This is a genomic window from Mesorhizobium sp. CA16, assembly GCF_020165175.1.
Lineage (GTDB): Bacteria > Pseudomonadota > Alphaproteobacteria > Rhizobiales > Rhizobiaceae > Mesorhizobium.
In genome coordinates this window covers 1-50,201 of record NZ_JAIUHP010000027.1, presented here as the reverse complement: position 1 = coordinate 50,201, position 50,201 = coordinate 1, and the positions used below count along the sequence as shown (strand labels likewise).

The 50,201-nt window shown below is 63.0% G+C and carries 53 protein-coding genes, 3 tRNA genes and 2 pseudogenes; 27 read left to right on the top strand and 31 right to left on the bottom strand.

The annotated features are described in order from the left end of the window. Positions 1-77: pseudogene (locus LB525_RS26540) on the bottom strand (elongation factor Tu); the annotation flags it as partial. Positions 78-305: 228 nt separating this feature from the next. Between LB525_RS26540 and LB525_RS26535 the strand changes: the two are divergent. Then, entirely contained in the window at positions 306-1,193 is an 888-nt protein-coding gene (locus LB525_RS26535) for a DMT family transporter (RefSeq protein ID WP_140842891.1), read from the top strand. Positions 1,194-1,264: 71 nt separating this feature from the next. Here LB525_RS26535 and LB525_RS26530 read toward each other — a convergent pair whose 3' ends face one another. Next, a complete protein-coding gene (locus tag LB525_RS26530) occupies positions 1,265-1,522 on the bottom strand; it encodes a GlsB/YeaQ/YmgE family stress response membrane protein (protein WP_224532368.1) in 258 nt (85 codons plus the stop codon). A gap of 130 nt (positions 1,523-1,652) precedes the next feature. Here LB525_RS26530 and LB525_RS26525 point away from each other — a divergent pair, with 130 nt between their 5' ends. Then, the gene (locus LB525_RS26525; protein WP_224549114.1) at positions 1,653-2,108 is read left to right on the top strand and encodes a YidB family protein; all 456 of its coding nucleotides are present in this window, start codon (positions 1,653-1,655) and stop codon (positions 2,106-2,108) included. A gap of 71 nt (positions 2,109-2,179) precedes the next feature. Here LB525_RS26525 and LB525_RS26520 read toward each other — a convergent pair. Next, positions 2,180-2,253, bottom strand: a tRNA-Gly gene (locus LB525_RS26520). An 88-nt stretch (positions 2,254-2,341) separates the two neighbouring features. Next, a tRNA-Tyr gene (locus tag LB525_RS26515) sits at positions 2,342-2,426 on the bottom strand. 199 nt (positions 2,427-2,625) lie between these two features. Between LB525_RS26515 and LB525_RS26510 the strand changes: the two genes are divergently transcribed. Continuing rightward, entirely contained in the window at positions 2,626-3,486 is an 861-nt protein-coding gene (locus LB525_RS26510; protein WP_224549112.1) for a TrmH family RNA methyltransferase, read from the top strand. Between the two features lie 138 nt (positions 3,487-3,624). On the opposite strand, the gene LB525_RS26505 is transcribed toward LB525_RS26510, so the two are convergent. The 3 genes from LB525_RS26505 to gcl all read right to left on the bottom strand — a co-directional run bounded on the left by LB525_RS26505 (position 3,625) and on the right by gcl (position 7,223). Continuing rightward, complete coding sequence (locus LB525_RS26505; RefSeq protein ID WP_224549110.1) at positions 3,625-4,509, bottom strand: 2-hydroxy-3-oxopropionate reductase; 885 nt, start codon at positions 4,507-4,509, stop codon at positions 3,625-3,627. Positions 4,510-4,615: 106 nt separating this feature from the next. Then, entirely contained in the window at positions 4,616-5,413 is a 798-nt protein-coding gene (gene otnI, locus LB525_RS26500) for a 2-oxo-tetronate isomerase (protein ID WP_224549072.1), read from the bottom strand. 28 nt (positions 5,414-5,441) lie between these two features. Further along, positions 5,442-7,223: a glyoxylate carboligase gene (gcl, locus tag LB525_RS26495; RefSeq protein WP_224549061.1), complete on the bottom strand. Its 1,782-nt coding sequence runs from the start codon at positions 7,221-7,223 to the stop codon at positions 5,442-5,444. 204 nt (positions 7,224-7,427) lie between these two features. On the opposite strand from gcl, the gene bhcR reads away from it, so the two are divergent. Then, complete coding sequence (gene bhcR / locus LB525_RS26490; protein ID WP_224549059.1) at positions 7,428-8,249, top strand: HTH-type transcriptional regulator BhcR; 822 nt, start codon at positions 7,428-7,430, stop codon at positions 8,247-8,249. Positions 8,250-8,346: 97 nt separating this feature from the next. On the opposite strand, the gene LB525_RS26485 is transcribed toward bhcR, so the two are convergent. Next, positions 8,347-8,706, bottom strand: a complete 360-nt coding sequence (locus LB525_RS26485) for a hypothetical protein (RefSeq protein ID WP_224549057.1) — start codon at positions 8,704-8,706, stop codon at positions 8,347-8,349. 204 nt (positions 8,707-8,910) lie between these two features. On the opposite strand from LB525_RS26485, the gene LB525_RS26480 reads away from it, so the two are divergent. Further along, the gene (locus LB525_RS26480; protein WP_224549055.1) at positions 8,911-9,279 is read left to right on the top strand and encodes a hypothetical protein; all 369 of its coding nucleotides are present in this window, start codon (positions 8,911-8,913) and stop codon (positions 9,277-9,279) included. Positions 9,280-9,393: 114 nt separating this feature from the next. Here the strand turns inward: LB525_RS26480 and LB525_RS26475 are convergent, their stop codons facing one another. Further along, on the bottom strand, positions 9,394-9,705 hold the full coding sequence (locus LB525_RS26475) for a BA14K family protein (protein WP_224549053.1): 312 nt from the start codon (positions 9,703-9,705) through the stop codon (positions 9,394-9,396). 205 nt (positions 9,706-9,910) lie between these two features. Further along, entirely contained in the window at positions 9,911-10,078 is a 168-nt protein-coding gene (locus LB525_RS26470) for a hypothetical protein (protein ID WP_140842871.1), read from the bottom strand. Positions 10,079-10,228: 150 nt separating this feature from the next. On the opposite strand from LB525_RS26470, the gene LB525_RS26465 reads away from it, so the two are divergent. Both LB525_RS26465 and LB525_RS26460 read left to right on the top strand, forming a co-directional pair. Then, positions 10,229-10,304 (top strand) — tRNA-Thr (locus LB525_RS26465). Between the two features lie 75 nt (positions 10,305-10,379). Beyond that, complete coding sequence (locus LB525_RS26460; protein WP_318012421.1) at positions 10,380-10,616, top strand: DUF2905 domain-containing protein; 237 nt, start codon at positions 10,380-10,382, stop codon at positions 10,614-10,616. 27 nt (positions 10,617-10,643) lie between these two features. Here LB525_RS26460 and LB525_RS26455 read toward each other — a convergent pair whose 3' ends face one another. Continuing rightward, positions 10,644-11,258, bottom strand: coding sequence for a TetR/AcrR family transcriptional regulator (locus LB525_RS26455; protein ID WP_224549049.1), 615 nt, complete (start codon positions 11,256-11,258; stop codon positions 10,644-10,646). A 93-nt stretch (positions 11,259-11,351) separates the two neighbouring features. Here LB525_RS26455 and LB525_RS26450 point away from each other — a divergent pair, with 93 nt between their 5' ends. The 5 genes from LB525_RS26450 to LB525_RS26430 are packed head-to-tail and all read left to right on the top strand — an operon-like array spanning position 11,352 to position 15,896. After that, entirely contained in the window at positions 11,352-12,434 is a 1,083-nt protein-coding gene (locus LB525_RS26450) for a spermidine/putrescine ABC transporter substrate-binding protein (RefSeq protein ID WP_224549048.1), read from the top strand. A gap of 8 nt (positions 12,435-12,442) precedes the next feature. After that, positions 12,443-13,288, top strand: a complete 846-nt coding sequence (locus tag LB525_RS26445) for an ABC transporter permease (RefSeq protein WP_224549046.1) — start codon at positions 12,443-12,445, stop codon at positions 13,286-13,288. A gap of 2 nt (positions 13,289-13,290) precedes the next feature. Continuing rightward, positions 13,291-14,073 carry an ABC transporter permease gene (locus LB525_RS26440; RefSeq protein WP_224549044.1) on the top strand — a complete coding sequence of 261 codons (783 nt, stop codon included), beginning with the start codon at positions 13,291-13,293 and terminating at the stop codon, positions 14,071-14,073. Beyond that, a complete protein-coding gene (locus tag LB525_RS26435; protein ID WP_224549042.1) occupies positions 14,070-15,134 on the top strand; it encodes an ABC transporter ATP-binding protein in 1,065 nt (354 codons plus the stop codon). Before LB525_RS26440 ends, LB525_RS26435 begins: the two co-directional genes overlap by 4 nt. Positions 15,135-15,137: 3 nt before the next feature. Next, positions 15,138-15,896 carry an MBL fold metallo-hydrolase gene (locus LB525_RS26430; protein ID WP_224549040.1) on the top strand — a complete coding sequence of 253 codons (759 nt, stop codon included), beginning with the start codon at positions 15,138-15,140 and terminating at the stop codon, positions 15,894-15,896. A 20-nt stretch (positions 15,897-15,916) separates the two neighbouring features. Here the strand turns inward: LB525_RS26430 and LB525_RS26425 are convergent, their stop codons facing one another. Beyond that, on the bottom strand, positions 15,917-16,081 hold the full coding sequence (locus tag LB525_RS26425; RefSeq protein WP_224532355.1) for a hypothetical protein: 165 nt from the start codon (positions 16,079-16,081) through the stop codon (positions 15,917-15,919). Between the two features lie 245 nt (positions 16,082-16,326). Here LB525_RS26425 and LB525_RS26420 point away from each other — a divergent pair, with 245 nt between their 5' ends. Next, positions 16,327-17,100: an NAD kinase gene (locus tag LB525_RS26420; RefSeq protein WP_140842832.1), complete on the top strand. Its 774-nt coding sequence runs from the start codon at positions 16,327-16,329 to the stop codon at positions 17,098-17,100. 293 nt (positions 17,101-17,393) lie between these two features. Further along, on the top strand, positions 17,394-18,935 hold the full coding sequence (locus LB525_RS26415; RefSeq protein ID WP_224549038.1) for a DEAD/DEAH box helicase: 1,542 nt from the start codon (positions 17,394-17,396) through the stop codon (positions 18,933-18,935). A 93-nt stretch (positions 18,936-19,028) separates the two neighbouring features. Here the strand turns inward: LB525_RS26415 and LB525_RS26410 are convergent, their stop codons facing one another. From LB525_RS26410 to LB525_RS26370, 9 genes are all read right to left on the bottom strand, one after another. Next, positions 19,029-19,637, bottom strand: coding sequence for a hypothetical protein (locus LB525_RS26410; RefSeq protein WP_224549037.1), 609 nt, complete (start codon positions 19,635-19,637; stop codon positions 19,029-19,031). A 252-nt stretch (positions 19,638-19,889) separates the two neighbouring features. Next, the gene (locus tag LB525_RS26405; protein WP_027170410.1) at positions 19,890-20,540 is read right to left on the bottom strand and encodes an OmpA family protein; all 651 of its coding nucleotides are present in this window, start codon (positions 20,538-20,540) and stop codon (positions 19,890-19,892) included. A gap of 137 nt (positions 20,541-20,677) precedes the next feature. Next, a complete protein-coding gene (locus LB525_RS26400; RefSeq protein WP_095767598.1) occupies positions 20,678-21,046 on the bottom strand; it encodes a GFA family protein in 369 nt (122 codons plus the stop codon). Positions 21,047-21,366: 320 nt separating this feature from the next. After that, positions 21,367-21,744, bottom strand: a complete 378-nt coding sequence (locus LB525_RS26395) for a hypothetical protein (RefSeq protein WP_095767886.1) — start codon at positions 21,742-21,744, stop codon at positions 21,367-21,369. A gap of 293 nt (positions 21,745-22,037) precedes the next feature. Beyond that, a complete protein-coding gene (locus LB525_RS26390; RefSeq protein ID WP_224549035.1) occupies positions 22,038-22,442 on the bottom strand; it encodes a GFA family protein in 405 nt (134 codons plus the stop codon). Positions 22,443-22,473: 31 nt separating this feature from the next. Next, a protein-coding gene (gene prfB, locus LB525_RS26385; RefSeq protein WP_224549033.1) for a peptide chain release factor 2 occupies positions 22,474-23,605 on the bottom strand; the annotation gives its coding sequence in 2 pieces (ribosomal slippage) (positions 22,474-23,538 and positions 23,540-23,605; 1,131 coding nt in all). 128 nt (positions 23,606-23,733) lie between these two features. Next, positions 23,734-26,190 carry a penicillin-binding protein 1A gene (locus tag LB525_RS26380; protein WP_224549031.1) on the bottom strand — a complete coding sequence of 819 codons (2,457 nt, stop codon included), beginning with the start codon at positions 26,188-26,190 and terminating at the stop codon, positions 23,734-23,736. A gap of 231 nt (positions 26,191-26,421) precedes the next feature. Beyond that, the gene (locus tag LB525_RS26375; protein ID WP_411971053.1) at positions 26,422-27,678 is read right to left on the bottom strand and encodes an N-acetylmuramoyl-L-alanine amidase; all 1,257 of its coding nucleotides are present in this window, start codon (positions 27,676-27,678) and stop codon (positions 26,422-26,424) included. A gap of 416 nt (positions 27,679-28,094) precedes the next feature. Next, on the bottom strand, positions 28,095-28,232 hold the full coding sequence (locus LB525_RS26370) for a hypothetical protein (protein WP_176477023.1): 138 nt from the start codon (positions 28,230-28,232) through the stop codon (positions 28,095-28,097). Positions 28,233-28,324: 92 nt separating this feature from the next. On the opposite strand from LB525_RS26370, the gene LB525_RS26365 reads away from it, so the two are divergent. After that, positions 28,325-31,273 (top strand): ribonuclease E/G, encoded by a 2,949-nt coding sequence (locus LB525_RS26365; RefSeq protein WP_224549029.1) that lies wholly within the window; start codon positions 28,325-28,327, stop codon positions 31,271-31,273. A 124-nt stretch (positions 31,274-31,397) separates the two neighbouring features. Here the strand turns inward: LB525_RS26365 and LB525_RS26360 are convergent, their stop codons facing one another. Then, positions 31,398-32,327 carry a glutaminase gene (locus LB525_RS26360; RefSeq protein WP_224549027.1) on the bottom strand — a complete coding sequence of 310 codons (930 nt, stop codon included), beginning with the start codon at positions 32,325-32,327 and terminating at the stop codon, positions 31,398-31,400. 5 nt (positions 32,328-32,332) lie between these two features. Further along, positions 32,333-33,481, bottom strand: a complete 1,149-nt coding sequence (locus LB525_RS26355) for a pyridoxal phosphate-dependent aminotransferase (protein ID WP_224549025.1) — start codon at positions 33,479-33,481, stop codon at positions 32,333-32,335. Positions 33,482-33,664: 183 nt separating this feature from the next. Between LB525_RS26355 and LB525_RS26350 the strand changes: the two genes are divergently transcribed. The 6 genes from LB525_RS26350 to aat all read left to right on the top strand — a co-directional run bounded on the left by LB525_RS26350 (position 33,665) and on the right by aat (position 39,015). Further along, positions 33,665-35,077 carry a M48 family metalloprotease gene (locus LB525_RS26350; RefSeq protein WP_224532347.1) on the top strand — a complete coding sequence of 471 codons (1,413 nt, stop codon included), beginning with the start codon at positions 33,665-33,667 and terminating at the stop codon, positions 35,075-35,077. Between the two features lie 58 nt (positions 35,078-35,135). Further along, entirely contained in the window at positions 35,136-35,963 is an 828-nt protein-coding gene (locus tag LB525_RS26345; RefSeq protein ID WP_140842817.1) for a DsbA family protein, read from the top strand. A 133-nt stretch (positions 35,964-36,096) separates the two neighbouring features. Further along, positions 36,097-36,531: a type II 3-dehydroquinate dehydratase gene (aroQ, locus tag LB525_RS26340; protein ID WP_224532346.1), complete on the top strand. Its 435-nt coding sequence runs from the start codon at positions 36,097-36,099 to the stop codon at positions 36,529-36,531. Between the two features lie 26 nt (positions 36,532-36,557). Then, positions 36,558-37,022, top strand: a complete 465-nt coding sequence (gene accB, locus LB525_RS26335; protein WP_095767608.1) for an acetyl-CoA carboxylase biotin carboxyl carrier protein — start codon at positions 36,558-36,560, stop codon at positions 37,020-37,022. 19 nt (positions 37,023-37,041) lie between these two features. Next, a complete protein-coding gene (accC, locus tag LB525_RS26330; protein ID WP_224532345.1) occupies positions 37,042-38,385 on the top strand; it encodes an acetyl-CoA carboxylase biotin carboxylase subunit in 1,344 nt (447 codons plus the stop codon). Positions 38,386-38,397: 12 nt separating this feature from the next. Next, entirely contained in the window at positions 38,398-39,015 is a 618-nt protein-coding gene (gene aat / locus LB525_RS26325; protein WP_095767610.1) for a leucyl/phenylalanyl-tRNA--protein transferase, read from the top strand. On the opposite strand, the gene LB525_RS26320 is transcribed toward aat, so the two are convergent. The 3 genes from LB525_RS26320 to LB525_RS26310 all read right to left on the bottom strand — a co-directional run bounded on the left by LB525_RS26320 (position 39,006) and on the right by LB525_RS26310 (position 40,613). Continuing rightward, the gene (locus tag LB525_RS26320) at positions 39,006-39,395 is read right to left on the bottom strand and encodes a hypothetical protein (RefSeq protein WP_095767611.1); all 390 of its coding nucleotides are present in this window, start codon (positions 39,393-39,395) and stop codon (positions 39,006-39,008) included. The two genes, aat and LB525_RS26320, sit on opposite strands and share 10 nt — an antisense overlap. Before the next feature lie 61 nt (positions 39,396-39,456). Then, positions 39,457-39,960, bottom strand: a complete 504-nt coding sequence (locus LB525_RS26315; RefSeq protein WP_411909011.1) for a DUF2155 domain-containing protein — start codon at positions 39,958-39,960, stop codon at positions 39,457-39,459. 254 nt (positions 39,961-40,214) lie between these two features. Continuing rightward, positions 40,215-40,613 carry an NADH:ubiquinone oxidoreductase subunit NDUFA12 gene (locus tag LB525_RS26310; protein ID WP_140678429.1) on the bottom strand — a complete coding sequence of 133 codons (399 nt, stop codon included), beginning with the start codon at positions 40,611-40,613 and terminating at the stop codon, positions 40,215-40,217. A 270-nt stretch (positions 40,614-40,883) separates the two neighbouring features. Between LB525_RS26310 and panB the strand changes: the two genes are divergently transcribed. Further along, positions 40,884-41,723 (top strand): 3-methyl-2-oxobutanoate hydroxymethyltransferase, encoded by an 840-nt coding sequence (panB, locus tag LB525_RS26305; RefSeq protein WP_095767614.1) that lies wholly within the window; start codon positions 40,884-40,886, stop codon positions 41,721-41,723. Beyond that, positions 41,720-42,571 (top strand): pantoate--beta-alanine ligase, encoded by an 852-nt coding sequence (panC, locus tag LB525_RS26300; protein WP_224532344.1) that lies wholly within the window; start codon positions 41,720-41,722, stop codon positions 42,569-42,571. The genes panB and panC overlap by 4 nt, the downstream gene beginning before the upstream one ends. Before the next feature lie 29 nt (positions 42,572-42,600). On the opposite strand, the gene LB525_RS26295 is transcribed toward panC, so the two are convergent. The 3 genes from LB525_RS26295 to gatB form a co-directional block, all read right to left on the bottom strand. Continuing rightward, positions 42,601-43,299 carry an AIM24 family protein gene (locus tag LB525_RS26295; protein WP_140541352.1) on the bottom strand — a complete coding sequence of 233 codons (699 nt, stop codon included), beginning with the start codon at positions 43,297-43,299 and terminating at the stop codon, positions 42,601-42,603. 130 nt (positions 43,300-43,429) lie between these two features. After that, entirely contained in the window at positions 43,430-43,918 is a 489-nt protein-coding gene (locus LB525_RS26290; RefSeq protein ID WP_224532343.1) for a GNAT family N-acetyltransferase, read from the bottom strand. 2 nt (positions 43,919-43,920) lie between these two features. Next, positions 43,921-45,423: an Asp-tRNA(Asn)/Glu-tRNA(Gln) amidotransferase subunit GatB gene (gene gatB / locus LB525_RS26285; protein ID WP_224532342.1), complete on the bottom strand. Its 1,503-nt coding sequence runs from the start codon at positions 45,421-45,423 to the stop codon at positions 43,921-43,923. Between the two features lie 307 nt (positions 45,424-45,730). Between gatB and LB525_RS26280 the strand changes: the two are divergent. After that, positions 45,731-45,986: pseudogene (locus LB525_RS26280) on the top strand (YjhX family toxin). Positions 45,987-46,033: 47 nt separating this feature from the next. Here LB525_RS26280 and LB525_RS26275 read toward each other — a convergent pair. Continuing rightward, a complete protein-coding gene (locus LB525_RS26275; protein WP_040983461.1) occupies positions 46,034-46,465 on the bottom strand; it encodes a CBS domain-containing protein in 432 nt (143 codons plus the stop codon). 204 nt (positions 46,466-46,669) lie between these two features. Beyond that, positions 46,670-47,407: a rhomboid family intramembrane serine protease gene (locus LB525_RS26270; protein WP_224532341.1), complete on the bottom strand. Its 738-nt coding sequence runs from the start codon at positions 47,405-47,407 to the stop codon at positions 46,670-46,672. Positions 47,408-47,834: 427 nt separating this feature from the next. On the opposite strand from LB525_RS26270, the gene LB525_RS26265 reads away from it, so the two are divergent. From LB525_RS26265 to LB525_RS26255, 3 genes are all read left to right on the top strand, one after another. Beyond that, positions 47,835-48,473, top strand: coding sequence for a PAS domain-containing protein (locus LB525_RS26265; RefSeq protein WP_224532340.1), 639 nt, complete (start codon positions 47,835-47,837; stop codon positions 48,471-48,473). Positions 48,474-48,645: 172 nt separating this feature from the next. Further along, positions 48,646-49,263 (top strand): PilZ domain-containing protein, encoded by a 618-nt coding sequence (locus LB525_RS26260; RefSeq protein WP_095767620.1) that lies wholly within the window; start codon positions 48,646-48,648, stop codon positions 49,261-49,263. Positions 49,264-49,520: 257 nt separating this feature from the next. Continuing rightward, positions 49,521-50,126 carry a transglutaminase-like cysteine peptidase gene (locus tag LB525_RS26255; RefSeq protein ID WP_224549013.1) on the top strand — a complete coding sequence of 202 codons (606 nt, stop codon included), beginning with the start codon at positions 49,521-49,523 and terminating at the stop codon, positions 50,124-50,126. Positions 50,127-50,201 lie beyond the last annotated feature (75 nt).

Sequence of the window (50,201 nt, the reverse complement as noted above, 5' to 3'; positions counted from 1 at the left end):
GTCTTGCCATGATCGACGTGACCGATCGTGCCAATGTTCACATGCGGCTTGGTGCGCTCGAATTTACCTTTTGCCATAGTCTCTTTCCTTGGACGGCCTTGACCTTCAGTTCAGTCGAATGCGGGGCGATTAGCGACAACGGCTGAAAAACACAAGTACCTTGTGGCTGAGCGGATTCTTGCTCGACCCGAACCAATGGTCGATTTCGGTGGGATATGGCGCGGATATAGGGCTGCCGCGTGTAAAATCAAAGGCTCCGGGCTGGCCCATTGCCGCCACGACGCCGCTCTGATCTTGTTCGCCGGATGCAGTTCATTCCATCCAATATCCGCGGCCCGCTGTTCATGATCGTCTCCACGGGGTCCTACCTCGTCAACGACACGATGATGAAGCTCGCCACCGTCGGATTGCCGCCCTATGAAGTTCTCCTGTTGCGGGGTGCTGCCGCCACGCTGTGGGGCGTGCCGCTGCTTCTGATGCTGGGCTATGCCAGGCAGATCCCACTGCTCTTCGAGCGCAAGGTGCTGCGCCGCAACCTGTTCGAGCTGCTGGCGATCCTGTGTTACGTCGTGGCTTTAGCCAACATGCAGATCGCGGATTCCACCGCGCTCGGGCAAGTCACGCCGCTCATCGTGCTGGTCGGCTCCTCGATGCTGTTCGGCGAAAAGATCGGCGCCACGCGCATGGCGCTGATCGGCCTTGGCTTTGTCGGGGCGCTCATGGTGGCGCAGCCGACGATGCAGGGCATTTCGGTTTATGCGCTGCTGGCGCTCGGCAACGCCGCCTTCGCGGCGGTGCGCGACCTTGCCGGGCGCAAGGTGGGCGCCGAGGTACCGGGCATGATCGTCGCCATCTCCGCGGTTGTCGTGGTGCTGGCCGGCTCAGGCGCGGCGCATCTCGTCTCCGAGCAATGGGTAATGCCCGAAGGACATCATCTGCTCCTGATCGCCGGCGCCGGCTTGTTCCTGATCTTCGGCCATTTCTTCATCTTCATGGCCTACCGGGTCGGGCCGACAAGCGCGGTCGCGCCCTTCTATTACTGCTTCACCGTCTGGGCGGTCATTTCGGGCCTGCTGGTGTTCGGGCAATTTCCTAACGCGCTCGCGGTTTGCGGCATCCTGCTGGTGCTAGCCAGCGGTCTCGCCATCGTCTCGCTCGACGAAAGAAAACGCCGGCTGGCCATGGTCGCCTGACGGCGCGCCTCCAGCCTGGGTCGACCCGGTCGGGTCGACCTTCAACAGCCTACTGGCTGTTCCCTGGCCTTCTACAGCGTGCGCTTGCCGGAAATCTGGTGATAGGCCCAAAGCACGACGATCGAGCCGATCACGGCCACGATCAGGCTCCAGATGTTGAGACCGGTGACACCCGACGAGCCGAAGGCGCTGAAGATCAACCCGCCAACGATGGCGCCGACAATGCCGAGCACGATATCCATGATCATGCCCTGGCCTGTCTTGTTGACGATCTTGCTGCCGATGAACCCGGCGATAAGGCCGAGAATGATCCAGCTGATAATGCCCATAATTCCCTCCAAAATTCCCCCGCCGCGCCATCATGGTCACATGATTGTCAAAAGCTCAAGTCAGCTTGAAATTCCGCCTGTTTGCGCCATTCTGGGGCCGGGCGGACTTGGCTGGACAAGGAGATCCATTATGGGCCTTTTCGACAATGCCGTTCCGGGCGGCAACATCACCAAACCCCTGATGATCGCGCTCGGCGCGCTTTTGGTCGGCAAGATGCTGAGCGGCAGAAGCGAGGAGGCGGCCGCGCCGCAAGCGCCGACGCCAACGCCCGCCGGAACCGACGCATCTGCCGATGGCGGCCTGCTCGGCGGCCTTGGCGGACTGCTCGACAGGCTGAAGAATGCAGGCCATGGCAACATCGCCGACTCCTGGGTCGGCACCGGGCAGAACCAGTCGATCAACGCCAACGATCTCGGCTCGGCGCTCGGCCCGGCGGTGATCCGCGAGATCGCCCAGCGCACCGGCATGAACGAGCAGGACCTGCTGCAGCAGCTCTCCACCGCGCTGCCCGGCATTGTCGACAAGCTGACGCCGAACGGCCAGATTCCTCAGCACCATCAGGTCGTTTCAGCCTTCAACAGCTAGAGAAGTGGCCTGCTAGCGCGCCGCGTGCCACGGCGCGCGGCGTTTCATTTGAGGATTCGCGAGAAGAAATCTGGAGCGGGTAGCGGGAATCGAACCCGCATATTCAGCTTGGAAGGCTGCTGCTCTACCACTGAGCTATACCCGCGCCTTGCACTGAGGTACCGGATTCACCCGAAAAGCGCCATGCAATTTTCGGTCCGAGACTTTTCGTTTCAGGGCTTCCGGGCCGGCAGTGGTGGAGAGGGTTGGATTCGAACCAACGTAGGCTAAGCCAACGGATTTACAGTCCGTCCCCTTTAACCACTCGGGCACCTCTCCAGTCTGCCGCCGGAGCCATGCAACGAGGCATTTCCGCCGATCCGGAGCCCGAGTAAGATCTTCTCCGAAATCAGCGAAGCGCCTTATGGCGGCAAGGCCGGTGGGTGTCAACCGGCGCGGCCAGGGTTTTTCGAGGATGCTCGGCATTCATTTGGCCAGCCCATATCCTTAGCCGGACGGGACGGCTATAGAGGCCGCCATGAGCGACGATAAAAGCAACAAGTCCGGCACGCGCAAGGACACCCACTACGCCAAGCTGAGGCGCGCGCATCGCGACCAGAAGGCGGGCGGGCCGCCGGCATTCCGGCCGCGCCAGCCGGTGCCGCCGGGCGAGGCTGCCGCCGACGGGCTGGTGCGGCTTTACGGCCTGCATACCGTGCGGGCTGCGCTCGACAATCCGCGGCGCAAGATCAGGACGATGCTGGTGACGCGCAACGCCGCCGAGCGGCTTTCGATCGGCAATCTTGCCGCCCTGCCCTTCAAGGCCGAGCTTGTCGAACCGAAGGACATCGACAGGATCACCGGATCGGACGCCGTGCATCAGGGCGTGCTGATCGAGGCCGAGCCGCTCAAGCCGAAGCGTCTCGACGCGCTTGGCGACACCAGGCTGGTGCTGGTGCTCGACCAGGTGACGGACCCGCACAATGTCGGCGCCATTCTGCGCTCCGCGGTTGCCTTCGGCGCCGGCGCGCTGATCACGACTGCCCGTCACAGCCCGCAGGAATCGGGCGTGCTGGCGAAATCCGCTTCCGGCGCGCTCGAGCATATCGACCAGATCGAGGTGAAGAACCTCGCCGACGCGCTGGGACAGCTGCACGAGGCCGGCTTCCAGACCATCGGGCTCGATTCGGAAGGACCGGCCGAGCTCGAAAAGACCTTCGCCGGCGAGAGGATCGCGCTGGTGCTGGGCGCGGAAGGCAAGGGCCTGCGCCAGAAAACCCGCGAGACGGTGACGGCACTGGCCCGCCTCGACATGCCCGGCGCCATCCACTCGCTCAACGTCTCGAACGCGGCGGCGGTGAGCCTTTATGCGGCGAGGAAATTCTTGGTGAGTGAGTAGTCAGTAGTGAGTAGTCAGTAGTCAGTAGTCAGTAGTTAGTAGTTAGTAGTTAGTAGTCAGTAGTCACTAGCTCGGTAAGGATCTCCTGCAAAACTACTCACTACTCACTACTCACTACTCACTAATTCCTACTCACTCCTATCCCACTTCATGCCCCGCCATCCGCTCCAGCGCCCTGACCAGCGCGGAGTGATCCTCCTTGGCGCCGCCATTGGCGGCGCAGGAATTGAAGAGCTGCTGCGTGGTCGAGGTGTTGGGCAGCGAGACGCCGAGCGCCTTGGCGCCTTCCAGCGCCAGGTTGAGGTCCTTCTGGTGCAGCTCGATGCGGAAGCCGGGCGCGAAGGTGCGCTTGATCATGCGCTCGCCATGCACTTCGAGGATGCGCGAGGCGGCGAGCCCGCCCATCAGCGCCTGCCTGACCTTGGCCGGATCGGCGCCCGCCTTCGAGGCGAAGACCAGCGCTTCGCCGACCGCTTCGATAGTCAGCGCGACGACAATCTGGTTGGCGACCTTGGTGGTCTGGCCGACCCCGTTCGGACCGACCAGCGTGATGTTCTTGCCCATTTTCTCAAACACTGGCTTGGCGCGCTCGAAGGCCTTTTCCTCGCCGCCGACCATGATGGTGAGCGAGGCCGCCTTGGCGCCGACCTCGCCGCCCGAGACCGGCGCGTCGAGGTAGTCGCAGCCGAGATCGTTGATCTTCTTGGCGAATTCCTTGGTCGCGATCGGCGAGATCGAGCTCATGTCGATGACGAGCTTGCTCTTGGTGAGACCGGAAGCGACGCCGCTCTCGCCGAACAGCACGTCGGCCACCTGGGGCGTGTCCGGAACCATGGTGATGATGATGTCGGCGGCCTTGGCCACGGCGTCGTGGCCAGAAACGGTCTTTAGGCCCCTGACGAGGAGGTCAGCGGGCGCCTTGGAGCGATGGTCGCTGGCGACGACCGCGTAGCCGGCATCGAGAAGATGGCCCGCCATCGGCGCGCCCATGATGCCGAGGCCGATGAAGCCGATGGTGTCCATGTTGTTCTCCGTCGTAATTGTCGAGGTCGCGTTCCTTCGCGCCCCCCTCTGGCCTGCCGGCCATCTCCCCCACAGGTGGGGAGATTGGCAGCTTCGCCGCAGGCTCTTAAGCCGCCGCGCTCCCCTGCCCGGCGAACTCGCGGAACCAGCCGAGCCCGGCTTCGGTGCCTGCTTTCGGCTTGTATTCGGCGCCGATCCAGCCGGAATAGCCGAGGCGGTCGATGTGGTCGTAGAGGAAGGGATAATTGATCTCGCCCGTCCCCGGCTCGTGACGGCCGGGATTGTCCGCAAGCTGGATATGCGCGATGCGGCCGAGGTTGGCTTCGATTGTACGGGCGAGATCCCCCTCCATGATCTGCATGTGGTAGATGTCGTATTGCAGGAAGATATTCTTCGAGCCGACGCGGTCGATCAGCGCCAGCGCCTGGTTGGAATAGTTCAGGAAGAAGCCGGGGATATCACGGGTGTTGATCGGCTCGATCAAGAGCCTGATGCCGGCCTGCTCCAGCTTCTCGGCCGCGAAGGCGAGGTTTTCGGCAAAGACGTTCTCCAGCACCGTACGGTCGGCGCCCTGCGGCGCGATGCCGGCAAGACAGTTGATCTGCTCGCAGCCCAGCGCATGGGCGTAGGTGATCGCCTTGGCGACGCCCTGGCGGAATTCCGGCACGCGGTCCGGCAGCACGGCAATCCCGCGTTCACCCTTCGCCCAGTCGCCGGCCGGCAGATTGAACAGAACCTGTGTCAGGCCGTTCTTCTTCAGCCGCGCCGCCACGACATCCGGGGCATGCTCATACGGGCCGATATATTCGACGCCCTTGAAGCCCGCGCGGGCAGCGGCATCGAAACGGTCAAGGAACTCGTGCTCGCCGAAGAGCATCGAAAGATTGGCTGAAAAACGCGGCATTCCTTTTTCTCCTTCTCTCCGCCAAGCCTCAATCGAGCATCATGATGGCCGTCGGCGCATCCTCGTTGCGTTCGGCAAGCTCCTCGAATTCGGTGATCTTGTCGATTTCCGTGCCCATTGAAATGTTGGTGACGCGCTCGAGGATGAATTCCAGCACCACAGGCACCTGATGCTCCTTCATCAGCCGCTGCGCCTCCTTGAAGGCACCGGCGAATTCCTCGGGCTTCTTCACACGGACCGCCTTGCAGCCCATCGCCTCGGCCACCGCGACATGATCGACGCCGTAGCCGGCCTCCGGATCGCCTGCACGGTTGACGTTCTCGAAGGCGAGGCTCACCTCGTAATCCATGGAGAAACCGCGCTGCGCCTGGCGTATCAGGCCGAGATAGGCGTTGTTCACGACGACGTGGATGTAAGGCAGCTTGTGCTGGGCGCCGACGGCCAGCTCCTCGATCATGAACTGGAAATCATAGTCGCCGGAAAGCGCGACGATGTCGCGGTCCGGATCGGCGGCGCGCACGCCGAGTGCTGCCGGCAGCGTCCAGCCGAGCGGGCCGGCCTGGCCGCAGTTGATCCAGTTGCGCGGCTTGTAGACATGCAGGAACTGCGCGCCGGCGATCTGCGACAGGCCGATCGTGGTGACATAGGTGGTGTCGCGGGCAAACGCCTTGTTCATCTCCTCATAGACGCGCTGCGGCTTCAGCGGCACCTGTTCGAAATGCGTCTTGCGCTTCATGGTCTTCTTGCGCTGCTGGCACTCCTTCGCCCAGCCCGACCAGTCGCGCAGCTTGCCGGCCGTGCGCCATTCGGTGGCGACGTCGAGCAGGATCTTCAGCGCGGCGCCCGCGTCCGAGACGAGGCCTAGATCCGGCGCGAAGACGCGGCCGATCTGCGTCGGCTCGATGTCGACATGGATGAATTTTTTCCCCTTGGTGTAGACGTCGACCGAGCCGGTATGGCGGTTGGCCCAGCGGTTGCCGATGCCGAAGACGAAATCGGCTTCAAGCATCGTCGCATTGCCGTAGCGGTGCGAGGTCTGCAGGCCGCACATGCCGGCCATCAGCCGGTGGTCGTCGGGGATCGCGCCCCAGCCCATCAGCGTCGGTATGACCGGCACGCCGGTGACTTCGGCGAACTCGATCAAGAGATCGGAAGCGTCGGCGTTGATGATGCCGCCGCCGGCCACGATCAGCGGCTTTTCAGCCTCGTTGAGCATCGCCAGCGCCTTCTCGGCCTGGGCACGCGTTATCGCCGGCTTGAAGGGAGCGAGCGGCTCATAGGCGTCGATGTCGAATTCGATCTCGGCAAGCTGCACGTCGACCGGCAGGTCGACCAGAACCGGCCCGGGCCGCGAGGAGCGCATCAGATGGAAGGCCTTCTGCAGCGTCATCGGCACCAGATAGGGTTCCATGACGGTGACGGCCCATTTGGCGACCGGCGCGGCGATCGAAGCGATGTCGACGGCCTGGAAATCCTCCTTGTTGAGGCGCGCGCGGGGAGCTTGACCAGTTATGCACAAGATCGGAATCGAATCCGCCGAGGCCGAATAGAGGCCGGTGATCATGTCGGTGCCGGCCGGACCTGAGGTGCCGATGCAGAGCCCAATATTGCCGGCCTTGGCCCGCGTATAACCTTCGGCCATGTGCGAGGCGCCTTCGACATGGCGCGCCAGCACATGGCGGATGGTGCCGCGCGCCTTCAGCGCCGAATAGAGCGGGTTGATCGCCGCGCCCGGCACGCCGAAGGCATTGGTGATGCCTTCCTTTTCGAGAACGAGAACCGCAGCGTCGACAGCGCGCATCCTGGCCATGGCAAGCCTCCATTTCGTTTGGTTGGCTTGAGAATGCCAGTGTGCGTTCGATTTTTCAATTTTTTCAGAATATTTTTTCATTTCTAGAAAACCGCTGTTATGGGCTGATTTCGCTTCACTTTTCCTTTTCCAAAAAATCGCTCATGGCCACTACTGAAAAACTTTTTCATTGCATCCGATGTCAAATCGGCGAGAATGGCCGGTATGGAAACGACGGAAAAACGCCAGCGCGGCCGGCCGCGCGCCTTCAACGGCCCATCCGAAGTGGCCTCGGTGCAGTCGCTCGACCGGGCGCTGCGGATCCTGGCCATCGTCGCCGAGGCCAGCGGCTTGTCGCTCAGCGAGATCGCGGCGCAAAGCGGCATTGCCGCCTCGACAGCCTATCGCATGCTGACGACGCTGGAAAACCACGGCATGGTCGAGTTCGATACAACCGACCAGCTCTGGTCGGTCGGCGTGGAAACCTACCGCATGGGCGCTGCCTTCCTGCGTCGCCGCAAGCTCGTCGACCGTGCCCGCATCGTCATGCAGGAATTGATGGAAAAGACCGGCGAGACCGCCAATCTCGGCGTCGCCGAGGACGATTGCGTCGTCTTCGTCAGCCAGGTCGAGACGCACCAGGCGATCCGCGCCTTCTTCCGGCCGGGCACGCGCAGCCCCTTTCATGCTTCCGGCATCGGCAAGGCGGTGCTGGCGCATCTCGAGCCAGAGCGGGTCGCCGCGATCCTGCGCAAAGCGGGCCTGCAGCGCTACACCGACAAGACGCTTTCCGACGTCTCGGCGCTTGCCCATGATCTGGCCGTTATCAAGCATCGCGGCTGGTCGGTCGACGACGAGGAGCGCCACCCCGGCATGCGCTGCGTGGCCGCCGCCATCTTCAACGAGTTCGGCGAGCCGCTCGGCGGCGTTTCGGTGTCCGGACCGACGGTGCGGGTCACGCCTGAGCGGCTGGCCGAGATCGGTCCGCTGGTGCGCGACGCCGCGGTCGAGGTGACGAAGATGATCGGCGGCGTGAAAGCCTACTAGAGCGTTTCACCGTTTCATGGAAACGGCGAACCGCTCTAGCTCTTTGTTTTGACGCAATTCCGGACGGAAAACCGCACACACTTTTCCTGGAATTGCTCTAAGACGCGCCTGGCAATGCGCTCTTTGCCGATATGTCGAAGAAATCGAGCAGGATCGCCAGCGCGACGCCACAGGCCGCGAAAATGAGGCCGGCGAGGAATATCCGACCGGCACGGTCATGAATGCTTCGCTGCAGGGATTTGATGTCGAGCAGAATGGCCAGCGCCCGGATCTGCAGCGCAATGCCGACCAGGATCGGCAGGACGGCAATCAGATGGTAGGTCTGCCATGGGATGGGGTTGGCCGCCCAATGGGTGATGAAGCCTAGCGAGAACGCCAGCAGGATGCCGACGATTGTGATGGTGCCGTTGCGGAAAACCGGTTCGACCCGTTCTTCCTTGGGATCCTGATTGTTCAAGCGACCCTCCCCTCGATTGCCGTCAAAGCCAGACTAAACGCTTGCAAAATCGCTGTACATCGTTGGTTGCCCAGCAAGGCAGGCCGGCCATACCAGGACGGACGCCGGACTTGACCGGTCTTGCCGCGGCGTCGGAATGCATGCCAAAGGGCACGGATGCGGAAAACACTTTACCTCCTATCCGCCGCTTCCCTTTGCGGATGCGTGGCGGCGGCACCGCCGGTCGAGCCCATCGCCAGCCCCAGCAGCAACCCGCTAGTCGATCCCGTCCCGATCTCGCTGGCTCTGGAGGAGATCATCACCGCCGGCGTCCGCCAGCACCTGAAGGACCCCATCGCTGCCAGATTCGGAACGATGCTCGCCGGAGAACGTACGTTGAACGGCCGCCACGAAGTGGTGGCGTGCGGCTATGTCGACGACAAGGGCTCTCCCGGCGGCAGCGAGCCATTCATCGGCAAGATCTATCCCGATGCCGGAAACAGCTTTGAACTCGTTGCGATAAATGACGTTTCAGTCATCGGCGCCTGCAAGGCGGCGGGATTGGCAATGCCGGAGCTGAAGCCCAATTCCTGAATTGCTGGAGGCCGAAACGTCGTTCGCTTCACATCAAGCCAATCAGGCGGTTGCTCAACGCAAGAAAAGGGGCTGCGGGCAGCCCCTCTTTCCAGCCGTTTGTTCAGCTCCCTCCTAGAGCCTGCAATAGCGCGGGCCGTCGTAGCTCATATAGGTGTCGGTGCGCTCGTCGTAGCTGGCGTAGCGGGCGTAGCAGCGGCGGACGTGGATCGAGTCGTAGCCATCGTCCTCGACATAGACGCTGCGGGGCTGCTGCTGGGCAAGCAGGCTGCCGAGAACGAAACCGCCGACGCCGGCGGCGATGCCGATGCCGAGCTCGCGGCGGTGATGATGGTCGTGGGCGGCCGAAGGCTGGACGGTGCCGACGAGCGAGCCGGCGGCGACGGTGGCGGCGATGAGGCCGGAAACGATGGTGCGCATGAACATGACGATCTCCTGTTTCGGTGGAGAGGCGAACCATCCGCCTCTTGATCGTCTGTCGCTGCGGCCCGGAAAAAGGTTCGAAGTATTTTTGCGATTTTTTTCGCCGGGACTGAGCGAATAGGGAGTAGCGAATAGCGAGTAGGGAAAGCGGGGATATGCTGAATGCAAATCCCCTATTCGCTATTCACTATTCGCTACTCGCTCTCTTTCACCCCATCCCCGTGACATGCCTCAGCCAGAAGGCCAGCACGATGAAGCCGATAAAGGTGGCGACGCCGGTCCAGTCGATGTTGGCCTTCTTCAGATCGCTGATGACCTTCACCAGCAGAAGCCAGGTCACGACGATGAGCGGCAGGATGATGACGAATCTGATCATGCGGCACCCGTTCGATGCGATTGCACCCGAGAACGATGTAGGAAGCGGCGCAGCGTTTTTCAGCATGCCGACCAAGCCACGGCGTCCATTGGCAACCCAAAACGGAGTTTTGTCTTTACTGGCGCACCAAATGTGCTACCGGAGCGCCGTGCCCTTGTAGCTCAGCTGGTAGAGCAGCGGTTTTGTAAACCGAAGGTCGCGGGTTCGATCCCTGCCGGGGGCACCATCCTGTAGCGGAGACGCCCGCAATGCCCTTCGAACAAACGCTGTTCGCGAGCGCACGCGGCTGAGCACGCCGGTTATGATCGCTAGTGGCGTGACGCAGACGCGGGGAAGCATGTCGCGAACCCTGATCATCGTTGGTCTCTGTTTGCTTGCCGTAGGTCTGCTATGGCCTTGGGTGGGCCGGATCGGCCTTGGCCGGCTACCGGGCGATATCGTGATCGAGCGCGAGAACTTCAGGCTCTACGTTCCCATCACCACGGGAATACTGATCAGCGTCGTGGTCTCGGCGATCCTGTGGCTGATCAACCGTTAGGGGCGCTTCGGCGGCAGCGATTTCGCTTCACACCCCAATCGCCACCACCAGCACCCTGTTCTGCCTTCGTATCGCAGCGCGCAGCTCCGGTATCTTCGCCTCGTCGCGTTTGACGAACTCGATGAACATCATGTTCATGTTGTTGAAGATCAGCTCGCCCACCGCCGGTCCGTCGATGTCGGCGCGAACAAGGCCGAGTTCCTGGAGGCGGACTATCAGCGCGCTAATCTGCCTTGTCAGTTCCCGGTCGAGGGCGGTGTAGGCCTGGCCGAAGGGGCTGTCAGGCAGTTGTGTCGAGATCGCCATCGCCTGACGCCACATCTCTTTGCTCAGATAGTTCAGCGAGTGCTCGATATAGATGCCGATCAAAGTGTCGAGCGCGTCGCCGACATTGGCGGGCGGGCTGGCCACCACCCCTCGCCCGGCGTTCAGCACCTCGTTGACTTCCATCGACACGATGGCGCCGAGGATGTCGCCCTTGTTCTGGTAGTAATTGTAGATCGTGCCGATCGAGACCTCGGCTTGCGCTGCGATCGCTTCGATCTTGGCGCCTTCGTAGCCGGCCTCGCGGAACAGCTCAGTCGCCGCATCGATGATGCGCCTGTGCCGGTCCGCCTTCTGCCGTTCGCGCAATCCGCTCATATCGGCCTCTCTGCCACAAAATCATAATTGACTCAATTTTAGAATTGGTTCAACTTTTCTTCCAACAAGCCAGCAAGGCAGGGAGAACACTCGATGACCATCACCGCCCGGACTCCGCTTTCCACCCTGAAGTCTCATCTCGCAGCCGCCAGCGCGACAGCCGCGTTGTTGCTCGCAGCCAGTGCCGCCCAGGCCGCCGATCTCAACGCGCTGATCTGGTGCGATCATTCCGATCCGGCACTGCTGCAGCCCTTCGAGGAAGCCAACAACGTCAAGGTCAACGTCAAGGAATTCGAAGGCACCGGCGCGGGGCTGGCCATCGTCGACCAGTCGCAGCCGGGCGACTGGGACGTGATGGTGATCGATTCCATCGACGTGCCGCGCGGCGTCGAGAAGGGGCTGTTCGAGCCGCTACCCGAAGACAAGCTGCCCTTCGCCGACCTCTTCCCGGAAGTGACGATGGACAAGTCGACCGTCGTCGACGGCAAGCGATACGGCATCACCGAAAAGTTCGGCTACAATACGATCGGCTTCAACAAGACCAAGGTGGATCCGGCCGACATGCAGTCGCTGGCCTCGCTCACCAGCGACAAATACAAGGGCAAGATCGCGATCTACGACTATTACCTGCCGGTGATCGGCATGGCCGCTCTGGCCATCGGCAAGAAGACCGCCGACCTCACCGAGGCCGATCTGCCTGCCCTCAAGGCTGAACTGCTCAAGATGAAGGCCAACGCCAAGCTGGTCGGCGAGGTCACAGCCAGCCAGACGGCTCTTGCCACCGGCGAGGTGGATATCTTAGTCGGCGGCGGCGAATGGGTGACGGCGGGGCTCGCCAAGGAGAACCCCGCGCTCGACTTCTCGATCCCGAAGGAAGGTGCTGTGCTCTGGTCGCAGTCGCTCGCCATGTTCAAGGATTCCAAGAACAAGGACATGGCGCTGAAATTCATCCAATACATCCTGAGTCCCGAGGGCCAGGCGCGGCTTGCCACCTCTTCCTGCTACTGGGGGATGCCGTCGAACAAGAAGGCGGCGCTGACTGATGATCAGAAGAAGATCCTGCGCTTCGACGAACAGCCCGGCTTCCTCGCCCGCGCCCAGGCCTATCCGGCGCCGAACGCCGATCTCGATAAGAAGATGCAGGATATGTGGACCGAGATGCTGCAGGCGCAGTAAACCGGCCGATGACATCAGCGGGAAACAAGTCGCGCGCCCTGCCCTGGGCGCTGGTCACGCCGGCGCTGGCATGGACATGTGCTTTCTTCGTGCTGCCCTTCATCGCCATGGGGTTTTCCAGCCTGACGGCGCATGACGGCGGCGGCTTCACTCTGGCCAATTACAGCCAGTTCTTCTCCGATCCGTCCTACTGGCGGGCGATGGTGAACTCGCTGGAGGTAACGGCGATCGTCACCGTCATCTCGATCCTGCTTGCCTATCCCTTTGCCTGGATTCTTGCCGAGATGGTGCCGGAACGCTGGCAGCGGCTGGCGCTGATGCTGGCTGTGCTGCCGTTCTGGACCTCCTATGTCGTGCGCTCCTATTCCTGGCTGCTGGTGCTGGCGCAGAACGGCGTCATCAACCGGGCGCTGACCGGCATCGGCATGATCGGCGAGCCGCTGCAGCTTGCGAACACGCGTTTCGCGACCGTCACCGGCTTCGTGCATTTTTTCGTCATGTTGTTGACGCTGACGATCTTCGCCAATCTGAAACAACTCAGCCCGAGCTACCGCAAGGCTGCCGCCGACCTCGGCGCCGGGCCGGTGCGCACCTTCCTGCATGTCGTGCTGCCGCTGACCTTGCCGGGCATCATGGTCGGCGCCTTCCTCACCTTCGTGCTTTGCATCGGCGACTACATCACGCCGCAGATCCTCGGCGGCAACAACGAGCTGGTCATGCCGCAGCTCGTCATGATGCAGATCGGCCGCCGCGGCGATTTTCCGCTGGCTTCGGCGCTGTCGATCATCCTGATGGCCGTCGTCACCATCGCCTATCCCGCCTGCGCGCGCTGGCTGAAGATCGAGCGGGCCTGACCATGCGCGTCGCCGTCCGCCTCGCCGCCTGGGTCTACGCCGTCGCGATCTACGGCTTCATCTTCCTGCCGGTGGTCGTGCTGGTGCTGTTCTCGCTGCAGGCCACGTCCTTCCCGATCCCGCCCTTCACCGGCCCGTCGCTGCGCTGGTACCAGGCGGTGCTGTCGGATGCGCGGCTCACCTCGGCGCTCCTCAATTCGCTGCTGGTGGCTGTGCTCTCCTCGCTCGCTTCGGTCACGCTCGGCTTTCTTTCCGCCTGGGGGTTCGCGCGCTTCATGCTGCCGGGCTCGGCCATCCTGCGCGGCCTGATCACACTGCCGCTGACCGTCAGCTATCTCATCATCGGCATGGGCCTGCTGGTGCTGTTCAACTGGGCCGGTGTGCCGAAATCGCTGCTCGCGGCCGGCATCGGCCATGTCGTGATCAATCTGCCGCTCTGCTTTGCCATCATCTACAGCCAGATGGGCGACCACCAGATCAACATCGAGCGCGCCGCACGCGACCTCGGCGCCGCCGAGTGGAAGGTGCTGCTCATGATCACCGTGCCGGTCATGGCGCCGGCGATCTTCGCCGGCTTCTTCCTGTCGATGACCTTCTCCTGGGATGAGTTCGTCATCTCCTTTCTGCTCACCCGCTTCGAGACGACGCTGCCCGTGGAGATCTGGAACCTGCTGCGTTCCGGCCTCAATCCCAAGACCAATGCCGTCGGCTCGCTGGTCTTTGCCGTCTCCATCGTCCTGGTGGTGCTTTTCGAGCTGACGCTGTTGCGGAGAAAGCCGGCATGAGCGCGCCCTTGGTCGATATCCGCAATGTCTCGCATCGCTTCGGCCAGCTATCGGTGCTGAAGAACGTCTCGCTGGCGATCGAGCCCGGCAGCTACACGATCCTGCTCGGACCATCCGGTTCCGGCAAGACGACGCTGCTTTCGATCCTTGGCGGCTTCGTCACGCCCAGCGAGGGCAAGGTGTTCATCCGTGGTGTGGATTGCACCGCGGTGCCGCCGGCGAAGCGCCCGACGACCACCGTCTTCCAGGACTACGCGCTGTTTCCGCATATGAGCGTCGGCGGCAATGTCGGCTTCGGGCTGCGCATGCAAGGCGTAGACGGCGCGACCCGGGCGGCGAAGGCGCGCGATGCGCTTGCCCTCGTCGGGCTGGCGGCCGCCTTCGGCAAGAAGCCGCATCAGCTCTCCGGCGGCCAGCGGCAGCGTGTAGCGCTGGCCCGCGCGCTGGTCATCGAGCCGGCGGTGCTTTTGCTCGACGAGCCGCTCGGTGCGCTCGATCTCAAATTGCGCCGGCAGATGCAGGACGAGTTGAAGGCGATCCAGAAGCGCGTCGGCACCGCCTTCATCCATGTCACGCACGACCAGGAAGAAGCGATGGCGCTGGCCGACCATTGCGTGGTGATGAATGACGGCCGCATCGAGGACGAAGGCCCGCCCGAGCGCGTCTATGCGCGGCCGGCGACGCGCTTTTCCGCCACTTTCATGGGCGAGAGCACGATCCTTGCCGGCACCGTGGCCGAGGCGAAGAACGGGATCGTCACGGCCAAGACGGCAGTGGGGCCGATTTCACTGCCAGGTGCATCGCCTGCCGGCGCCAAGGTCACGCTCGCCATCAGGCCCGAGCATATCGCCCTCGGCGAAGCGAAAGGCGATGTCGCGCTCGGCACGGCCAAGATCGGCGATCTCGTCTTCCAGGGCAGCTTCAAGCGTGTGCTGGCCATCTCGACGCTGGATCCTGCACTGCAATTTATCGCGAAGGCGCCCGCTTCCGCCACTATTCAGGCAGGCGACACGATCCTGGTTTCATGCAACGTTCAAGACATCATCCTGCTGGCGGACTGATCCATGAGCACGCTTCCGGTCATCGAGGCTCCGGACTGGTACGAAACCATCCGCATGGGCGACGACATCACGCTCATCCATGAGCCGTGGATAAAACCGTTCTTCCGCTGCAACATCTGGCATGTGCGCGGGCGCGACCGCGACCTGTTGTTCGACACCGGCCTTGGCCATTTCAGCCTGAAACGCCATGTGCCGCTGGTGAGCGAGCGCAAGCTTACCTGCGTCGCCAGCCACACGCATTTCGATCATATCGGCTGCCATCACGAATTCCCGGACCGCTGCGTGCATTCGGCCGAAGCGGCAATCCTTGCCGATCCGCGCAATGAATGGACGGTGGCGGACCGCTACGCCAATGAGGAGATGTTCGACGGTGCGCCTGAAGGCTGGGATACGGCGCGCTACCGCATCCTGCCCGCGCCGGCGGGCCGGCTGCTCGAGCTTGGCGACGTGATCGACCTCGGCGACCGCGCCTTCATGGTCATCCACACGCCTGGACACTCGCCCGGTGGGATCGCGCTTTATGAGAAAAAGACCGGCATCCTGCTGTCGGGCGACATAGTTTATGACGGGCCGCTGATCGACGACGTCTATCACTCCGACATCGATGACTATGTCGGGACCCTGCTTTCCATGCGCGAGCTCAACGTCTCGGTCGTGCATGGCGGCCATTTCCCGAGCTTCGGCAAGGTGCGCTACAGGCAACTCATCGACGAATATGTCGCGGGCAAGCGCAAGGCCGGGTGCCACTTGCAGAGCGGCTGAGCGATCAGGGGAAGCGAAGCCTACAGCGCCCTTTGCGGGCAAAGTGTTCCCGTGGCGTCGCCGCAGCGGGAAGCTGTCGGCTGCGGCCGCTGGCTCATCTCTTCGGAATGACGCACCAGCTCGGCGAACATCAGCGCGAAACTTCCCATCATCAGGAAGACTATGATCAGACGCGTTACCGGCAATAGACAGGTCTCTCGACTGGCTAGCCCCCGCCAACCCATCCACTGTCGGCTAACATGATCGATCCGGCTTTACGAGTGTTTAAGCTTCGCCTTAACCATAGCAGCCATCACATTCATGTCGCGGCTGTCACGAAGCGCGATTATCGGGTGTGACCGCCAGCCGGCGCAGCGCCCTTCACAGACGTGGGCGCCGCATGCTACGCCGTCGCCGGCGCGGCCCCGCAGACGGTCGCCCTCCGGGAGCCATGAGCAAAGCCGCCAGCCGTTTCGCCTTCGTTTCTTCCGACACCGACGACGCCCGCGCGGCCTTGGAAAGCCTGTCCGCGCGCTATGGACAGGTGCCTGTCGCGGATGCCGAGATCATCATCGCGCTCGGCGGCGACGGCTTTCTTCTGCAGACGCTGCGCGAGACGATGAGCACGGGCAAGAAGGTCTACGGCATGAACCGTGGCACCATCGGCTTCCTGATGAACGAATATCGCGCCGGCGGCCTCGAGGAACGCATCGCCAACGCCGTCTCCGAGACGATCCGGCCACTGGAAATGGTGGCCGTGACGCATGACGGCGAAACGATTTCGGCGCCGGCCATCAACGAGGTGGCGCTGTGGCGCCAATCCTACCAGACGGCGAAGATCCGCATCACCGTCGACGGCCAGGTGCGGCTGGAGGAGCTGAACTGCGACGGCGTGATGATCGCGACGCCCGCCGGTTCCACTGCCTACAATCTGTCGGCGCATGGGCCGATCCTGCCGCTCGATGCGCCGCTTCTGGCGCTGACGCCGGTCAGTCCTTTCCGGCCGCGCCGCTGGCGCGGGGCGCTGCTGTCCAACAAGGCGACCGTGCGCTTCGACATCCTGGAAGCCGAAAAGCGCCCGGTGAATGCCGCGGCCGATCATACCGAGGTCAAGGCAGTGGCCTCCGTCACCGTGCGGGAATCGCCGACGGCGACGGCAACTTTGCTGTTCGATCCGAACCATTCCTGGAACGAGCGTATCCTTGCCGAGCAGTTCCGCTACTGAGCCGGCGCAAGGATATTGTTTCGATCAATGCATATCGCCCAAAAGCGCGCAGCGGTTTTGGGCGATACGGCGTGATCAAGCAAAGACATAAAGCGCGAAGCCTCAAACCGTTTCAGCGCGACGCGCTTTAAGCATCGCGATTAAGGTTACGGCTTCACAATCGCTGTATTTCGGTCCGTTTCTGTTGACAAATCGAGGGCTTGCGCCTAACTGCAACACCGATCTTGCAGGCGCGCGGCGCCTGCCGCGGCTACTGTGTCGCGATTTTCCCAACCAACAAAGACAACAAACACTTGTCCTCAGACACCACGATCGCTCAAGAAGCGTTGACATTCTCAGACCTCGGCTTGTCGCCGAAGGTTCTCTCCGCCGTCACCGATGCCGGCTACACCACGCCGACGCCGATCCAGGCCGGCGCCATCCCGCATGCGCTGCTCGGCAAGGACGTGCTGGGTATCGCCCAGACCGGCACCGGCAAGACCGCTTCGTTCGTGCTGCCGATGCTGACGCGCCTGGAAAAGGGCCGGGCCCGAGCCCGCATGCCGCGCACGCTGATCCTCGAACCGACCCGTGAGCTCGCCGCGCAGGTCGAGGAAAACTTCATCAAATACGGCAAGAACCACAAGCTCAATATCGCGCTGCTGATCGGAGGCGTCTCCTTCGACGAACAGGACAAGAAGCTCGAGCGCGGCGCCGACGTGCTGATCGCGACGCCCGGCCGCCTGCTCGACCACCGCGAGCGCGGCAAGCTTCTGCTCAACGGCGTCGAGATCCTCGTCATCGACGAGGCCGACCGCATGCTCGACATGGGCTTCATTCCCGATATCGAGCGCATCTGCGAGATGATCCCGTTCACGCGCCAGACGCTGTTCTTCTCGGCGACGATGCCGCCGGAGATCACCAAGCTCACCGAGAAGTTCCTGCACGCGCCGGTGCGCGTCGAGGTTTCGAAGGCCGCCTCCACGGCGACCAGCATCACGCAGCGGCTGGTCAAGTCCGGCTCAAAACCCTGGGAAAAACGCGAGACGCTGCGCGACCTGATCAAGGCCGAAGACGCCGATCTGAAGAACGCCATCATCTTCTGCAACCGCAAGGTCGAGGTGTCGGAGCTGTTCCGCTCGCTGTTGAAGCATGATTTCGATGCCGGCGCGCTGCATGGCGACATGGACCAGCGCGCCCGCATGCAGATGCTCGCCAATTTCCGCGACGGCAAGCTGCGCTACCTCGTTGCCTCGGACGTCGCAGCGCGCGGTCTCGACATTCCCGATGTCAGCCATGTCTTCAATTATGACGTGCCCATCCACGCCGAGGATTACGTCCACCGCATCGGCCGCACCGGCCGCGCCGGACGCGCCGGCAAGTCCTTCACCATCGCGACCCGCTCCGACACCAAATATGTCGACGCCATCGAGAGGCTGATCGGCACCAAGATCGAGTGGCATGACGGCGACCTGTCGACCGTGACCGAGAGCGAGGGCGAGGAGCAGCCGCGCCGCGGCCGCGGCGCCCCGCGTCGCGCCGGCCGCAAGGACGAGGACCGCAAGGATCGGGGCGAGCGCAAGAAGGACCGTCCCGCCAAGCGCGACGAGACGCCCGATGCCGCGCGTGAGGAACAGCCTGTCGCCGAAGTGGCCGACATCGCCGAACGCCGCGCCCGCAAGGACGCGATCCGTTCCGAGAACGAGCGCAAGGGTCCTGGCAGCCGTCACGAGCAGCGCGGCGACGCCCGTCCGCAGCGCGACCGCCCCGGCCGCCATCGTCAGGAAGAAGACGACGCAACCGTCGGCTTCGGCGACGACGTGCCGGCCTTCATGCGGATCGTCGCGAAGGTCTGAAGCCGATATCAGCGTAGCCTGAATTGAAAACGGCCCCACACGGGGCCGTTTCGTTTTTGGCTTCGCCTGGAACAATTCAGCCAAAGGCGATGCCTACATCGGACCCGGCATCATCTTGGTCGGCTTCTCAAGCATCGGGAACTCGGCCTTGCTGCATTTCACGTTCGGGTTCGTTGGGCTGAACATGCCGTTCGGATTGTCCCTGAACAGCCATGCATGCAGGTCGTAATGGACGAACTCCCTCGGAATGAGCGGGTAGTGGCCTTCCATCGGCCCCATGAATTTCTGCCCGAACAGCATCGGCACCTCCTTGGTGTCCGGCGTCAGCGGCACCAGCCATTCCACCCCGACCAGCTTCAAGCCTTTCTTGGTCGGCTCGTAGATCAGGACGTTGGGCTTCATCGGGTCGAGCGGCTTGCCGACGCTCGGAACGTTGACGAAATGGATGCCCATCGCGCCCTTCTGATAGTACATAGCGCCGTCTATCTTCTCGCCGCCATAGTGGATGCAGCCGACGGTCGACAAATAAAGGTCGCGAACAGCGGCGGTGTAATCTTCGTACTTGGCCAGCGATTTCTTCAAGGCTTCGATGTCGGCCTTGTTGGCGTCCTCGGCCCGGGCCGAAGCGAGCCCGAACGATGTGCCGATAAGACATGTCAAAACGAGGACGCCGCAGCGCCCCAAGCGAGCTGTTCTTGTCATGCATTCCTCCCAGATTCTCTTGATCTGGCCGTGCAAGACCGGGGCGGTAGATGTTGATTGCGCGGCCGATTGACCGCCCCATCCCCTCTGGAACAGCAGAATGTTAGTCCTTTCCCTGGTTCTGGAAAAGCATTAATTAGAACAAACTAATGTCCTAAGGCCTTCGAACCCATCTTTGGGCTATTTCAAACAAAAACGGCCCCTTTCGGAGCCGTTTGTCTTGATGGAATTGCGCCTCTGCGCGCCGTTTTCTCAGGTGAGCGGCGACAGCTGGATTTCGACGCGGCGGTTCTGCTCGCGGCCGGCGGCGGTCGCATTGGATGCGATCGGGCGGGTCTTGCCGAAGCCGGTGACGGCGAAGCGGCGCTGATCGACGCCCTGGCCGGACAGGTAGTTTGCGACGGCAAGCGCGCGACGCTGCGACAGGTCGAAATTGTGCTCGTCGCCGCCGGTCGAATCGGTGTGGCCGAACACGTCCACAGTGGTCTGGCGGAATTTCTTCAGCACCAGCGCGACCGAATTCAGCACCGGATAGAAGCCCGGCTTCACCGCGTCCTGGTCGACATTGAAGGTGATGTCGGACGGCATGTTGAGGATGATCTGGTCGCCGCTGCGGGTGACGCTGACGCCGGTGCCCTGCAATTGACGGCGAAGCTCGGCCTCGTTTTGGTCCATCGTCGCGCCGATCGCGCCGCCGGCGAGCGCGCCGATGCCGGCGCCGATCAACGCGTTGCGGCGGTCGTTGCCACCGGCCAGCAGGCCAAGGCTGGCGCCTGCCAGGGCGCCGAGGCCGGCACCGGCCGCCGTGTTGGAGATCTTCTGGTCGCCGGTATACGGATCGGTGGTGGTGCAGGCGCTCACCAATAGAGCCGTCGCCACGGCGACGAGCACAGTCTTCTTCATAAGATTGGTCCCTCTCCAATTCGCGGCCTTTGCGACCGCGCCAAATCAGCCCTTCCGCAGCCTTGTAGCATGAAATGCGGCGAAAAACGGAACGGGAATGCCGCCGGTAAAGTCCGGCGGTGGCTCCCGTGTCGGCTCTACCACAAATTCTTGCCGTCGATGACCACCACCTCGACCTTGTCCAGATCGAAATCATCGAACAGGCGCGAATTGACGCTGATCTTCGGGTTGTCGAAATCCGGCTCTCCGGTCGACCAATCAGGCGTCTCGGTGAAGGTGCCGCAGCCGCAAATGGCGCAGAAACCATGCTTCACCGTCTTTGAGCCCCAGCGATAGAAGGAGACATTCTCCGGCGGGCTCGTCAGCTTGAATTGCGACGGCACATAATAGGCCCATAACGAGCCCCGCTTCGAGCAGAACGAGCATGTGCATTGCGTCACCGTCCGCGGCGCCTCGGCAACCTCGAAGGTTGTCGCTTTGCAGTGACAGCTTCCCCTGATGGTCATGGACTCAACCTCTCCGTTGTCCGCCGCGCCCTTAGTTTCACACAATTCCGGAGGAAAAACCGCTACGCAATTTTCCTGGAATTGCTCGTCCTGGGTGCACGCAATTCCGGACGGAAAACCGCTACGCACTTTTCCTGGAATTGCGCACTTTGGATTCACGCAATTCCGGACGGAAAACCGCTACGCACTTTTCCTGGAATTGCTCGGTGCAAGGCAACATAAAGAAACCGTCCTGACAACCGTCTGTCAGCAAGGTCGGCAGCCTTCTCCTGCCGTGGATCGAGCCCCAGCGCCTCGCCTTCCGCGGCAGGTTCGGAGCCCTAGTAAGAGGGAGGCGGCACGAACAGGCAGATGGTCTTGCCGGCGTCGAGCCCGGCCTGGTGCGCGCACCAATGGTACTCGCCGTCGGGCGAATTCTTGACCCGCTTGTCGGCATAAGCCACCACCTCGCCCGTACCTTTTATGACGTAGCCCTCGGGCCGCTCGCTAATCGATGACTGCGGCACCTCCTTGCAATCGTAGTTGGCACAACAGGCAAAGGGATATTTCCAGCCTTGCGGCATGGCAGCCGTGGGCTGGGCATCGTGCGCAGCAGCCGGCGGCGCCAGCGCCGCGATCGCTCCAACGGCGAACAGGGAGAACAAAAGTCGGCCAGCCGGTCGAACGGCTTGGGCCGATCTTGATATGGCAGCAGACATCGAAGCGTTCCTTTCGAGCATCAAGCGTTTTCGCTTGCCCGTTCCCGGAACGTGTCTTCCCAGTGGCCGGATCGTCGGTCGCAGATATGCCGCATCCGGCCATAAATGCTTTTTACCCAGCCCGAAGGCTGGGCTGATTCCCTGGCTGGCGCAAGCATCCGCTTGCAACGGCAATGCCGCGTTTCACGCCAACCTCTGCTATCCAGAATCGTGCGTCGGCTTGGTTAATGAGCGGTTAGCCGCGCGGATCTGGTGCCCGACAACGAGATTCGGCTCAAGCTGGTTCCAGACGTTCAGTCGGGAACATGCTCATCATACTGCGGCAGGTCGTCGGCGATTGTGAACCACTTCGCCTTGGACCCGACAAAAATGTGCGCGCTCGGCCGTATCGTCGGCTCGTCGACCAGCGTGCCCATGGCGACATGCACGTAGGCGCCGTCGCGGACCAATGAATAGAGGAGCGAGCCGCATCGCCCGCAATGCGCGTCGTGGCCGTTCAAGTCGCCGAAGATCAGCAGCCCGCCCTCGCCCGCGATGAGACGGAACTTGTCGCGCTCGATGCCGGCGAACGGCTTGAACGCGGAGCCTGTCGTGCGCCGGCAGTTCGAGCAATGGCAGTTCGCCGCATAAACGAATTCGTCCGCAACCTCATAGTGGACGGCGCCGCAGAAGCATTTTCCCGCAAGTACCGTAGACACCGGCTTCCTCCGCTCCTGCAACGGGTGCGTACTAGTCGAGGTCCGCCACCGCTTCGCCTGCGCCGCCCTCGATGCGATGCGAGAGCGAGGCTTCCATGAATTCGTCAAGGTCGCCGTCGAGCACGCTCGAAGGCGAGGTGCTTTCGACGCCGGTGCGCAGATCCTTCACAAGCTGGTAGGGCTGCAGCACGTAGGAGCGGATCTGGTGGCCCCAGCCGATATCGCTCTTCGACGCCTCGGTGGCATTGGCGACCGCCTCGCGCTTCTTCAGCTCTTCCTCGTAAAGCCGCGAGCGCAGCATTTCCCAAGCCTTGGCGCGGTTCTTGTGCTGCGAGCGCTCGGCCTGGCAGGCGACCGCTATGCCGGTCGCCAGATGGGTGATGCGCACCGCCGAGTCGGTGGTGTTGACGTGCTGGCCGCCCGAACCCGAGGAACGATAGGTGTCGATGCGCACGTCGGATTCGGAAACATTGATCTCGATCGAGTCGTCGATAACCGGATAGACCCAGACGCTGGCGAAGGAGGTGTGGCGCCGCGCGTTGCTGTCATAGGGCGAAATGCGCACCAGGCGATGGACGCCGGACTCCGTCTTAAGCCAGCCATAGGCGTTGTGGCCCTTGATCATCACGGTGGCGGATTTGATGCCCGCTTCTTCGCCGTCATGGACTTCCAGCACCTCGACCTTAAAGCGGCGGCGCTCGGCCCAGCGCGTGTACATGCGCAGCAGCATCGAGGCCCAGTCCTGGCTCTCGGTGCCGCCGGCGCCGGCATGGATTTCGAGATAGGTGTCGTTGGCGTCGGCCTCGCCCGACAGCAGCGTTTCGACCTGGCGCGCCTTCGCCTCGCCCTGCATCGAACGCAGCGCCGCCTCCGCTTCCGCGATGATGCCGTCGTCGCCCTCTTCCTCGCCGAGCTCAATCAGCCCGATGTTGTCTTCCAGCGCCTGCGTCATCCCCTTGACGGCAGCGATGCCGTCCTCGAGCTCCTGGCGCTCCCGCATCAGCTTCTGCGCTTCGATGGGATCATTCCAGAGGCTGGACTCCTCGGCGCGCGAATTCAGGTATTCAAGCCGCTTTACAGCCTGATCCCAGTCAAAGATGCCTCCTCAGCAGGGTTATCGCCTGCCTGATCTCGTCGACGATGTTGAGCGTTTCCGCGCGCATGGCTCTTGGTTCGGTCCTGTTCTTTTCGGTCTTTTCGGAATAGGCGCGATACATAGGCACGGCATCGCTGCCTGTAAAGCGAAATGGGCCGGCACCCCCTGCCGGCCCATTGCGAAAATCCGGCAAGGTCAGTAGAGACCGCCGCCGCCGTCCTGGATGGCCTGGTTGGCCTGCGGCGACAGCGCTCCGCCCGAACCGTTCGAGCCATCCGCGCCCATGCCGATCACCCAGTAGCTGTCAGCCGGACCGGTGCCAGGCTTGAAAGCCTCGATGATGGTGTTCGGATCGCCTTCGGCGGCGCGCATGCCGGTCTTGCGGTTGATTGCGATCAGCTTCATGCCGTCGGGAACCTGGAAGTCGGTGTTCGGCTTGCCGTCGAGCGCAACGCGCATGAAATCCTTGAAGATCGGGGCCGCCAAGCCGCCGCCGGTGGCGCCGTGGCCAAGGCCGCGCGGCGTGTCGTAGCCCATATAGAGGCCGACAACGAGGTTCGGGGTGAAGCCGATGAACCAGGCGTCCTTCTCGTCATTGGTCGTGCCGGTCTTGCCGGCGATGTGGCGGCCGAGCTCGCCGATGGTGGCGCCGGTGCCGCGCTGCACGACGCCCTCCATCATCGAGGTGATCTGGTATGCCGTCATCGGGTCGAGCACCTGCTCGGAATTGTCGACCAGCTCCGGCTCGGTCTGGCTCATCCACTCAGTGGCATTGCAGCCTTCGCAGCCGCGCTCGTCCTGCTTGAACACCGTCTTGCCGTAACGGTCCTGGATGCGGTCGATCAGCGAGGGTTTGATCGATTTGCCGCCATTGGCCATGATCGAATAGGCCGACACCATGCGCATGACGGTTGTCTCGCCCGAGCCCAGCGCCATCGGCAGATAGGGCGCCAGATGATCGTAGACGCCGAAGCGCTCGGCATATTCCACGACCAGCTTCATGCCCATGTCGTTGGCCAGTCGCACGGTCATCAGATTGCGCGACTTTTCGATGCCCGAGCGCAAGGTGGCCGGGCCCGCGACCGTGCCGTCATAGTTCTTCGGCGTCCAGGTGGTGTTGCCGCTCTGGATGGTGATCGGGCCGTCCATGATCACCGAAGCCGGCGTGTAGCCATTGTCGAGCGCCGCCGAATAGACGATCGGCTTGAACGAGGAACCGGGCTGGCGCATCGCCTGTGTGGCGCGGTTGAATTCCGACTGCGCGTAAGAGAAGCCGCCGACCATGGCCAGCACGCGGCCGGTATGCGGATCCATGGCGACGAGGCCGCCTTCGACCTCCGGCACCTGGCGCAGCATGTAGGTGTTGTCGGAGCCGTCGTTCTTCTGCACGAAGATCACGTCGCCGGGCTCCAGCACTTCCGCCGGAGACTTCGCCCTGACGGACTTGCCGTTGACGAAGTGGCGCATGGCGAAGCCCATGTCCTCCTTGCTGACGGTGCCCTGGACGCGCTCCTTGACCAGATCGCCGGAAATCTGCCGCGTCGGCTGGATGCCGATGGTCAGCCCGGTTGCCGAACTGTCGAGGACGACGGCCAGCGTCCATTCCGGAACATCCTCGAGCCCCTTCACGTTGCCGAGCGGCACGCCCCAGTCGCCGGTGACGTCGATATGCGTCACCGGACCGCGATAGCCGCGCAGCATGTCGTATTTGAGCAGGCCGTTCTGCATCGCTTTGCGGGCGATAAGCTGGACATTCGGATCGAGCGTGGTGCGCACCGACAGGCCGCCCTCGTAAAGCGCATTCTCACCGTAGCGCGCGATGATCTGGCGGCGGACTTCCTCGGTGAAGTACTCGCCGGCAAAGAGGTAGGAACCGTTGCGGCGCGGCGTCACGCCGAGCGGTTCGGCCTTGGCCTTGTCGCCCTCCTCGCGGGTGACGTAGCCATTCTCGACCATCTGGTCGATGACCCAGTTGCGGCGCTCCAGGGCACGGTCGGCGTGCTTGAAGGGGTGATAGTTGTTCGGGCCCTTCGGCAATGAGGCGAGATAAGCGGCTTCCGCGACTGTCAGCTCGTTGACGGACTTGTCGAAATAGGTGAGCGCGGCGCCCGCGACGCCATAGGCGCCAAAGCCGAAGAAGATTTCGTTGAGATAGAGCTCGAGGATGCGGTCCTTCGAATAGGCCTGCTCGATGCGGAAGGCCAGGATCATCTCCTTGATCTTGCGCTCATAGGTCTGATCAGAAGAGAGCAGGAAGTTCTTCGCCACCTGCTGGGTGATCGTCGAGGCGCCGACCTGGCGCCGGCCGGAACCTAAATTCTGCAGGTTGACGACGATGGCGCGGCCAAGGCCGGTGATGTCGATGCCGGGATGGTTGTAGAAGTTCTTGTCCTCGGCCGACATGAAGGCGGCCTTGACGCGGTCCGGGATGGCCTGGATCGGCAGATAGAGACGCCGCTCGCGCGCATATTCAGCCATCAGCGCGCCGTCGGAGGCATGGATGCGCGTCGTCACCGGCGGTTCGTATTTGGCCAGAACCTCGTAGTCGGGCAGGTCCTTGGTCAGATGGCTGATATAGATGGCAAGACCGGCCGCCACCAGCAGCGCCAGCGTCGTGCCGATGCCAAAGAAATAGCCGATGAGACGAATCATGCCCGCTCCAGTCCGAGGTTCGGGAATTTCCTAAACGAAGCCGACAGTCGCGCAAGCTTCCCGGGGCGGTCCCAATCCGCAATCGAAAAACCCATGTAGCGGCCATGTGGACAAAATACGGCAGCGCGAAATTTGAGGACTCGGTTGCCGAATAATAACGCCGGGTGTTGTCGTCATGCAACGCTGCTTGCGGTTGCAGACGCCCGGCGGTTGCGGGCAGGTTCCGGCGGGTCAGCCGCCCGTCGCGGTTCCGGCCTTGGCGGCGGCAAACAGGGCAACCGCGTTGGTTATGCTTTGCGCCGCCTTGCCGCGCCAGTCGGCGTTCAGCAGTTGCGCCTCGTCCTTGTTATTGGAGAGGTAGCCGAGCTCGACCAGGACGGACGGCACGTCGGGGGCCTTGAGCACCCTGAAGCCGGCCGAGCGCTGCGGATTGTTGATCATGCCGACGCTGGTCGACAGCTGACCGACCAGCGTGTGGGCGAAGCTCATCGAGAAACCATGGGTCTCACGGCGGATCAGGTCGATCAGAATGTCAGTAACTTCCTTGTTGTCGTCCTCGATCTTCATTCCGGCGAACTGGTCGGACAGGTTCTCGCGATCGGCGAGCGCCTGGGCTTCCGGGTCGGAAGCCTTGTCCGAAAGCGTGTAGACCGTGGCACCGCGAAGACCTTTGACGGCGATCGTATCGGCATGGACGGAGATCAAAAGATCAGCCTCGTGCTGGCGCGCGATGCGCACGCGTTCGTCGAGCGCCAGGTACACGTCGTTGTCCCGTGTCATGTAGACATCGTATTTGCCGACCGCGGCGAGCTTGTCGCGCAGTTCCTTGGCAAAAGCGAGCGTGACGTCCTTCTCGACCGTGCCGGCGGAGCTTTCTGCGCCGCCATCGACGCCGCCATGGCCCGGATCGATAACCACCGTGAAGCGATGGCCGGGCGCCGAGACCGGTCCGGTGCCGACCCGTTCGCCCTTTTCGGTCGAAACCGTCGAACCGGTAGTCAGCGACTGGTTGGCGAGAGCTTCGTCGAACTCCCGCTCGGAGGCAGCCGACATATCGATGGCGATGCGGTAGCCGCTGCTGTCGTCATTCTTGAGCACGTCGAGCTTGTCGACGACGAAAGGGCCCTTGCCGGTGAGGATCAGGCGCGAGCCATGTCCCTGATCGCCGTAGCGAACGGCCCGTACAAGGCCGCGCGGCTTCACATCCTTGGCGTCGAGCGCGAATCGCGTGCGCGGCAGATCGACGACCAGGCGATTGGGACCGCGCAGCAGGAACCATTTGACGTCCGGCTCGTGGTCGAAATTCACCACGATACGCATTTTGGTGGCGTCGCCGGCCATCTTGTAGCCAGTCGCGCCAAGCAGGGTTTCGGCGTGCGCGGCGGCGACGAAACAGGACAGGACCGCCAGCAGCAAGCCAGTCCACGTCACGCGCAGGAGATGCCCGGCGACCCCACCTCTCTTGTCTGCGGCGCCCGCCGATCCCATCTCTTGTCCGTCGCTCCCGGTTTGACGCATTGCGCCCGGTCTTCTCGCAGAATGCCTGTCAGGCCGCCAACTCGATTAACGATTGGTATTCAGAGAAGGTTAACCAAGCCTTTCATAGAGCGGGACGAAGGCGCCTTCCCCAGGGGAAGCGCTTTTTGCCGGCATCCGAAATCGGGGTTGCCTTCCATCCCGCCAAATCATAAAAGCGACATTGGATCACTGCAATCCTGGAACCGCTCGCCTCAGCAGTTTCCTGCCAAAGGCTGGATGCAAAGGCGGCTCCTTTACCCTTCCAGGCTCAGGTGGTCGCGACGATTTTCGCAGGCGTGCCCTCGTGGCGGGGGAATCGCTTGCGTGAGGAAAACGGCCGGGTTTGCCCCGCGCCGGCTCTTTGTGAGCAAACAAGCTGGTCCGGCTTAGCCCGGGCTTTGGTTCAAAAGGTTCTGCCGGGTGCCGATGGCTTCAAGCGCAATCATGGAAAGGTCCGCATCAAACCGCGCCGTAATGGCTGCGGGCGGCACCGCCATTGCGCTCAAGCGGCGGCCGGCGGACATTCAATTATCCGGCATGCACACAGATACAGGCGCACAGCGGCGGGCATTGCCACGCCAGCTGCCGCCGTCGGCTGCCGGCAGGAAACAAAATAATGCCCAACAAGATGCTGATAGACGCCTCCCACCCGGAGGAAACACGCGTTGTTGTCGTTCGCGGTAACCGCATCGAAGAATTCGACTTTGAATCCCAGGACAAAAAGCAGCTCAAAGGAAACATCTACCTCGCCCGCGTAACCCGCGTCGAACCGTCCCTCCAGGCGGCCTTTGTCGAATATGGCGGCAACCGTCACGGTTTTCTCGCCTTTAGCGAAATTCATCCCGATTATTACCAGATCCCGGTCGCCGACCGTCAGGCTCTGCTGCGCGCCGAGGCGCAGGAGGCCGAGGACGAAGACGACGAGGAAGCCGAGAACGGCGAAGAGCAGCAGGCGCGCGACCGCGGCGGCCGGCGCAACCGCCGGCGCGGCGGCAAGAACCGCGACCGCGGCGAGCACAAGCACGCTTCCTCGGAGAACGAGGAAAGCCCGGTCGAAGCAATAGCCGTTGACGAAACCGCCGCTGCGGTTGTCAAGGGCGAGGAAGCCGCCGGCGAGACCGCCGCTACCCCGGCAGAAAATGCCGGAACAGCCTCCGCGGCCGTCGAGGCCGTATCGGAAGCGGCTGAAGGACCCGCCGCCGAGGCTGGCGGAGATTACGCCACGGACAACGACAATGGCAAGCCTTCCGAAGGCGGTCCTACTTCGATTGCCGCGAGCATCGATGCCGACGTGATTTCCGAGGCGATGCCGCAGGCGGATCAGCAGAGCGGCGAAGCCGCCGCCAGCGACGATGATCGCGGCATGCTGGAGGACGTCTCGGCCTCGCATTCGGACGAGCACGAGGTCGAATCGGTCGGCGCCGAGGACGCGCTCGAGGAAATCCGCAACCGCCGCAAGCCGGTGCGTCGCCAGTACAAGATCCAGGAAGTCATCAAGCGCCGGCAGATCCTTTTGGTGCAGGTGGTCAAGGAAGAGCGCGGCAACAAGGGCGCGGCGCTCACCACCTATCTGTCGCTTGCCGGCCGCTATTCGGTGCTGATGCCGAACACGGCGCGCGGCGGCGGCATCTCGCGCAAGATCACCAACGCCCAGGACCGCAAGCGGCTGAAGGAGGTCGTGGCCGATCTCGACGTGCCGCAGGGCATGGGCGTCATCCTGCGCACTGCCGGCGAGAGCCGCACCAAGGCCGAGATCAAGCGCGACTACGAATATCTGATGCGGCTTTGGGAAAACGTCCGCAACCTGACGCTGCAGTCCTCGGCCCCAGCCCTGGTCTATGAGGAAGGCAGCCTGATCAAGCGCTCGGTGCGCGACCTCTACAACAAGGACATCGACGAGATCCTTGTCTCCGGCGAAGACGGCTACCGCGAGGCCAAGGATTTCATGCGCATGCTGATGCCGAGCCACGCCAAGGTGGTTCAGCCATTCCGCGACACCACGCCGATCTTCGTGCGCAACGGCATCGAAGCGCAGCTCGACCGCATGCTGCAGCCGCAGGTGACGCTGAAGAGCGGCGGCTACATCATCATCAACCAGACCGAGGCGCTGGTTGCGATCGACGTCAACTCCGGCCGCTCCACCAAGGAGCATTCGATCGAGGAGACCGCGCTCCACACCAATCTGGAAGCGGCAGAGGAAGTCGCGCGGCAGTTGCGGTTGCGCGACCTTGCCGGCCTGATCGTCATCGACTTCATCGATATGGAGGAGAACCGCAACAACCGCTCCGTCGAGAAGCGGCTGAAGGACCACCTCAAGAACGACCGCGCCCGTATCCAGGTAGGCCGCATCTCACACTTCGGCCTGATGGAAATGTCGCGCCAGCGCATCCGCGCCAGCGTGCTGGAATCGACCATGAAGCCTTGTCCGCATTGCGGCGGCACGGGCCATGTGCGCTCCGATTCCTCCGTGGCGCTGATGGTCGTGCGGGCGATCGAGGAATTCCTGCTCAAGGATTCGCGCAGCCACATCATCGTGCGCACGCCGTCGGCGACCGCGCTCTATGTGCTCAACCACAAGCGCGCCAACCTGGTGGAACTCGAAGCCCGCTTCGGCCTGACCATCACGATCGAGGCTGACGAGACGCTCGGCACCCAGCACTACGCGATCTTCCGCGGCGCCATTGCCGAGAAGCCGGAAGGCTTCGTCGAGGTGCGCAGCCTGCCGGCCTATGTCGAGCCGGAAGAGCCCGAGGACGAGATCGTCGTCGAGGAAGCGGAGGAGGAAGTCTCGGTCCAGCCCGAACAGCCGCGCCACGCGCAGCAGGGCCAGCACCAGCAGCGGTCCGAGGATGGCGAAGGCCGTGACCGCAAACGGCGCAAGCGCCGGCGGCGGCGCGGCGGCAGGGATCGCGACCGCGAGCACAATGGTGACGTCGCGGCGGCGCCGATGGAAGCCGGCGAAACCGATGACGACGAGACGACGAACGAGGCCGTCGAGGAGGCAACCGCCGGCGGTGAAGCTGTAGCGGCCACTGCCGACGACGGTTCCGGAAAGAAGCGCCGGCGCGGGAAGCGCGGCGGTAAGCGCAACCGACGTGACGACGAGGCTTCGGAGGCCGTTGGCAGCGAAACCGTGGGCGACATCGAGGGTGAGCCGGTTGAAGGCCAGGATGCCGTAAGCGAGCCGGCGATGGCCGCTCCTGCCGAGGAACCTGCTGCTCCCGCCGCGGCTAATGACGATGCCGAGGCGGTCGAAAAGCCGAAGAAGCCCCGCCGTTCGAGGGCTAAGAAGGTGGCTGAGGAAGCCGCGGCGGAGACGGTATCGGAGCCTGTGGCCGAGGCTCAGGTCGCGCCCCCGGCTGTCCAGCCCGAGCCGGAGCCGGCCGCTGCCGCTCCCGCGGCCACCGAGGCGGAGCCTGCCACCAACGCCCATCCGACGCGGCGCAAGCCACAGTCAGTCGACGCGCCGGTTGTTCCCGTGGTGTCTTCGAACGTCTCCGACGAGGCCAAGGCCGAAGACAAGCCGAAGCGCGCCGGCTGGTGGCAGCGCAAGGGTTTTTTCTAAGCTCTTCATATCGTTAGGCTGATCTTTTGAAACAATCCCGCGCCCCATCTGGCGCGGGATTTTTCATTTCGCCGACTGCCTTTTCAGCGCAGCTCCGGGTGGCAACCGCCAGCGCTTTGCTGTTTTACGGCGCGAAGATCGACCAGTTCATCATCCGGGCGAGCTTCTCCAGCGCGATGGAGCCGAGCTTGGAGTTGCCGTTCTCGTTGAGGCCGGGCGACCACACCGCCAGCGAAGCAACCCCTGGCACGATGCCGAGAATGCCGCCGCCGACACCGCTTTTGCCGGGGATGCCGACGCGGAAGGCAAAATCGCCCGAACCGTCATAGTGGCCGCAGGTCAGCATCAGCGCGCCGATGCGGCGTGCCCGTTCGGCCGAGACGACCGAATGCCCGGTCGCCGGGTTCCTGCCGCCATTGGCTAGAAACCGGCCGGCCATGGCGAGCTGACGGCAGCTCATGGCAACCGCGCAATGGTGGAAATAGACACCCAGCGCGAGCTCGGGAGCATGATGGAGATTGCCGAAGGATTTCATGTAGTTGGCCAGGGCAAAGTTGCGGTGGCCGGTGGCGCGCTCGGATGCCGCCACCTCGCGATCGATGATGATCGTCTCGTCATCGGCGAGGAACTGGATGAAACGCAGGATTTCGCCGATCGCCTCGCGCGGCTGATGGCCGGCGAGCAGGACGTCGGAGACGACGATGGCGCCGGCATTGATGAAGGGATTGCGCGGGATGCCGTTCTCATGCTCGAGCTGGACGATCGAGTTGAACGGGTTGCCGGATGGCTCGCGGCCGACGCGATGCCATAACGCATCGCCGACCTTGCCCAGCGCCAGCGTGAGCGTGAAGACTTTCGAGACGCTCTGGATCGAAAAGGGCTGATCGGCATCGCCGGCCAGCATGACGCGGCCGTCATTGGTCACGGCGGCAATGCCGAATTTCTTCGGATCGACCTTGCCCAACTGCGGGATATAGCTCGCCACCTCGCCGCGATCGGTGCGCTCCGCCATTTCGGCGGCCACTTCCGCCAGTGCTTGCTCGAGTTCCGGCATGGCGGTTATTTCAGCCAGCGTTCGATGCGCGCCAGCGCCTCGACCATGTCGTCATGGCTGCCGGCATAGGAAAAGCGCATGGTGCGATGTCCCTGCAGCGGGTCGAAATCGCGGCCGGGCGTTGCCGCGACATGCGCCTCAGCCAGCATCTTGCGCGCAAAGGCCATGCTGTCGTTGGTGTGGCGAGTGACATCGCAGAACGCATAGAAGGCGCCATCCATCGGCGCGGCGAGCGCAAAGCCGAGTTCCGGCAGGCGCTTCATCAGAAGGTCGCGGTTCCAGGCGTAGCGCGCCTTCACCTTTTCCAGTTCCTGCGTTGCCTTGAATGCCTCGATCGCCGCGACCTGCGACAGTTCAGGCGGCGAGATATAGAGGCTCTGGGCAACACGCTCGACCGGCCGCACAAGCTCTTCCGGCAGCACCATCCAGCCGATCCGCCAGCCGGTCATGCAATAGTATTTCGAGAAGGAATTGATCGCGGTCACGCCGGGGCCGTGCGCCAGGGCGGTGACATCCGGCGCCGCGTAGGCCAGCCTGTGATAGATCTCGTCGGAGATCACGGCGATGCCGAGCTCCTCGGCGGTTTTCACCAGCGCGGCAAGCTCATCGGCCGGAATCACCGCGCCGGTCGGATTGGCGGGACTGGCGAACAGCACGCCCTTCAGCGGCTTCCCGCGATGCGCGGCCTTGAGGTGCTCGGCATGCAGGTAGGCATCCGAGCCGAGCTCTATCTCGACGATCTCGATGCCGAGCGCGGCCATGATGTTGCGGTAGGCGGGATAGCCGGGCGCGGCGATGGCGACACGGTCGCCCGGATCGAACATGGCCAGGAAAGCCAGGTTGAAGGCGGCCGACGAGCCGGTCGTGACGGCAATGCGCGATGGCGCGACGTCGATACCGTAGTGCTCGCCGTAATGCCCCGCGATCGCCTTGCGCAGATCGGCCAAGCCCAAAGCGTCGGTGTAGCCGATGCGGCCATGCCGCAGAGCCGCGGCCGCCGCCTCGCGGACCCCGGCCGGCGCGGGATTCGACGGCTGGCCGACCGCCATCGACACCACGGGCACGCCGGTAGCCTTCAGCCGGTTGGCTTCGGCCAGGATGTCCATGGCGTGGAACGGCTCGACTTCCCCGCGGCGCGAAAGCGAAACGACCATCTGACCTCTTCCAACTGCTCTATTTGGGCGAATTCTGGACGCAAGCTAGAGCAGACTTGCCCTAACTGCCCTAGTTGCGGGACAGCGCCGCACAAATGCCCGATTGATGTGGGGATCACAAGCGCGCAGGAAGTTGCCGGCGCCGACTTTTCATCTTTCGCCCGCTCGTCTACCAGTGGACCTATGTTGAGCCGACCCCGACCGTTAATTGGCAAAGCGACCTCACTCAGCCGAACCGCGCGCGGCTTCGCGACGATTCTGCTGGCCGCCACCGTTGCTTTATCGAGCTCGGTCAGCGCCTTCGCGCAGGGCGTGCCGGTGGTGCGCGACGCCGAGATCGAGGCGCTGGTGCGCGATTATGCCCGGCCGATCTTCAAAGCGGCGGGGCTTGCCAATGACGGCATCGACATCGTTTTGGTCAACGACCAGAGTTTCAACGCCTTCGTCACCGGCCGGCGGCTGTTCATCAACACCGGCGCGCTGGTGACCGCCGAAACGCCGAACGAGATCATCGGCGTTATCGCGCACGAGGCCGGCCATATCGCCGGCGGCCACCAGGAGAAATTGCGCGACCAGCTCGACCGCGCCAAGACCATGGCCATCATCGCCACGCTGCTCGGCGCCGGCGCCATGGTGGCCGGCGCCACCACCAACAGCCGCGGTCTTGCCGGCGCCGGCATGGGGGTGGCCGCCGGCGGCGGCGAGATGGCGCAGCGCTCGATTCTGGCCTATCAGCGCACCGAAGAGATCACCGCCGACCGTTCGGCGATCACCTATCTGAACGCCACCGGCCAGTCCGGCATGGGCATGCTGAAGACCTTCGCCCGCTTCCAGAGCGCGCTCTCGCTCGCCGGCACCCAGGTCGATCCCTACCGGATCAGCCATCCGATGCCGCAGGAGCGCATCGCCAACCTCGAAGTCCTCGTCAAGCAAAGCCCCTTCGTCAACGCTGTCGACTCGCCGGCACTGCAGCAGCGGCACGACATGATGCGCATCAAGATCGCGGCTTATATGCAGGGCCAGGCAGCCGTCGCGCGACTGATGCGCAAGAACCCGACCAGCCTCGCCTCGCGCTATGGCGACGCGCAGCAGACCTATCTTTACGGCAATCCGGGCGCGGCGCTCGCCAAAACGGCGGCGCTGATCAAGGAACAACCGAAGAACCCCTATTTCCACGAACTGCGCGGCGACATCCTGATGAAGGTCAACAAGCCGAAGGACGCGGCGGACGCCTATGCCAAGGCGGCCAGCCTCGATCCCGCGCGCTCCGGCCTGCTGCTGGTTTCGGTCGGCCAGTCGCTGATGGCGGTCGGCACGCCCGATTCGCTGAAAAAGGCTGTCACCCAGCTTAACAACGGCGTCGCGCGGGACAGGGAGAATTCCGAAGCCTATCGTTTTCTGGCGCAGGCATATGGCGAGCTCGGCGACATTCCGGCTGCCGATCTTGCTACCGCCGAGGGTCACTATTATGCGGGCGACTACAAAAACGCTAAGATCTTCGCCATGCGCGCTCAACAGAAATTGAAGCGCGGCGAACCCCGCTGGGTCCGGGCGCAGGATATTATAAACTACACGCCATCGAACAAACTCAAATGAACCTCCCGGGCCCTGGCGGCGACCAAGGCGGACCGGAACCGGCAAAAGGAACGACGATATGAACAAGGCAATCCTGCTTGGCAGCGCCGGCGGTCTGGCGGTGGCGCTCGGCATGCTGGCTTTCGGTTTCATGGCGGGAAACCCGCAGCCCGCGAGGGCCGACACCGTGCAAGTCGCCCAGGTCACGTCTTCCACCGATACCAAGGCCTCCGCCGATACCAAGATCGATCGCAAGGAGGTCGAAGGCATCATCCGCGATTATCTCTTGAAGAATCCAGAAGTTCTGCTCGAGGTGCAGGACGCGCTCGAGGCCAAGCAGAAGGAAGAGCAGCGGCTCGCCGCACTCGGCGTCATCAAGAACTCCAAGGACGAGATCTTCAACTCGACCTTCGACGGCGTCGTCGGCAACCCGAAAGGCAAGGTCACGATCGTCGAGTTCTACGATTACAATTGCGGCTTCTGCAAACGCGCCATCGAGGACATGCAGGCGCTGACCAAGTCCGATCCGGACCTGCGCTTCGTACTCAAGGAGTTCCCGATCCTCAGCCCGGATTCGCAGAAGGCCAGCGTCGTCTCCATGGCGTTCCACCTGATGCATCCGGAGAAGTATCGTGAGTTCCACACCGCGCTGCTCGGCGGCCAGGGTCGCGCCACCGAGGCGACCGCGATCAAAGTGGCGCTTTCGCTCGGCGCCGACGAGGCAGCGCTGCGCGAGAAGATGAAGGACCCGCGCATCGCCGAAACGCTCTCGCGCACCTATGATCTTGCGACGAAACTGTCGATCACCGGCACGCCGTCCTATGTCGTCGGCAACGAGGTGATCTTCGGAGCGCTCGGCCAGCAGGTTCTGGCGGAAAAGATCGAAGAGGCAAAAAGCGCGCTCTAGGCGCGCCCGCGGTGTAAAAGCCGGCCGCTGTGGACAGCGAAAGAACGCACTTGCGCTCTTTTCGCGGGCGGCTATGCCCATTATAGAGGCCCAGTGCGCCGGCTTGGGGTCGGCGCAGAACAAGGTCGGCATATTGAAAACGATTTTCGTCCTCAACGGTCCCAATCTCAATGCGCTCGGCAAGCGCGAGCCGGGGATTTATGGCGGCAAGACGCTTGCGGCCATCGCCGAGGACTGCAAGACGGCCGGCGCCGCGCTCGGGCTCGAGATCGATTTTCGCCAATCCAACCATGAGGGCGATCTGGTCGACTGGATCCAGGAAGCCAGCGAGAAGGCGGCAGGCATCGTCATCAACCCCGGCGCCTACAGCCACACATCGATCGCCATCCATGACGCCATCCGCGCCGCAGCACCGCTGCCCGTCGCGGAAGTCCATCTTTCCAACATCCACGCGCGGGAGCCCTTCCGCCACGTCTCCATGGTCGCGCCGGTCGCTGTCGGCATGATCTGCGGGTTCGGGCCGCTCGGCTACACGCTCGCGCTGCAGGCACTGGCGGCACGCCTGTGACCGACCCCCAAACAGAAGGCTCGAAAATGTCGATAAAAAAGAACGGTGTTGACCAGCAGCTGATCCGCGATCTGGCGGGCATTCTGAACGACACCAATCTGACCGAGATCGAGGTCGAGCTCGGCGACCTCAAGGTGCGCGTCTCGCGCCAGGCGCAGGCCGTCCATGCGGTTGCAGCGGCGCTGCCGGCGCCCGCCGCGGCTCCTGCGACCGCCGCGGCTCAGCCAGCAACGGCAGCCGCGGCCGCCGATATGTCCAAGAACGCAGTGCCCTCCCCGATGGTCGGCACCGCCTATCTGGCACCCTCACCCGACGCCAAGGCGTTCATCGAGGTCGGCCAGAAGGTCAAGGAAGGCCAGACGCTGCTCATCATCGAAGCGATGAAGACGATGAATCAGATCCCCTCGCCGCGTGCCGGCACGGTGACGGCGATCCTCATCGAGGATGCCCAGCCGGTCGAATACGGAATGCCGCTGGTGGTTCTTGAGTAGAGCCGGGAACAATCAGGAGATGTTCCAGAAAATCCTCATCGCCAATCGCGGCGAAATCGCGCTCCGGGTGCTGCGCGCCTGCAAGGAGCTCGGCATCCAGACGGTGGTGGTCCACTCGACCGCGGATTCCGACGCCATGCATGTGCGGCTTGCCGACGAGAGCGTCTGCATCGGCCCACCGCCGTCCCGCGAAAGCTATCTCAACATCCACCAGATCGTCGCCGCCTGCGAGATCACCGGCGCCGATGCCGTGCATCCGGGCTACGGCTTCCTGTCGGAGAACGCCAAGTTCGCCGACATCCTAGCGGCCCACAACATCACCTTCATCGGCCCGTCAGGCGACCATATCCGCGTCATGGGCGACAAGATCGAGGCCAAGCGCACGGCGAAGCGTCTCGGCATCCCCGTCGTGCCTGGGTCCGATGGCGCGATCAGCGAAGAGAAGGAAGCCAAGCGCGTCGCCGCCGAGATCGGCTATCCGGTGATCATCAAGGCCTCCGCCGGCGGTGGCGGCCGCGGCATGAAGGTGGCGCACACCGAGGCGGACCTCGAAGTCGCCTTGCAGACGGCCAAGTCGGAAGCGGGGGCGGCCTTCGGCGACGACGCCGTCTACATCGAGAAATATCTGCAGAAGCCGCGCCATATCGAGGTGCAGGTGTTCGGCGACGGGGCCGGCCGAGGCGTGCATTTCGGCGAGCGCGACTGCTCGCTGCAGCGGCGCCACCAGAAGGTCTGGGAGGAAGCCAATTCCCCCGCGCTCAATGCCGAGGAGCGTTCGCGCATCGGCGGCATCTGCGCCAGGGCTATCGCCGATCTCGGCTATTCGGGCGCCGGCACGATCGAGTTCCTCTACGAGAATGGCGAGTTCTATTTCATCGAGATGAACACGCGTCTTCAGGTCGAGCATCCGGTGACCGAAGCGATCACCGGCATCGACCTCGTGCATGAGCAGATCCGCGTCGCCTCGGGCGGCGGGCTGTCGGTCAAGCAGGAAGACATCAAGTTCAACGGCCATGCCATCGAGTGCCGTATCAACGCCGAGGATCCGCGCACCTTCACGCCCTCGCCCGGCACGATCACGCATTTCCATACGCCCGGCGGCCTCGGTATCCGCGTCGATTCCGGCGTCTATTCGGGCTACAAAATCCCGCCCTATTACGACAGCCTGATCGGCAAGCTGATCGTGCATGGCCGCAACCGCGTCGAATGCATGATGCGGCTGCGCCGCGCGCTCGACGAATTCGTCGTCGACGGCATCAAGACGACGCTGCCGCTGTTCCGCGACCTGGTCGGCAATCCCGACATCGCCAATGGCGACTACGACATCCACTGGCTGGAAAAATACCTGGCCAAGGGTGAATAGCACGGGGATGCGATGACCCGCCCCTACGCACCAGGCTATCGCATTCCGACCGACCTGCTGCTTCGGGCTTACGCTTCCGGTGTCTTCCCGATGGCCGAGAGCGCCAACGACCCGGAAGTGTTCTGGGTGCGGCCGGAAACGCGCGGCATCATTCCGCTGGACGGATTCCACACACCGCGCAGCCTGAAGAAGACGATCCGCAAGCATCCGTTCGAGATCCGCTACGACTTCGATTTCGAGGCGACGATCGACGGCTGCGCCGAAAAACGCGAGGAGCGCCGCTCGACCTGGATCAATGCGCCGATCCGCGAAGCCTATGTCGAGCTCTATCGCTTGGGCCACTGCCATTCGGTCGAAGCATGGCGCGAGGAACGGCTGGTCGGCGGCCTCTATGGCGTCTCGCTCGGACGCGTGTTCTTCGGCGAAAGCATGTTCGCCAGGGAGACCGACGCGTCGAAGACCTGTCTCTACCATCTCGTCGAGCGGCTGAAGGCGCGCGGCTTCGCGCTGCTCGACACGCAGTTCACGACCGAGCATTTGAAGCGCTTCGGCGCTGTCGACGTGCCGCGCGGCCAGTATGAGAAGCTGCTCGCCGAGGCGCTGAAGGGCGAGGCCGTCTTCTATCCTTGAGCCCGCGCTGCCGCCTCGATCGGCGTTTGCGAATGGAACATCATCTTCCAGCCGTCAGCGCGATGGACATAGCCGGTGCTGACGAGGGCAGCATAGGATTCGCCGTTCTCGCGCGTCGCGCGCGCCTCGTAAGTCAGCATGACGATGTCGCTGCCGGGCTCGACCATGCCCTTCAGCTTAATGTCGAGGTCGCGCCATCTGTTAGGCTTGGCCGCCGTCTTTGCGAGATCGGCGTTGGTCATCGCCTGCGCCATCTGCGGGAACGCCACCAGGCAATCCACATCGGCATTGGCTTCATAGTAAGCGGAATCGCCTGTCCAAAAGCCCTTCTCGATATCGAGAAGCTCCTGCTTGTTGGCCGTGATCGATCTGGTGGTCATCGCAGAATCCTCCTCGCCTGTCGCCGATCTGGAACGGCTCAAAGACGGGCAGGTTCCGAGATCAGTTGGTGTCGGTCGTGTCGTCGGGTGCCGGCGCCGCATCAGTCGGTTCGGAGGCGGCGTCCGCCGGCTGCGCCGGAGCCCTGGCCTTGGCGGCTTCGGTCTTCGGCTTGCCTGTGTCGGCCTTGGCCGCGGTCGGCGGCGGCACGTCCGACTTCTGCTTGCAGCCCTTGAGCCAGACGTCATAGACGGCGTGCTCAACGGCGTTGAGGCCGGGGCTTTCGGCAAACATCCAGCCGGTGAAGATGCGGCGGATCTTGCGGTCGAGCGTGATCTCGTCGACCTCGACGAAGGAATCGGTCTTCGGCTGCTCCGTGTCCGGCCGCGAATAGCAGACGCGAGGCGTCACCTGCAAAGCGCCGAACTGAACGGTCTCGTCGATATAGACGTCGAAGGTGATGATGCGGCCGGTGATCTTGTCGATGCCGGCGAACGCGGCCACCGGATTGGTGATGCGGTCAGAGGCCGCAGGTGCAGCGGCCGGCGCCTGCGCGGCGGCGAACACCGCTGTCGAGGCAAGCAGAACGGACGTCGCCGCGATTAGGGCCTTTGAGATGTGGCTTGGAATCCTGGGGCGCAATTCAGGACGGAAAACCGCTGCGCACTTTTCCTGGAATTGCTTAGGAGAGCTCATGCAAATACCGGTGGTTGTGCCCGGGTGATTCTTCAACGCCCAAGGCTAGTCGAGGCTGCGCAATCAGCAAGCAGCTAAACGCCAATTGTGGCGACAAAGGACCGAAGCGGCGTCTGGGACGTGGATTACGATCCGGGCGTCCAGGCGTCGTAGTCGCCGGTCACCTGCGGGCGATGCTGGTTGGTCAGGATGGAACCCTGCGGACGATAGGCGCCGGGCGTTCCGGTCAGGTTCGGCCGATGCTCCTTCTGCCACTCGCGAGCCTTGTAGCTCTCGCTCGATGGAGGTGTATCGACGCGGTGGTGGATCCAACCATGCCAGCCCGGCGGGATCTTCGAGGCTTCCGAATAGTCGCGATAGATTACCCAGCGGCGGGTGCGGCCTTCCGAATCGATGCCGCCTTCATAGTAGACGTTGCCGGCTTCGTCCTCGCCGACCCGCTTGCCGAAGCGCCAGGTGTGGAAGCGGGTGCCGAGCGTCTGGCTGTTCCACCAGGTGAAAAACTGCAGCAGGAAAGTCTTCATCCAAATCCTCGCGGCGGCAGCGGCTGCGCCTTTCCCCTGCTTATGGCGTCACGTCACCGCGAAGGCAAGGGCTTTGCCACACCCCGAATGGAAATGCTCCATGCGTTCATATCTTGATGCATGTCGTCGTCCCAGAACCGCTCCACACTTCCGGCCGACATGCATTAGTCGATGCAGTTGTCCTGCCGGCGGCAGTGCGGCTTGCCAAGCGCCGCCTGTCTTTCTAAAGCTCGGCCCGCCCGTTCGGGGCACGCCTTGAGGAGGTGACGATTGAGCCGGGATCCGTCCGCAGACAGCCGGATCAGCGCCGAAGACATTCGCCGCCGCAAGGGCGGCGTGCCGATCGTTTGCCTTACCGCCTACACCTATCCTGTCGCCCGCCTGCTCGATCCGCATGTCGACCTGCTGCTGGTCGGCGACAGCGTCGCCATGGTCCTGCACGGCCACGCCACCACGCTCGGCGCCTCGCTGGAGATGATGATCGCGCACGGCCAGGCTGTGATGCGCGGCTCGGCCAAGGCCTGCGTGGTGGTCGACATGCCTGCGGGCAGCTACGAGACGTCGGCCGCCCAGGCCGTCGCTTCGGCGCGGCGCATCGTCGGGGAAACAGGCTGCCAGGCCGTGAAGCTCGAGGGCGGCGTCGACATGGCAGCCCAGATCGCGGCGATCGTCGCCGAAGGAATACCGGTCATGGGTCATATCGGCCTGCAGCCGCAATCGGTGGAGAAGGACGGCGGCTACAAGATCAAGGGCCGGACAGACGACAATATCGCAGCGCTCTTGCGCGATGCAGAGGCGGTGGAAAAAGCCGGCGCCTTCTCGGTGGTCATCGAGGGCACGATGGAGGCCGTGGCTGCGAAGCTTACCCGTCACATTTCCATACCGACCATCGGCATCGGCGCCAGTGCCGACTGCGACGGCCAGATCCTGGTGATCGACGACATGGTCGGCATGACCGTCGACCGCGTGCCGAAGTTCGTCAAGGAATACGCCGACTTGCGCAGCATGATCGCGAATGCGGCGGCCCGCTACGCCGCCGAGGTGCGCAGCCGTGCCTTTCCTGGCCCCGACCACGTCTTCACGACAGCATCCGGCAAGGACGACACATGAACGCGCCAATCGTCGTCGACAGCGTCGCCGCGCTTCGGACACAGGTCAGGAACTGGCGACAGGCCGGCCTGAAGGTCGCCATGGTGCCGACCATGGGTGCGCTGCATGACGGCCATATCTCACTGGTCAGGATCGCGCTCGAACGGGCCGATCGCTGCGTCGTCTCGATCTTTGTCAACCCGGCCCAGTTCGCGCCGACGGAGGATCTCGACAAATACCCACGCCAGCTGGCGCACGATCTCGACCGGCTGCGGGATGCGGGTGCGCATCTCGCCTTCACGCCGGGCGTAAACGAAATGTACCCCGCTGGCTTCGCCACGAAGATCTCGGTGGGCGGCCCCTCTCGCGGCCTGGAAACCGACTTCAGGCCGAGTTTCTTCGACGGCGTCGCGACCGTGGTAGCAAAACTCTTCCTGCAGGCGGCGCCCGATTGCGCCGTGTTCGGCGAGAAGGACTACCAGCAGCTTTGCGTCGTCAGGCAGCTCTGCCGCGACCTCGACCTGCCGGTCGAGATCGTCGGCGCGCCGACGGTGCGCGACGTCCATGGCCTCGCCATGTCGTCGCGCAATGCGTATCTCGGCGAGGCCGAGCTCGGCATAGCACGCGAGCTCAACGTGATCCTGCGCCGCACCGCGGCGGCGCTTGCGGGCGGCGCGGATGAAACCGGCGCCACCGATGCCGCAGCGAAGTCCCTCGTCTCCGCGGGCTTCCAGAAGGTTGACTATGTCGCCGCGCGCGAAGCCGCGACGCTCAGCTCCTGGCGGAAAGACCGCGACGGCCGCCTGCTGGCGGCCGCCTGGCTCGGCACGACACGCCTGATCGACAATGTGGAAATTCCCTCCGCCTGATCGGACTTTCGTTCGATCAGGCTCGCCGCCTACTCTTCCGACGGCATATGCAGATACATCGACTGGATGCCGACGCGGCCTGGCCCGGTGAAGCGATTGACGACGAAATTCATGGCGGCGCCGAAGAAGCCGCTGGAAAGCCGGTCGATCCTTGTATCCATCTTTACCGATGCGTCCTTGAACAGCCAGCCGCCCGGCTCGATGTCGATGGTCTCGCCGGGCGCCAGCACCTTCTCGAAGACATTGCCGTAACCGTGCAGCCAGACGATGCCGTCGCCTGTCTCGCCGCGGAAGCGGTCGATGAAGAAGCCGCTCTGGCCAAACAGCATCGTTCCCAGTCCGCGCACGCGCTCGAAAGTGTAGTCGACGCTGGCGGTCGCGGCGAGGAACTGGTGCTCGCGCACCTGGATCTCCTCGCCGCGCCGAAGATGGATCGGCACGATATGGCCCGGTCCGTCGCGGCTGAAGGCGATGATGCCCGGCCCCGACGCCTCGGTGACGAATATCTGCATGCCGGCGATCATGCGCTTCAGCGCGCCCTTCAGCGATTTCAGGCCGATGGTGATGGCGGTGTTCTTCCAGAGCAGGATATGGTGCTCGAAATAAACCGGCATGTTGGTCACATCGACCGACAGCACCGGCACCAGTTCTCCGGCGACGTGATAGGTCACGCCGCCAAAAGTCTCGTCCGACACCTCGGTCGGCATCAGTTCAGGCAAGCTCGGCATGGCAATCCCCCATTTGCCGGCGACGCCTCTGGCTAGTGGGAGAGCGGGACACCGGCGATGCGCAGCCTTGACCACGCGGATCGGCGCGATCAAATCAAAACCGCGCGATGAATGGGGGCTCGCTGCCGATCTAGCGGAGCCGCTTCTCCATGATGAGGGCGGGCAGTCCCGAATTGCCGCCGCAATCGGCGGTTCTGCCTGTCGCGCGAAACCCGTTCGCCTCGTAGAAGGCGATCGCCGCGGCATTTGCTTCCTCGACCTCGAGGCGCAGCGTATGCATCTCCGGAAAACTGGCTTCAACTTCATCGAGCAGCGACTGGCCAATCCCCTGCCGTTGGCAGGCCGGATGGACGTAAAGCTGGTTCAAAAGAACGATCTTCGGGTCGGTGGTGGCGGCAGCGAACGCCATGCCGCCGAGCCGCTTGCCGTCGTCAGCCACCAGGAACTCGGAATTCGGCCGCGCCAGCCGCGCCTTGAGCGAGGCGATCGAATGCCAGTCATCCGTGATTTCAGTTACCCGCTTGGTGCCATAGACGGCGTCGTAAGTGGCATGCCAAGTCTCGACCAGCAACGCACGGACGGCTGCGAGATCGCGTTCGCTGGCCGTCCGCACGAACATCGCTAGCCCTCGATGCCGAGCTTGGCCTTGACGAGGTCGTTGACCGCCTGCGGGTTGGCCTTGCCGCCGGTCGCCTTCATCACCTGGCCGACGAACCAGCCGGCCATGGTCGGCTTGGCGCGCGCCTGCTCGGCCTTGTCGGGGTTGGCGGCGATCACCTCGTCGACGGCCTTCTCGATGGCGCCGGTGTCGGTGACCTGCTTCATGCCGCGGCTCTCGACGAGCTGGCGCGGATCGCCGCCCTCGTTCCAGACGATCTCGAACAGGTCCTTGGCGATCTTGCCGGAGATGGTGCCTTCCTTGATCAGGTCGATGACGGCGCCGAGCTGCTCTGGCGAAAGCGGAGCATTTTCAATGTCTTTGCCGGCTTTGTTGAGAGCGCCGAGCAGGTCGTTGATGACCCAGTTGGCGGCGAGCTTGCCGTCGCGGCCGGATGCCACCTTCTCGAAATAGTCGGCAATCGGCTTTTCCGACACCAGCACCGAGGCGTCATAGGTCGACAGGCCCAGCGACGAAATCAGCCGCGCCTTCTTGTCGTCGGGCAGTTCCGGCAGGTGTTGCGCCAACGCATCGACATAGGCCTGGTCGAATTCCAGCGGCAGAAGATCGGGATCCGGGAAATAGCGATAGTCATGCGCCTCCTCCTTGGAGCGCAACGAGCGCGTCTCGCCCTTGACCGGGTCGAACAGGCGGGTCTCCTGGTCGATCTTGCCGCCATCCTCGAGGATAGCGATCTGCCGGCGCGCCTCGGATTCGATCGCCTGGCCGATGAAGCGGATCGAGTTGACGTTCTTGATTTCGCAGCGTGTGCCGAATGCGCCGCCCGGGCGGCGCACCGAGACGTTGACGTCGGCGCGCAGCGAACCTTCGTCCATGTTGCCGTCGCATGTGCCGAGATAGCGCATGATGGTGCGCAGCTTCGTCACATATGCCTTGGCCTCGTCGGCCGAGCGGATGTCGGGCTTGGAGACGATCTCCATCAGCGCCACGCCGGAGCGGTTGAGGTCGACATAGGACATGGTCGCATGCTGGTCATGCATCGACTTGCCGGCATCCTGTTCCAGATGCAGGCGCTCGATGCCCACCTCGATATCCTCGAACTCGCCCTGGCGGTTGGGCCCGACGGAGACGATCACCTTGCCCTCGCCGACGATCGGCTGCTTGAACTGCGAGATCTGGTAGCCCTGCGGCAGGTCCGGATAGAAATAGTTCTTCCGGTCGAAGACCGATTTATGATTGATCGCGGCCTTCAGGCCGAGCCCTGTACGGATCGCCTGCTTGACGCATTCCTCGTTGATGACCGGCAGCATGCCCGGCATCGCTGCGTCGACAAGGCTAACATTGGCATTGGGCGCCCCGCCGAACGACGTCGAGGCGCCGGAAAAGAGTTTTGCCTCCGAGATCACTTGCGCATGCACTTCGAGCCCGATGATGATCTCCCAGTCGCCGGTGGCGCCAGGGATCAGGCGTTTTGCGTCGGGGGTGCGGGTGTCGATGATGCTCATGGAGGCCTGCAGACTTTGAATTCTCGGAGTTGCAATTAATGTACTCATTGAGATGCATTAATGCACATTTTGGGTGCGCAACTTCGCTAGTCCAAACCGCCCTGCGAGACAAGCGCAAAGCCCGCACGCTGGCCTTTTCCGCCACGTTCGCTTATAGGATACCCCATTCCAATGGAGAGTGGATGTCCACTTACGCTCAGTCCCGGTGAAGCCCTGACCTCCTAAGCGAGGCAGGCAGAAAACCTGAAACCCCGTGCCGCGATGTCTCGCAGCGGCGGCTTTTGTTGTTTTTCCCGGGACTTCTCCAATGGACATTTCGCGTAACGAGCAGCGCATCCTGCACCTGCTCGCGCAGGGCGGCGCATTGAAATCGAAAAGAACGAAAGCAGGAAGATCGCCTCGGTCCTGTGCCTGACCCGCGATGGCTGGCGCTATCCGGGCTTCGACCTGGAACTCTTTCGGAAATTGAGGCGCAAGAAGCGGTTTCCTCGACGAACGGCGGTCCTTACCGCATGACACGACGCGGGCTCGAGCTCGTGCGCGCCGAACTCGACAATCGCTAATGTCCAATGCCGCCGGCCGAAACGCCGGCGGCACCTTTCCGTTTGCTTCAGGCCGTGGCGATGTAGGCCCTGATCTCTTCGGCTTCGCGCTCGACATCCTCGATGCGGCGCTTGACCACGTCGCCGATGGAGACGATGCCGTCGAGCAGCCCGTTTTTCTCCACCGGCAGATGGCGGAAGCGGCCGCGCGTCATGATCTCCATCACCTCGTTGACGGTGTGGTTTTCGTTGCAGATCTTGACCTTCGGCGTCATCGCCGAGCGCACGGCGATGTCGAGCGCGGCGGCGCCCTCCTTGGCCACGACCCTGACGATATCGCGCTCAGAGAGAATGCCGACGATCTTGCGGTCGCCATTGGTGATGACGAGCGCGCCGATCCTGTGCTCGGCCAGCATGCGAATGGCCTCGCTGAGTTTTTCATTGGGCCCGAGCGTGAACACGTCATGGCCCTTGCTCTCAAGAATTGCCTTAACCGTCATGGCGTCCTCCACTGCCTTTGACGCTCCCGGCGCCCTTAGGAAGACACTGGGTGCTTGGGCAACATCGTGCGCCGTGATTGGTTGCATTTCAAGTGCGCCTAAGGAGTAGATCAGGATGGCGTCTCGTTGAATCACCATCCTGATCTATCTCTTGTTGGAGTATGATCTTCTCCGAAACCGGTTCCCGCTTCTCGGGATCATGCTCTAGGCGGCAGCCAGTGGACGGTCGAAGAAACGCAGTCCGAAAAAGCCGGCGACGAAGCCGCCAATATGGGCTTCCCAGGCGATCTGGCCGTCGATGCCCGGCGCGAAGCCGAGCAGGCCCGTGGCCAGATTGATCACCATCCAAACGCCAAGAAAGGTCATGACGCCGCGCGAACGCAACACCGATGCGACCGGCAGCGGCTCGCCGGCGAAGGCACCCCGGCCCGACGAACGGTCGACGCGGAAGCCGTAGCGCGCGGCCGCGCCCATCATCCCGGAGATCGCGCCCGATGCGCCGACGAGCGGCATCTCGCCATAGGGATGCAGTGCCCAGAACAGAGCGACCGAGGCCAGTCCGGTCACAGCGTAGAACATTGCGAAACGTAGCGCGCCAAGACGATTGGCGAGCGGCGAGCCGAAGGCTGCAAGCCAGATCATGTTGATGGCGATATGGGCGACGCCCCCATGCATGAACGCATAGGTGAACGGGCGCGTGAACAAGAACCAGTCGAAGCCGTATTGGCCGGTGTACAGCACCGGAATGAAGGCGCCGTCATAGAGCAGCGTCATTTGCTGCGTTTCGTTCAGCACATATTGCTGCAGCAGATAGACGACCGCGCAAATGCCGATCACGGCAAGCACCACCGGCGGCAGGTTGAATACAGGTTCGCGCCGCCGCGGCTCGAGCGCCTCGTCCGGCAACGGTTTGTTTTCGGTGGGGTTTACGGGCTCGCTCATGCACCCTTGCAGGTTCGGGACTCGGCGTTTTCGACGAGCATGTAGATCACGCGCTTTGGAATCACAAACGGCTAATCGCCACAGCGCCCGCGCAGAAAAAGGCGAATCAGAGCAAGGGCCGAATCAAAAAGAAGGCCGTTCAGGTGTCCCCCTGAACGGCCGGTCGAGCCCCCTGCTCCCCATAAACTCGTGACTGAAGTGCTGCCGATCGCTGCTGAAACGACCGTTTTGGAGTGGTTTTGATGTGCCACAGGCCTCGGCGGCACACAATGTAAACCGTTTGTTAACCTTAACGACCCCGAGGCGTGAACAAACGTTAACGATACTGGCACGCATCCTGCTCCGCACCGCATGAAGGTCATCGGAGGGCGCCCTGTCTGTTCGCCGATGGGACATCAAAAGACAGGTTGTGCGGAGCAGGATGGACATGAACGAAAAAGGATCGATCGCGCTGTTCCAATATTGGAACCAGCTGCGTGATGGCCGCCTTGCCCCGAAGCGATCGGAGGTGGAGCCGGCGGACATCAAGTCGCTTCTGGCCGACACCTTCATCCTCGAGCGCGATACGCGCGGCGAGGCGGTGTTCCGGCTGGCCGGCACGAGGCTCTGCGCCTATTATGGCCGGGAGCTCAAGGGCTTCTCCTTCCCTTCGCTCTGGCGCGAGAAGGATCAACGGTTGGTGTCGCGGCTCATGCAGGGCGTTTTCGATCAGAAGTCGGTTCTGCTCATGACCTATGAGGGATTCAGCCGGAACGGCCGCTCCAACAAATTCGAGCTCTTGGCGCTGCCGTTGGACGGCGGCGCCGAGAACCCGCGCTGCCTGGGCATCATCAGCACCGCCGACAAGCCGTTCTGGCTTGGTGCCGACCCGCTCGCCGACGCGCTCATCGATTCGATTCGGGTGATAGACCCCGAGAAGGAGCCGATGTTCCTGAAGAACCGTCCGGCCATCGACGTCCCCTCGCTCGTTCCGACCGAATTCGATGCTCCGGAGACCATTTCGGCGCTCGGCCGCGTGCGTCGCATCCGCCATCTCGTCGTCCTCGACGGCGGGCGTCACGAGTGAGCCCCGCCGTGTGAGGTTTCCCGTCGCTCTCGCTAGATTTTTCAGCGCTGCGCGTGCCCCAGGCCCAGGCTTTTGTGGCCGACTTTTCCCGTTTGTTAACCTGCTTTGCTGTAGCTTTTCGGGCGAAATTCCTCGCATCGTCGCGCGGAATGCCAACCGGGTGTAGGCAGTCATGAGGTCAGCGGCGGTAGAATATGCGCCGTCACGAGCTGAGCGGCGCAACTTCCAGCGTGTCCGCGTCAAAATCTACGGACGTTTCATGCTGGAAGACCGCACCGAGCATCCTTGCCAGGTGATCGATATGTCGCCCGGCAACGTTGCGTTGCGCACGGACCGGATCGGCATGCCGGGCGAGAAGGTTATCGCCTATATCGACCATATCGGTCGCGTCGAAGGCATCGTGACGCGTACGTCGCAGGACGGGTTCGCCATGACCGTCATCGCCTCGGAGCGCAAGAAGGACAAGCTTGCCGCGCAGCTCACCTGGCTTGCCAACAAGCATGAACTCGACCTGCCCGAGGACCGCCGCCACGAGCGCGTGGCGCCGCGCAATCCGATGAGCGTCCTGCAGCTCACCGATGGGCGCCAGTATCAGTGCCGCATCATCGACCTGTCGCTCTCCGGTGCCGCCATCGAGATCGATGTCAAGCCGGCAATCGGCGTCCAGGTCACGTTAGGCACGATGCGCGGCCAGATCGTGCGCCATTTCGAGGACGGCGTCGCCATAGAATTCGCCGTCATCCAGCGGCCGGAAACTCTGGATCAGGAATTCAACGCGCCGCGATCCTGACGCAAACCCGCACCGCAAGCGCGAAGCGAGCCGGCCGGTAGCGGCCGGTTTTTTGTTGCCTGATTTTGGCGGGTCGGACGCGGATCGCCAGCGCTATCTAGATCTCACGCGAGCTGGCGAAATCTGAATAATCCGAAATCGCGGTAGTTCAAATTTTATGTTTATTCTACTGGCGTTTTACTCAATGTCTACTTCGGGTTTTTGCGTCAAATAAATCCCAACGTGGCACAGTCTCCGCAAACGGGGAGACTACAACAATGAAAATGACGAGGGGCAAGCTGTTGCTCTTGGCAATGGCGATGCAGCTTTCCGCCTGGGGTACGGCAAGCGCAGGACCGGCTTTCATGCATACGGGTGGCCGCACCACCCAGCCGGTCGGTCACTACGATTTCTGCCAGCGCATTCCGGTCGAATGCAATGAACGGACGCCGAAGGGTTCGCCGGTCGAGCTGACGCGCAAGCTGTGGGCGACGATTGTCAACGTCAACAATACGGTCAACACCCGCGTCAAGCCGCGCACCGACATGGAGATCTACGGTGTCGAGGAATACTGGGCCTATCCCGACAAAGGTTATGGCGACTGCGAGGATTACGCGCTGGAGAAGCGCCGTGAGCTGATGGCCGTGGGCGTGCCAGCCGGCAATCTGCTGATGACGGTGGTGCGCCAGCCGAATGGCGACGGCCATGCGGTGCTGACGGTGCGCACCAGCCTCGGCGAATTCATCCTCGACAATCTCGAGCCGAAAGTGCTCGCCTGGAACGACACGGTCTACACTTACCTCAAGCGTCAATCGACGGAGAATTCGGGCGTTTGGGTGACGATCAACGACGGCCGCGACGACGCGGTCGCCAGCGTCCGCTAAAGCGCCAAAGCGATCGGGTACGTCGCCGTGACGCGGCGGCGCGCCCAGGAAGAAAGCCCGGTCGAGTCCCCACCC

Bases quoted from the DNA above. Each gene is read 5' to 3' on its own strand.
- LB525_RS26535 (WP_140842891.1), top strand. From the start codon at position 306: ATGCAGTTCATTCCATCCAATATCCGCGGCCCGCTGTTCATGATCGTC.
- LB525_RS26530 (WP_224532368.1), bottom strand. From the start codon at position 1,522: ATGGGCATTATCAGCTGGATCATTCTCGGCCTTATCGCCGGGTTCATC.
- LB525_RS26525 (WP_224549114.1), top strand. From the start codon at position 1,653: ATGGGCCTTTTCGACAATGCCGTTCCGGGCGGCAACATCACCAAACCC.
- LB525_RS26510 (WP_224549112.1), top strand. From the start codon at position 2,626: ATGAGCGACGATAAAAGCAACAAGTCCGGCACGCGCAAGGACACCCAC.
- LB525_RS26505 (WP_224549110.1), bottom strand. From the start codon at position 4,509: ATGGACACCATCGGCTTCATCGGCCTCGGCATCATGGGCGCGCCGATG.
- otnI (WP_224549072.1), bottom strand. From the start codon at position 5,413: ATGCCGCGTTTTTCAGCCAATCTTTCGATGCTCTTCGGCGAGCACGAG.
- gcl (WP_224549061.1), bottom strand. From the start codon at position 7,223: ATGGCCAGGATGCGCGCTGTCGACGCTGCGGTTCTCGTTCTCGAAAAG.
- bhcR (WP_224549059.1), top strand. From the start codon at position 7,428: ATGGAAACGACGGAAAAACGCCAGCGCGGCCGGCCGCGCGCCTTCAAC.
- LB525_RS26475 (WP_224549053.1), bottom strand. From the start codon at position 9,705: ATGTTCATGCGCACCATCGTTTCCGGCCTCATCGCCGCCACCGTCGCC.
- LB525_RS26470 (WP_140842871.1), bottom strand. From the start codon at position 10,078: ATGATCAGATTCGTCATCATCCTGCCGCTCATCGTCGTGACCTGGCTT.
- LB525_RS26460 (WP_318012421.1), top strand. From the start codon at position 10,380: ATGATCGCTAGTGGCGTGACGCAGACGCGGGGAAGCATGTCGCGAACC.
- LB525_RS26455 (WP_224549049.1), bottom strand. From the start codon at position 11,258: ATGAGCGGATTGCGCGAACGGCAGAAGGCGGACCGGCACAGGCGCATC.
- LB525_RS26450 (WP_224549048.1), top strand. From the start codon at position 11,352: ATGACCATCACCGCCCGGACTCCGCTTTCCACCCTGAAGTCTCATCTC.
- LB525_RS26445 (WP_224549046.1), top strand. From the start codon at position 12,443: ATGACATCAGCGGGAAACAAGTCGCGCGCCCTGCCCTGGGCGCTGGTC.
- LB525_RS26440 (WP_224549044.1), top strand. From the start codon at position 13,291: ATGCGCGTCGCCGTCCGCCTCGCCGCCTGGGTCTACGCCGTCGCGATC.
- LB525_RS26435 (WP_224549042.1), top strand. From the start codon at position 14,070: ATGAGCGCGCCCTTGGTCGATATCCGCAATGTCTCGCATCGCTTCGGC.
- LB525_RS26430 (WP_224549040.1), top strand. From the start codon at position 15,138: ATGAGCACGCTTCCGGTCATCGAGGCTCCGGACTGGTACGAAACCATC.
- LB525_RS26420 (WP_140842832.1), top strand. From the start codon at position 16,327: ATGAGCAAAGCCGCCAGCCGTTTCGCCTTCGTTTCTTCCGACACCGAC.
- LB525_RS26410 (WP_224549037.1), bottom strand. From the start codon at position 19,637: ATGACAAGAACAGCTCGCTTGGGGCGCTGCGGCGTCCTCGTTTTGACA.
- LB525_RS26405 (WP_027170410.1), bottom strand. From the start codon at position 20,540: ATGAAGAAGACTGTGCTCGTCGCCGTGGCGACGGCTCTATTGGTGAGC.
- LB525_RS26400 (WP_095767598.1), bottom strand. From the start codon at position 21,046: ATGACCATCAGGGGAAGCTGTCACTGCAAAGCGACAACCTTCGAGGTT.
- LB525_RS26395 (WP_095767886.1), bottom strand. From the start codon at position 21,744: ATGTCTGCTGCCATATCAAGATCGGCCCAAGCCGTTCGACCGGCTGGC.
- LB525_RS26380 (WP_224549031.1), bottom strand. From the start codon at position 26,190: ATGATTCGTCTCATCGGCTATTTCTTTGGCATCGGCACGACGCTGGCG.
- LB525_RS26375 (WP_411971053.1), bottom strand. From the start codon at position 27,678: ATGGGATCGGCGGGCGCCGCAGACAAGAGAGGTGGGGTCGCCGGGCAT.
- LB525_RS26370 (WP_176477023.1), bottom strand. From the start codon at position 28,232: ATGTCCGCCGGCCGCCGCTTGAGCGCAATGGCGGTGCCGCCCGCAGCC.
- LB525_RS26365 (WP_224549029.1), top strand. From the start codon at position 28,325: ATGCCCAACAAGATGCTGATAGACGCCTCCCACCCGGAGGAAACACGC.
- LB525_RS26360 (WP_224549027.1), bottom strand. From the start codon at position 32,327: ATGCCGGAACTCGAGCAAGCACTGGCGGAAGTGGCCGCCGAAATGGCG.
- LB525_RS26355 (WP_224549025.1), bottom strand. From the start codon at position 33,481: ATGGTCGTTTCGCTTTCGCGCCGCGGGGAAGTCGAGCCGTTCCACGCC.
- LB525_RS26350 (WP_224532347.1), top strand. From the start codon at position 33,665: ATGTTGAGCCGACCCCGACCGTTAATTGGCAAAGCGACCTCACTCAGC.
- LB525_RS26345 (WP_140842817.1), top strand. From the start codon at position 35,136: ATGAACAAGGCAATCCTGCTTGGCAGCGCCGGCGGTCTGGCGGTGGCG.
- accB (WP_095767608.1), top strand. From the start codon at position 36,558: ATGTCGATAAAAAAGAACGGTGTTGACCAGCAGCTGATCCGCGATCTG.
- accC (WP_224532345.1), top strand. From the start codon at position 37,042: ATGTTCCAGAAAATCCTCATCGCCAATCGCGGCGAAATCGCGCTCCGG.
- aat (WP_095767610.1), top strand. From the start codon at position 38,398: ATGACCCGCCCCTACGCACCAGGCTATCGCATTCCGACCGACCTGCTG.
- LB525_RS26320 (WP_095767611.1), bottom strand. From the start codon at position 39,395: ATGACCACCAGATCGATCACGGCCAACAAGCAGGAGCTTCTCGATATC.
- LB525_RS26310 (WP_140678429.1), bottom strand. From the start codon at position 40,613: ATGAAGACTTTCCTGCTGCAGTTTTTCACCTGGTGGAACAGCCAGACG.
- panC (WP_224532344.1), top strand. From the start codon at position 41,720: ATGAACGCGCCAATCGTCGTCGACAGCGTCGCCGCGCTTCGGACACAG.
- LB525_RS26295 (WP_140541352.1), bottom strand. From the start codon at position 43,299: ATGCCGAGCTTGCCTGAACTGATGCCGACCGAGGTGTCGGACGAGACT.
- LB525_RS26290 (WP_224532343.1), bottom strand. From the start codon at position 43,918: ATGTTCGTGCGGACGGCCAGCGAACGCGATCTCGCAGCCGTCCGTGCG.
- gatB (WP_224532342.1), bottom strand. From the start codon at position 45,423: ATGAGCATCATCGACACCCGCACCCCCGACGCAAAACGCCTGATCCCT.
- LB525_RS26275 (WP_040983461.1), bottom strand. From the start codon at position 46,465: ATGACGGTTAAGGCAATTCTTGAGAGCAAGGGCCATGACGTGTTCACG.
- LB525_RS26270 (WP_224532341.1), bottom strand. From the start codon at position 47,407: ATGAGCGAGCCCGTAAACCCCACCGAAAACAAACCGTTGCCGGACGAG.
- LB525_RS26265 (WP_224532340.1), top strand. From the start codon at position 47,835: ATGAACGAAAAAGGATCGATCGCGCTGTTCCAATATTGGAACCAGCTG.
- LB525_RS26260 (WP_095767620.1), top strand. From the start codon at position 48,646: ATGAGGTCAGCGGCGGTAGAATATGCGCCGTCACGAGCTGAGCGGCGC.
- LB525_RS26255 (WP_224549013.1), top strand. From the start codon at position 49,521: ATGAAAATGACGAGGGGCAAGCTGTTGCTCTTGGCAATGGCGATGCAG.